52 protein-coding genes, 1 tRNA gene and 1 other RNA gene (2 of these 54 only partly in view) are annotated in these 55,668 nt (G+C 68.3%); 32 read left to right on the plus strand and 22 right to left on the minus strand.

Going from position 1 to position 55,668, the window contains the following annotated elements; genetic code table 11:
- A protein-coding gene (locus SH203_RS04460; protein ID WP_143275683.1) for a beta-ketoacyl-ACP synthase III crosses the window boundary here: on the plus strand, positions 1 to 171 show its 3' end. It extends 981 nt beyond the left edge of the window; only the last 171 of its 1,152 coding nucleotides appear in the window; its start codon lies off the left edge, out of view; it ends in the stop codon at positions 169 to 171.
- A gap of 16 nt (positions 172 to 187) precedes the next feature.
- Here SH203_RS04460 and SH203_RS04465 read toward each other — a convergent pair whose 3' ends face one another.
- On the minus strand, positions 188 to 1,381 hold the full coding sequence (locus SH203_RS04465) for a M48 family metallopeptidase (RefSeq protein WP_087119670.1): 1,194 nt from the start codon (positions 1,379 to 1,381) through the stop codon (positions 188 to 190).
- Positions 1,382 to 1,528: 147 nt separating this feature from the next.
- Here SH203_RS04465 and SH203_RS04470 point away from each other — a divergent pair, with 147 nt between their 5' ends.
- Complete coding sequence (locus SH203_RS04470; RefSeq protein ID WP_087119671.1) at positions 1,529 to 1,789, plus strand: hypothetical protein; 261 nt, start codon at positions 1,529 to 1,531, stop codon at positions 1,787 to 1,789.
- Positions 1,790 to 1,858: 69 nt separating this feature from the next.
- On the opposite strand, the gene SH203_RS04475 is transcribed toward SH203_RS04470, so the two are convergent.
- The 5 genes from SH203_RS04475 to SH203_RS04495 all read right to left on the minus strand — a co-directional run bounded on the left by SH203_RS04475 (position 1,859) and on the right by SH203_RS04495 (position 7,535).
- Complete coding sequence (locus tag SH203_RS04475; protein ID WP_087119672.1) at positions 1,859 to 2,386, minus strand: porin family protein; 528 nt, start codon at positions 2,384 to 2,386, stop codon at positions 1,859 to 1,861.
- Between the two features lie 291 nt (positions 2,387 to 2,677).
- On the minus strand, positions 2,678 to 5,356 hold the full coding sequence (ppdK, locus tag SH203_RS04480; RefSeq protein ID WP_087119673.1) for a pyruvate, phosphate dikinase: 2,679 nt from the start codon (positions 5,354 to 5,356) through the stop codon (positions 2,678 to 2,680).
- A gap of 64 nt (positions 5,357 to 5,420) precedes the next feature.
- Positions 5,421 to 6,314 (minus strand): CoA ester lyase, encoded by an 894-nt coding sequence (locus tag SH203_RS04485; RefSeq protein ID WP_200808810.1) that lies wholly within the window; start codon positions 6,312 to 6,314, stop codon positions 5,421 to 5,423.
- Positions 6,314 to 6,988, minus strand: a complete 675-nt coding sequence (locus SH203_RS04490) for an SDR family NAD(P)-dependent oxidoreductase (RefSeq protein WP_234989384.1) — start codon at positions 6,986 to 6,988, stop codon at positions 6,314 to 6,316. Before SH203_RS04490 ends, SH203_RS04485 begins: the two co-directional genes overlap by 1 nt.
- Before the next feature lie 49 nt (positions 6,989 to 7,037).
- Positions 7,038 to 7,535: a GAF domain-containing protein gene (locus SH203_RS04495; RefSeq protein ID WP_087119675.1), complete on the minus strand. Its 498-nt coding sequence runs from the start codon at positions 7,533 to 7,535 to the stop codon at positions 7,038 to 7,040.
- 149 nt (positions 7,536 to 7,684) lie between these two features.
- Here SH203_RS04495 and SH203_RS04500 point away from each other — a divergent pair, with 149 nt between their 5' ends.
- Positions 7,685 to 7,858: a DUF1328 domain-containing protein gene (locus SH203_RS04500; RefSeq protein WP_087119676.1), complete on the plus strand. Its 174-nt coding sequence runs from the start codon at positions 7,685 to 7,687 to the stop codon at positions 7,856 to 7,858.
- 64 nt (positions 7,859 to 7,922) lie between these two features.
- On the opposite strand, the gene SH203_RS04505 is transcribed toward SH203_RS04500, so the two are convergent.
- A tRNA-Ile gene (locus SH203_RS04505) sits at positions 7,923 to 7,998 on the minus strand.
- A gap of 214 nt (positions 7,999 to 8,212) precedes the next feature.
- On the opposite strand from SH203_RS04505, the gene SH203_RS04510 reads away from it, so the two are divergent.
- The 4 genes from SH203_RS04510 to SH203_RS04525 all read left to right on the plus strand — a co-directional run bounded on the left by SH203_RS04510 (position 8,213) and on the right by SH203_RS04525 (position 12,349).
- Entirely contained in the window at positions 8,213 to 9,010 is a 798-nt protein-coding gene (locus SH203_RS04510) for an SIMPL domain-containing protein (RefSeq protein ID WP_087119677.1), read from the plus strand.
- Between the two features lie 343 nt (positions 9,011 to 9,353).
- Positions 9,354 to 11,132: a signal peptide peptidase SppA gene (gene sppA, locus SH203_RS04515; protein WP_087119678.1), complete on the plus strand. Its 1,779-nt coding sequence runs from the start codon at positions 9,354 to 9,356 to the stop codon at positions 11,130 to 11,132.
- Between the two features lie 104 nt (positions 11,133 to 11,236).
- Positions 11,237 to 11,560 (plus strand): hypothetical protein, encoded by a 324-nt coding sequence (locus SH203_RS04520; protein ID WP_087119679.1) that lies wholly within the window; start codon positions 11,237 to 11,239, stop codon positions 11,558 to 11,560.
- 27 nt (positions 11,561 to 11,587) lie between these two features.
- Entirely contained in the window at positions 11,588 to 12,349 is a 762-nt protein-coding gene (locus tag SH203_RS04525; protein WP_087119680.1) for an N-acetylmuramoyl-L-alanine amidase, read from the plus strand.
- Here the strand turns inward: SH203_RS04525 and SH203_RS04530 are convergent.
- Both SH203_RS04530 and SH203_RS04535 read right to left on the minus strand, forming a co-directional pair.
- Complete coding sequence (locus SH203_RS04530) at positions 12,346 to 12,639, minus strand: type II toxin-antitoxin system RelE/ParE family toxin (protein ID WP_087119681.1); 294 nt, start codon at positions 12,637 to 12,639, stop codon at positions 12,346 to 12,348. The genes SH203_RS04525 and SH203_RS04530 overlap by 4 nt on opposite strands.
- Positions 12,640 to 12,831, minus strand: coding sequence for a hypothetical protein (locus SH203_RS04535; protein ID WP_143275684.1), 192 nt, complete (start codon positions 12,829 to 12,831; stop codon positions 12,640 to 12,642). It abuts the gene before it with no gap.
- Between the two features lie 79 nt (positions 12,832 to 12,910).
- On the opposite strand from SH203_RS04535, the gene rnpB reads away from it, so the two are divergent.
- An RNA gene (gene rnpB / locus SH203_RS04540) (RNase P RNA component class A) lies at positions 12,911 to 13,288 on the plus strand.
- A 593-nt stretch (positions 13,289 to 13,881) separates the two neighbouring features.
- Here rnpB and SH203_RS15940 read toward each other — a convergent pair.
- Positions 13,882 to 13,950 (minus strand): hypothetical protein, encoded by a 69-nt coding sequence (locus tag SH203_RS15940; RefSeq protein ID WP_353738812.1) that lies wholly within the window; start codon positions 13,948 to 13,950, stop codon positions 13,882 to 13,884.
- Between SH203_RS15940 and SH203_RS15945 the strand changes: the two genes are divergently transcribed.
- From SH203_RS15945 to SH203_RS04595, 11 genes are all read left to right on the plus strand, one after another.
- Positions 13,949 to 14,197 carry a division/cell wall cluster transcriptional repressor MraZ gene (locus SH203_RS15945; protein WP_375600717.1) on the plus strand — a complete coding sequence of 83 codons (249 nt, stop codon included), beginning with the start codon at positions 13,949 to 13,951 and terminating at the stop codon, positions 14,195 to 14,197. The genes SH203_RS15940 and SH203_RS15945 overlap by 2 nt on opposite strands.
- Positions 14,194 to 15,162, plus strand: coding sequence for a 16S rRNA (cytosine(1402)-N(4))-methyltransferase RsmH (rsmH, locus tag SH203_RS04550; protein ID WP_087119684.1), 969 nt, complete (start codon positions 14,194 to 14,196; stop codon positions 15,160 to 15,162). Before SH203_RS15945 ends, rsmH begins: the two co-directional genes overlap by 4 nt.
- Positions 15,159 to 15,599: a cell division protein gene (locus SH203_RS04555; protein ID WP_087119685.1), complete on the plus strand. Its 441-nt coding sequence runs from the start codon at positions 15,159 to 15,161 to the stop codon at positions 15,597 to 15,599. The genes rsmH and SH203_RS04555 overlap by 4 nt, the downstream gene beginning before the upstream one ends.
- Positions 15,596 to 17,380, plus strand: a complete 1,785-nt coding sequence (locus tag SH203_RS04560) for a penicillin-binding protein 2 (protein WP_087119686.1) — start codon at positions 15,596 to 15,598, stop codon at positions 17,378 to 17,380. The genes SH203_RS04555 and SH203_RS04560 overlap by 4 nt, the downstream gene beginning before the upstream one ends.
- On the plus strand, positions 17,377 to 18,834 hold the full coding sequence (locus SH203_RS04565) for a UDP-N-acetylmuramoyl-L-alanyl-D-glutamate--2,6-diaminopimelate ligase (RefSeq protein ID WP_087119687.1): 1,458 nt from the start codon (positions 17,377 to 17,379) through the stop codon (positions 18,832 to 18,834). The genes SH203_RS04560 and SH203_RS04565 overlap by 4 nt, the downstream gene beginning before the upstream one ends.
- A complete protein-coding gene (gene murF, locus SH203_RS04570; protein ID WP_087119688.1) occupies positions 18,827 to 20,245 on the plus strand; it encodes a UDP-N-acetylmuramoyl-tripeptide--D-alanyl-D-alanine ligase in 1,419 nt (472 codons plus the stop codon). Before SH203_RS04565 ends, murF begins: the two co-directional genes overlap by 8 nt.
- A 9-nt stretch (positions 20,246 to 20,254) precedes the next feature.
- Positions 20,255 to 21,364, plus strand: a complete 1,110-nt coding sequence (mraY, locus tag SH203_RS04575; protein ID WP_087119689.1) for a phospho-N-acetylmuramoyl-pentapeptide-transferase — start codon at positions 20,255 to 20,257, stop codon at positions 21,362 to 21,364.
- Between the two features lie 133 nt (positions 21,365 to 21,497).
- Positions 21,498 to 22,988, plus strand: coding sequence for a UDP-N-acetylmuramoyl-L-alanine--D-glutamate ligase (gene murD / locus SH203_RS04580; RefSeq protein ID WP_087119690.1), 1,491 nt, complete (start codon positions 21,498 to 21,500; stop codon positions 22,986 to 22,988).
- Positions 22,985 to 24,160 carry a putative peptidoglycan glycosyltransferase FtsW gene (locus SH203_RS04585; protein WP_087119691.1) on the plus strand — a complete coding sequence of 392 codons (1,176 nt, stop codon included), beginning with the start codon at positions 22,985 to 22,987 and terminating at the stop codon, positions 24,158 to 24,160. Before murD ends, SH203_RS04585 begins: the two co-directional genes overlap by 4 nt.
- Before the next feature lie 482 nt (positions 24,161 to 24,642).
- Positions 24,643 to 25,734: an undecaprenyldiphospho-muramoylpentapeptide beta-N-acetylglucosaminyltransferase gene (murG, locus tag SH203_RS04590; RefSeq protein ID WP_087119692.1), complete on the plus strand. Its 1,092-nt coding sequence runs from the start codon at positions 24,643 to 24,645 to the stop codon at positions 25,732 to 25,734.
- Positions 25,735 to 25,801: 67 nt separating this feature from the next.
- Positions 25,802 to 26,935 (plus strand): mechanosensitive ion channel family protein, encoded by a 1,134-nt coding sequence (locus SH203_RS04595; protein WP_087119693.1) that lies wholly within the window; start codon positions 25,802 to 25,804, stop codon positions 26,933 to 26,935.
- Here SH203_RS04595 and SH203_RS04600 read toward each other — a convergent pair.
- The 5 genes from SH203_RS04600 to SH203_RS04620 form a co-directional block, all read right to left on the minus strand.
- On the minus strand, positions 26,904 to 27,317 hold the full coding sequence (locus SH203_RS04600; protein ID WP_087119694.1) for a surface-adhesin E family protein: 414 nt from the start codon (positions 27,315 to 27,317) through the stop codon (positions 26,904 to 26,906). The two genes, SH203_RS04595 and SH203_RS04600, sit on opposite strands and share 32 nt — an antisense overlap.
- Positions 27,314 to 30,751: a chromosome segregation protein SMC gene (smc, locus tag SH203_RS04605; RefSeq protein WP_087119695.1), complete on the minus strand. Its 3,438-nt coding sequence runs from the start codon at positions 30,749 to 30,751 to the stop codon at positions 27,314 to 27,316. The genes SH203_RS04600 and smc overlap by 4 nt, the downstream gene beginning before the upstream one ends.
- 12 nt (positions 30,752 to 30,763) lie before the next feature.
- A complete protein-coding gene (locus tag SH203_RS04610; protein ID WP_087119696.1) occupies positions 30,764 to 31,375 on the minus strand; it encodes a thioredoxin domain-containing protein in 612 nt (203 codons plus the stop codon).
- Positions 31,376 to 31,385: 10 nt separating this feature from the next.
- Positions 31,386 to 32,027, minus strand: coding sequence for a DsbA family protein (locus tag SH203_RS04615; RefSeq protein WP_087119697.1), 642 nt, complete (start codon positions 32,025 to 32,027; stop codon positions 31,386 to 31,388).
- Positions 32,028 to 32,123: 96 nt separating this feature from the next.
- On the minus strand, positions 32,124 to 32,690 hold the full coding sequence (locus tag SH203_RS04620; protein WP_087119698.1) for a DciA family protein: 567 nt from the start codon (positions 32,688 to 32,690) through the stop codon (positions 32,124 to 32,126).
- 21 nt (positions 32,691 to 32,711) lie between these two features.
- On the opposite strand from SH203_RS04620, the gene mutY reads away from it, so the two are divergent.
- The 3 genes from mutY to SH203_RS04635 are packed head-to-tail and all read left to right on the plus strand — an operon-like array spanning position 32,712 to position 34,274.
- Positions 32,712 to 33,767: an A/G-specific adenine glycosylase gene (mutY, locus tag SH203_RS04625; protein ID WP_087119699.1), complete on the plus strand. Its 1,056-nt coding sequence runs from the start codon at positions 32,712 to 32,714 to the stop codon at positions 33,765 to 33,767.
- 11 nt (positions 33,768 to 33,778) lie between these two features.
- Positions 33,779 to 34,057: a BrnT family toxin gene (locus tag SH203_RS04630; protein WP_087119700.1), complete on the plus strand. Its 279-nt coding sequence runs from the start codon at positions 33,779 to 33,781 to the stop codon at positions 34,055 to 34,057.
- A complete protein-coding gene (locus SH203_RS04635; protein ID WP_087119701.1) occupies positions 34,011 to 34,274 on the plus strand; it encodes a BrnA antitoxin family protein in 264 nt (87 codons plus the stop codon). The genes SH203_RS04630 and SH203_RS04635 overlap by 47 nt, the downstream gene beginning before the upstream one ends.
- Here SH203_RS04635 and SH203_RS04640 read toward each other — a convergent pair whose 3' ends face one another.
- The 3 genes from SH203_RS04640 to SH203_RS04650 form a co-directional block, all read right to left on the minus strand.
- A complete protein-coding gene (locus SH203_RS04640; RefSeq protein WP_087119702.1) occupies positions 34,275 to 36,422 on the minus strand; it encodes an amylo-alpha-1,6-glucosidase in 2,148 nt (715 codons plus the stop codon).
- Between the two features lie 168 nt (positions 36,423 to 36,590).
- Positions 36,591 to 37,706 carry a glycosyltransferase family 4 protein gene (locus SH203_RS04645; RefSeq protein WP_087119703.1) on the minus strand — a complete coding sequence of 372 codons (1,116 nt, stop codon included), beginning with the start codon at positions 37,704 to 37,706 and terminating at the stop codon, positions 36,591 to 36,593.
- 201 nt (positions 37,707 to 37,907) lie between these two features.
- A complete protein-coding gene (locus tag SH203_RS04650) occupies positions 37,908 to 38,984 on the minus strand; it encodes a site-specific DNA-methyltransferase (RefSeq protein ID WP_087119704.1) in 1,077 nt (358 codons plus the stop codon).
- 112 nt (positions 38,985 to 39,096) lie between these two features.
- Between SH203_RS04650 and murC the strand changes: the two genes are divergently transcribed.
- The gene (gene murC, locus SH203_RS04655) at positions 39,097 to 40,509 is read left to right on the plus strand and encodes a UDP-N-acetylmuramate--L-alanine ligase (protein WP_087119705.1); all 1,413 of its coding nucleotides are present in this window, start codon (positions 39,097 to 39,099) and stop codon (positions 40,507 to 40,509) included.
- A complete protein-coding gene (locus SH203_RS04660) occupies positions 40,506 to 40,940 on the plus strand; it encodes a hypothetical protein (RefSeq protein WP_087119706.1) in 435 nt (144 codons plus the stop codon). The genes murC and SH203_RS04660 overlap by 4 nt, the downstream gene beginning before the upstream one ends.
- Positions 40,941 to 40,958: 18 nt before the next feature.
- Here the strand turns inward: SH203_RS04660 and SH203_RS04665 are convergent, their stop codons facing one another.
- Positions 40,959 to 41,636, minus strand: a complete 678-nt coding sequence (locus SH203_RS04665; protein WP_087119707.1) for a hypothetical protein — start codon at positions 41,634 to 41,636, stop codon at positions 40,959 to 40,961.
- Positions 41,637 to 41,725: 89 nt separating this feature from the next.
- Between SH203_RS04665 and murB the strand changes: the two genes are divergently transcribed.
- The 8 genes from murB (at position 41,726) to lpxC (ending at position 53,274) form a co-directional block, all read left to right on the plus strand.
- Positions 41,726 to 42,643 carry a UDP-N-acetylmuramate dehydrogenase gene (gene murB, locus SH203_RS04670; protein WP_087119708.1) on the plus strand — a complete coding sequence of 306 codons (918 nt, stop codon included), beginning with the start codon at positions 41,726 to 41,728 and terminating at the stop codon, positions 42,641 to 42,643.
- Positions 42,644 to 42,703: 60 nt separating this feature from the next.
- A complete protein-coding gene (locus SH203_RS04675; RefSeq protein WP_087119709.1) occupies positions 42,704 to 43,951 on the plus strand; it encodes a hypothetical protein in 1,248 nt (415 codons plus the stop codon).
- Between the two features lie 68 nt (positions 43,952 to 44,019).
- A complete protein-coding gene (locus SH203_RS04680) occupies positions 44,020 to 44,961 on the plus strand; it encodes a D-alanine--D-alanine ligase (RefSeq protein WP_087119710.1) in 942 nt (313 codons plus the stop codon).
- Positions 44,949 to 45,836, plus strand: coding sequence for a cell division protein FtsQ/DivIB (locus SH203_RS04685; RefSeq protein WP_200808811.1), 888 nt, complete (start codon positions 44,949 to 44,951; stop codon positions 45,834 to 45,836). Before SH203_RS04680 ends, SH203_RS04685 begins: the two co-directional genes overlap by 13 nt.
- 13 nt (positions 45,837 to 45,849) lie before the next feature.
- Positions 45,850 to 47,184, plus strand: a complete 1,335-nt coding sequence (gene ftsA / locus SH203_RS04690; protein ID WP_087119711.1) for a cell division protein FtsA — start codon at positions 45,850 to 45,852, stop codon at positions 47,182 to 47,184.
- A 189-nt stretch (positions 47,185 to 47,373) separates the two neighbouring features.
- Positions 47,374 to 50,352 carry a TonB-dependent siderophore receptor gene (locus SH203_RS04695; protein WP_159457536.1) on the plus strand — a complete coding sequence of 993 codons (2,979 nt, stop codon included), beginning with the start codon at positions 47,374 to 47,376 and terminating at the stop codon, positions 50,350 to 50,352.
- A gap of 234 nt (positions 50,353 to 50,586) precedes the next feature.
- Positions 50,587 to 52,161 (plus strand): cell division protein FtsZ, encoded by a 1,575-nt coding sequence (ftsZ, locus tag SH203_RS04700; protein WP_087119713.1) that lies wholly within the window; start codon positions 50,587 to 50,589, stop codon positions 52,159 to 52,161.
- A gap of 213 nt (positions 52,162 to 52,374) precedes the next feature.
- Positions 52,375 to 53,274, plus strand: a complete 900-nt coding sequence (lpxC, locus tag SH203_RS04705; RefSeq protein ID WP_087119714.1) for a UDP-3-O-acyl-N-acetylglucosamine deacetylase — start codon at positions 52,375 to 52,377, stop codon at positions 53,272 to 53,274.
- Here the strand turns inward: lpxC and pgeF are convergent.
- The 3 genes in view from pgeF to lgt are tightly spaced (at most 12 nt apart) and all read right to left on the minus strand, a layout consistent with a single transcriptional unit that may run on beyond the window.
- Positions 53,271 to 54,041, minus strand: coding sequence for a peptidoglycan editing factor PgeF (gene pgeF / locus SH203_RS04710; RefSeq protein ID WP_087119715.1), 771 nt, complete (start codon positions 54,039 to 54,041; stop codon positions 53,271 to 53,273). The genes lpxC and pgeF overlap by 4 nt on opposite strands.
- Positions 54,042 to 54,053: 12 nt before the next feature.
- The gene (locus SH203_RS04715; protein ID WP_087119716.1) at positions 54,054 to 55,139 is read right to left on the minus strand and encodes a class I SAM-dependent methyltransferase; all 1,086 of its coding nucleotides are present in this window, start codon (positions 55,137 to 55,139) and stop codon (positions 54,054 to 54,056) included.
- Positions 55,136 to 55,668: the 3' portion of a prolipoprotein diacylglyceryl transferase gene (lgt, locus tag SH203_RS04720; RefSeq protein WP_087119717.1), read on the minus strand. Its footprint extends 343 nt past the window's final position; the window shows 533 of its 876 coding nt (coding positions 344–876); its start codon lies beyond the right edge, outside the window; it ends in the stop codon at positions 55,136 to 55,138. Before lgt ends, SH203_RS04715 begins: the two co-directional genes overlap by 4 nt.

Genomic DNA, 55,668 nt, shown 5'->3' on the forward strand with positions numbered 1-55,668 from the left:
TCGGACGAGAACGTCATCATCCTGGACGACTACGCCAACACCTCCTCGGCCGGGTCGATCATCGCCTTCCACCTGCACAACGACGGGTTCGCGCAGGGCGAGACGGGCCTGATCTGCAGCTTCGGCGCCGGCTATTCGGCCGGGACCGTCTTCGTTCGCAAACGCGCCTGACGCCCGAGGGGCGGCGTCAGCCGGCCGGGCGCGCGCCGGTCGGATGCGCCGCCTTCCATTCCATCGCGCGACGGATGCGGTTCTCGACGCTGGGGTGGTCGTAGAACAGGAACTCCTCCACCGCCGAGGGCGACGGGGCGCGGTATTCGGCCGTCTTGATCAGGGCCCTGGACAGGCCGTCCGGTTCATTGGCGTGAACCAGGGAGAAGTGATCCGCGTCCTCCTCCATCGTCCGCGTCATGGTGGCGAAGACCGGCGTGGCCAGCACGCCCAGGAAGGCCAGCACCAGCGCCAGCACCGGCAGGCCCGCCGGATCGGAAATATCCCCGACGCGATCCGCCCTCAGCAGACGATGGGCCACCGGATACAGCCGATCCGTCAGCCAGAAGCCCAGCGCCGACAGGACGACCAGCACGCCCACCGTCCACAGGATATGGACATGGGCGTAGTGGCCCATTTCGTGCCCGACCACCCCGCGCACCTCCGCCAGGTCCGCGCCCTGTTTGAACATGGTGTCGCTCATGGCCACCCGCGCCGTGCCGAACAGGCCCGAGACATTGGCGGTGTAGCGGTCGGACTGTTTGGAGCCGTCGTATATGAAGATCTTGTCCGACGGCGTGCCGGTCTGTTTGGCCAGGGCGACCACGGCGTCGCGCACCGGGCCGTTCGGGGCCGGCGTATAGGTGTTGAAGATCGGCTCTATCACCAAGGGCGACAGCACCAGGCCGACGACGATGAAGGCCGCCGTCACCCCCGCCGCCCATGCCCACCAGAACCGACGCGCCCGGCGGATCAGGGCGTAGATCGCCATCATCATCAGGCCCGTGACGACGACCGAAATCGCCGCGCCGATGGCCGCCTCGCCCAGCCAGCCGCCCAGGGCCTGGCTGGTCAGGCCGTACTGTTTCTCGCGCCACCAGCTTTCGTAGATCGACCACGGCAGGGTCAGAAGCCAGCTGAGCGCCGCATAGACCACGGCCACGACGAAACTGGCCAGCACCGGGCGGCGACGCCGCCGCTCGATCCGCTCGCGAAGCCTGACCAGCAGGCCCATCCGCACGATGACGAAGGCGACCAGCACCGAAACCAGGAAACTCCACAGGATCAGCCAGTGCGATCCGTGGGTGTAGGCGACCGCGCGGGCCGTCTCCTGGGGCGACAGCGTCGCCAGCCATTGGGCCGTCGCGGCCGCTGCATCGAAAGTTTTCATCGCCTGTCCTCTGTTGACAGAACCAAAGGCTTCGACCGACGTTCTGTCAGGTTAATTCGTGGCAATGCTGATTCTTTCGCGGTCACGCTTGAAACTGTCACGTGTTTTTGTCACCCATTCTCCCGTCGAGAACAGGGGACATCCCAGATGGCTCACAACACGCCCAAGCAGGTGCTGGAAAGCCTGGCCAAGGACATCGCCGCCGTGCTGAAAAGCATGGGCGGTTCGGCGCATCAGAACATGGTGGTCGATTGCGTCGCCGCCATGAAGCGCCAGCGCGGCGAGGCGGTCAATCCGCCCGATCTGCGCCAGAAGATCATCGAAGCCTTCGAACAGTATCGCGACTGGTTCGTGCGCCCGTTCGGCGAGGGCTCGCAACGCTGGGCCCTGGCCGGCGACTTCGCCTGACATCCCCTGAAAAGACGAAAGGCGCGCTCCTTGCGGAGCGCGCCTCGTCATTTGACCTGATCGTTCGGATCAGAAGCGACGGATGTAGCTGACCGAATAGGCGTCGGCCTTGCCCGCGTCGTCGCGGTAGTCGCGGCGTGTCCAGTCGGCGCGCACGCCGTTCACGCCGTCCACGAAGTAGTTGGCGCCCGCGCCATAGTTCCAGCTGTCGCCGCCGACGTCGGTGTTGGCGCCGGGGAACTTCTGCTTCAGCTCGGTGTGGCCGTAACCGCCGCGCGCGAACAGCTCCAGCTTGTCGGAGACCGGCACCTTGCCGACCACGTAACCGGCGGCGTCCCACTCCTGCTTGATCTCGCCATCGACGCCGGCGACGGTGAAGTCGTCATGTTTGACGCCGACCGAAGCTTCGGTCTCGACGGCCAGGTAACGGTTCAGGTTCACGCCCAGACGACCCGTGACGGCGCCGGTCGTTGCATTGTCGCCTTCAAGATGAGTGTAGCCCAGCGAGCCGTAACCACGCGGTTCGGGATTGGTCTGAGCAAATGCCGGCGCGGCGATTGCGGAAACGGCGACGGCGGCGAGAAGAATGTTACGCATTGTTTCTTATTAACTCCTAGATGTGATGACCAGGTCGATCATCAGCCCCATCCAGCGAGTGCTTAAATAGGTCACGCCCTCTTCTGTTCCAGAGGATGTCAAACGCTGCGAATGCCTGTTGACGCCAAGACACACACGGCGTTCCGTCAAGATTGGCGGCTTTGTGACGAACACGAAAAAAGGGCGGCCTCGTCTGAGACCGCCCTTTCGATGGTTTCACCCCCGTCATCCTCGGGCTTGACCCGAGGATCGGCGGTTCCGCCGCTGATGCGATGACGGGGTGTGTGGCCCCTACCGATCCTTCTCGCGCTCGATGTTCAGCGCGGCCTGGGCGGCGGCGAGGCGGGCGATCGGCACGCGGTAGGGCGAGCAGGAGACGTAATCCAGCCCGGCCTTTTCGCAGAAGGCGATGGACGACGGATCGCCGCCGTGTTCGCCGCAGATGCCCAACTTGACCTCGGGCCGCACGGCGCGACCGCGCTCGGCGGCGATCTCGATCAGGCCGCCGACGCCGTCCTGGTCCAGGCGCACGAAGGGATCGGTCTCGAAGATGCCCTTGTCCAGATAGGCTTGCAGGAACCGGCCGGAGTCGTCGCGCGAAATGCCGAACGTCGTCTGGGTCAGGTCGTTGGTGCCGAAGCTGAAGAACTGGGCGTATTCGGCCAGATCGCCCGCGCGGATGGCGGCGCGGGGCAGTTCGATCATGGTGCCGACCAGATAGTCCACGCTGTCGCCCGCCTCCTCGAACACGGCTTTGGCCGTGCGGTCGGTCAGTTCGCGCAGATATTTCATCTCCAGACCCAGGGCGACCAGCGGGTGCATGATCTCCGGGATCGGCGCCTGGCCCGAGGTCTTCTTGACCTCCAGCGCGGCCTCCAGCACGGCCCGGACCTGCATCTCGTAGATTTCAGGATAGGCCACGCCCAGGCGGCAGCCGCGATGGCCCAGCATGGGGTTGGTCTCGTGCAGCTCCTTGGCCCGACGCTTCAGCTTGTCCGCGTCGATGCCGGACGAGGCGGCAAGGGCGTCGATGTCCTCGTCCGTGTGCGGGATGAACTCGTGCAGCGGCGGGTCCAGCAGGCGCACCGTGACCGGCAGGCCCGCCATGATGGTGAACAGCTCCACGAAGTCCGACTTCTGGAACGGGGCGATCTTGGACAGGGCCGTGCGGCGGCCCTTCTCGTCGTCGGCCAGGATCATCTCGCGCACGGCGGCGATGCGGCTGTCGTCGAAGAACATATGTTCCGTGCGGCACAGGCCGATGCCCTCGGCGCCGAAACCGCGCGCGGTCTTGGCGTCCAGCGGCGTCTCGGCGTTGGCGCGGACCTTCAGGCGACGGACCTTGTCGGCCCAGCCCATCAGGGTCTGGAAGTCGCCGGTCAGCTCCGGCTCGATCATCGGCACGGCGCCGTCCAGCACCTCGCCCTTCGATCCGTCGATGGTGATGATCTCGCCGGCCTTGAAGGTGCGGCCGCGCGCGGTGAACACGCCCCGGGCCTCGTCGATATGGATTTCACCGGCCCCCGAGACGCAGGCCCGGCCCATGCCGCGCGCCACCACGGCGGCGTGGCTGGTCATGCCGCCGCGCGCCGTGACGATGCCGCGCGCCGCGTGCATGCCGTGGATGTCCTCCGGGCTGGTTTCCTCGCGCACCAGGATGACCGCCTCGCCCATTCCGGCGGCGCGCTCGGCCTCGTCGGCGTCGAAGACGATCTTGCCGGTCGCCGCGCCGGGCGAGGCCGGCAGGCCGGCGGCGACCACGGTGCGGGCCGCATCGGGGTCCAGCGTCGGGTGCAGCAGCTGGTCCAGCGCCGACGGCTCGACCCGGCTGATGGCCTCTTCCTGAGAGATCACGCCCTCGGCGGCCAGATCGACCGCGACCTTCAGCGCCGACTTGGCCGTGCGCTTGCCGTTGCGGGTCTGCAGCATCCACAGCCGGCCCTGTTCGACCGTGAACTCGATGTCCTGCATGTCACGATAGTGGCTCTCCAGCGTGTTCACCACCGTCACGAACTGGCCGAACACCTCGGGCATGGCCTCTTCCATCGAGGGGGCGGTCTCGCCCATCTCCTCGCGGCCGACCTTGGTCAGGCTCTGCGGCGTGCGGATGCCCGCCACCACGTCCTCGCCCTGGGCGTTGATCAGGAACTCGCCGTACAGGCGCGCCTCGCCGGTCGAGGGGTTGCGGGTGAAGGCCACGCCCGTCGCGGATGTCTCGCCCATGTTGCCGAACACCATCGACTGGACGCTGACGGCCGTGCCCCAGCTTTCGGGGATGTCGTGCATCCGGCGATAGAATTTCGCCCGGTCGTTCATCCAGCTGGCGAAGACGGCGCCGATCGCGCCCCACAGCTGGTCCCTGGGGTCCTGCGGGAAGGCGTGACCCAGTTCACGCTCGACCACGGCCTTGTAGTCGGCGACCACCTTTTGCCAGTCCTCGGCGGTCAGGTCGGTGTCGACGGTGACGCCCAGACGATCCTTGTGCTGGTCCAGCACCTCCTCGAAATCGTCGTGGCTGAGGCCCAGCACCACGTTCGAATACATGGTGATGAAGCGGCGATAGGAGTCGAAGGCGAAGCGGCGGTCGCCCGACAGGGTCGCCAGACCCTCGACCGTCTGGTCGTTCAGGCCCAGGTTCAGCACCGTGTCCATCATGCCGGGCATCGACGCCCGCGCGCCCGACCGCACCGAGACCAGCAGCGGATTGGCCACGTCGCCGAACACCTTGCCGACGATGCCCTGCACCTTCTCCAGCGCCGCCTGGACCTGGGCCTCCAGATCGGCCGGATAGGTCTCGTTGTTGGCGTAATAGTGGGTGCAGACCTCGGTGGTGACGGTGAAGCCCGGCGGAACCGGCAGGCCCAGCGACGACATCTCGGCCAGATTGGCGCCCTTGCCGCCCAGAAGGTTCTTCATCGACGCATCGCCGTCGGCGGAGCCTCCGCCGAAGCCGTACACCCACTTGGTCATCTTGCAGTCCCTGAGCTTTTCGGATCGTCCGGCGGGTTGCCCCCGCTCGCACATGCAGCACGATCTAGCGCGGCGGGACCGGCTTGGAAATGGCGGATGTAACAATCCGTGACCGGAGGGACGGTTTGTGGTCCGCCCGCGCCAGCAAGGCCTTAGCCTGGTCCAGATGAAGCCGTTCGACCATCGCGCCATCCACGCGGATCGCGCCCAGCCCCTCGGCCTCGGGGGCGGCGAAGGCGGCGACCACGGCGCGGGCCTGGGCGATCTCGGCTTCAGACGGGGAGAAGGCGGCGTTGGCGGGGGCGATCTGGGACGGGTGGATCAGGCTCTTGCCGTCGAAGCCGTACAGCCGCCCCTGGGCGGCCTCGGCGGCCAGGCCGTCCGTGTCGTCGATCCGGTTGAACACCCCGTCGATGGCCAGCAGGCCGTTGGCCCGGGCGGCGGCGACCAGCAGCGCCAGCCACGGCTTGAACGGCTCGCGATCCGGCGACACGCCGGTTCCCAGCGCCTTGGCCAGGTCGTTGACGCCCAGCATCAGTCCGTCCAGAGCGCCGTCCGCCGTGGCGATGTCGGCAAGCGCCATGAGGGCGCGCGGCGTCTCGATCATGGCCCACAGGGCGCAGCCCCTGGCCAGGTCGGCGGACAGGGCGTGGACGGCCTCGGGCGTCTCCACCTTGGGTGCGACGACCAGCGTGGCCCCCGCCGCCTTCATCGCCGTCAGGTCGTCCAGCCCCCAGTCGGTGTCCAGGCCATTGATCCGAACGCCCAGGCGTGGCCCGAACCCGCCGTCCCGAACCGCCGCGACGGCGGCGTCACGGGCGCCAGCCTTGGCCTCGGGCGCCACCGCATCCTCCAGGTCCAGAACGGCGACATCGCAATCCAGCGTCCGCGCCTTCTCGATCGCCCGCGCATTGGAGGCGGGCAGATAAAGGACGCTGCGGACCCGGTCGCTGCGCATCAGACGCGGCCCGTGACGGGCACCAGGGCGCCGGTCATGGCCCGGCTGTCGGGCGAGGCCAGGAACAGGATCACCGCGGCCAGATCGGCCGGCGCGACCCAGGTCGCCGGGTCGGCGTCGGGCATCTCCTTGCGGTTCGCCGGTGTGTCGATGATCGACGGCAGGACGGCGTTGACGGTGACGGTGGTGGTCTTCAGCTCCTCCGCCAGCGCCTGGGTCAGGGCGTGGACCCCGGCCTTGGCCGCGCCATAGGCCCCCATGCCGGCCCCGGCCTTCAGCGCGGCGGCCGATCCGATATTGACGATCCGCCCCTCGGGCGCGGCCTTCAGCGCGGGCAGGGCGGCGCGGCTGGCGTTCAGCGCCGTGGTCACGTTCAGGGCGTGCATCCGGTCCCAGGCCGGCGCGGCGTCGTCGGTCGTCTGCCAGACGAAGCCGCCGGCGATGTTCAACAGGGCGTCCAGCCGCCCGAACCGTGCGATCACCATGTCCACGGCCTTCTGCGCCTGATCGGCGTCGGTCAGGTCGATCCCGCCGATCTCCAGCACGCCCTCGGGCACGGCGTGGCCCGCCGCATGGTCGATGACGGCGACTTGCCAGCCGGCCGTCAGCGCCGCCGCCAGCACCGCCCGCCCCAGGACGCCGTGTCCGCCCGTGATCGCCACTGTCCGCTGCATCGTCCGATCCTTCCTCTCGCCGGGGACCATAGAGCCGGACACGGCGGGATCAACCGGCGGCGAACACCCGCGCCATCAGACGCTCCAGCGCGACCTGATCCTCGGCGTCGAAGGCGGCCGGGGTCGTCGCATCCACGTCGAACACGGCGATCAGGGCGCCCGACGCATCGCGCACCGGAACCACGATCTCGCTGGCCGAGCGGCTGTCGCAGGCGATGTGGCCGGGAAAGGCGTGGACGTCCTCGACCAGCTGCGTCCGGCCCGTCGCCGCCGCCGCCCCGCACACTCCGCGCCCGAAGGCGATGCGCAGGCACCCCAGCGTCCCCTGATAGGGCCCGACCACCAGCTCGTCCGCCTTGTCCGGGGCCACGACATAGAAGCCGGTCCAGAAATAATGCTCGAAGGCGTCGGCCAGCATCGAGGCCACCGTCGCCATCCGCGCCGTGACATTCGGCTCGCCGTCCAGCACCGCCAGGATTTCGGCCTCGACCTCGGCATAGCGCGCGGCCTTGTCGGCGGGGCGGTCGGTGCGGGCGACATAGGCCATGGGAGACTCCGAAAGCGATCAGGCGCCCATATAGGGCCGTCCGCCCGGCAAGGGGAGGGCAGGCGTGCGGCCCGCGTGCGTCCGTGATTTCCTGGGCGGCGTCGGAACCCGCCCTGACAACTGTCGTTGTGCCCTCAAAGGAGAACACAATGTTGAAATGGGCTTTGATTTTCGCAGTAATCGCCATCGTGGCGGGCCTGCTGGGCTTTGGCGGTATTGCGGGCGCGGCGGCCGGCATCGCCAAACTTCTGTTCGTCGTGGCCCTGATCGTCTTCGCGGTCTTCCTGGTGCTGGGCTTCACCGTCGCCAAGAAAGTCACCTGACGTTCAGGTCATTTCGATCCGATGCGGCGGCTCCTCGGGGCCGCCGTTTTCGTTTGAGGGAGGGTGGTAGGCCCGGAGGGACTCGAACCCCCAACCAGACCGTTATGAGCGGTCGGCTCTAACCATTGAGCTACAGGCCCCCAAGGCGCGCCTCGGCGGAAGAGGTCTCGCCTAGCAGGCGCGGACGCGGCTTGCCAAGCGAGGGCGCGCCGGAAGCGCATCTTTCGTCGAATTCACGAAGATGAACGGAAACTGCAAAGGCGCGACAGGCGTTCATTCAGCCGAGAACGGCCAAGGTCCAGGCAACGGATCGACGAGCCCGTCGCTTCTGGATCGAATACGGAGACGAACCGCATGACCCGCACCCTGACGGCCCCCGCCAAACGCCTGACCACGCCCGCGTTGAAGACGCTGGCCCTGGGCGGCGCGGTCGCCGCCGCCGCCTTCATGGCCGCCGCCACGCCGCGCGCCATGGCCCAGACCGCCGAACCGTCCATGGGAGCCATGCACATGATGCAGCCCGCGCCGTCGCTGAACCTGTCGGCCTATGGCGAGGTCAAGACCGCGCCCGACATGGCCACCATCACCTTCGGCGTCCAGACCGAGGCTCCGACCGCCCAGGCCGCCATGCGCGACAACGCCGCCCAGATGACGCGGGTCGTCGCCGCCCTGCGTCGCGCAGGGATCGCCGAACGCGACATCCAGACCTCGGGCCTGAACCTGTCGGCCCAGTATGACTATCAGCAGAACGAGCCGCCCAAGCTGCGCGGCTATCAGGCGGTCAACCGCGTCACGGTGGTCATCAACGACCTGACCAAGGTGGGAACGACGGCCGACGCCGTGGTGGCGGCCGGCGTCAATCAGATCGACGGCATCAGCTTCGGCCTGAAAGACCCGACGGCGGCCGAGAACCAGGCGCGTCAGCTGGCCGTCCGCAACCTGCAGGCCAAGGCCCAGTTGTACGCCCAGGCGCTGAATGTCCCGCTGTCGGGCATCCGCAACCTGACCGAGGGCGGCGGCTATGCGCCCCAGCCGCCGATGCCGATGTTCGCCCGCGCCCAGATGGCCTCGGCCGATTCGGCGACCCCGGTGTCGGCCGGCGAACTGACGGTGAGGATCGACATCACGGGCGTTTACGACATCGGCCGTTGATCTGATCGGCGAGTAAGAAGGAAAGGCCCGCCGGCGACGGCGGGCCTTTTGCATGGTGAACGCCCCGCCGTCATTCCGGGGCTGAGCGCAGCGAAGAACCCGGAAACCAGGGCCGCCGTCACGGCGCCGGATGCTCATCGAGCCGGAAAAGCCCCCTGGATTCCGGGTTCGTCCTTTGGACGCCCCGGAAGGACGACGCGCTTTTTTTCAACCGCCTTGGTCGCATTGCGACGTGGCCAGCCACCCACGGTCGCATTCTGCGACAGCTTCATTTGACGGCGGCGGCGCGCCCCCTATGCTGGCTCGGCCATTTCCGGCCTGCGAGCGCGCGTTTTCTCATCCGATGAAGCAATTCTTCCTGACGGTCCTGGGTGTCTTCACCGGGCTGATCCTGTTCGTGGTCGTCGTGCCCGTGGTCCTGCTGACGGTCGCCGTCGCCTCGTCGTCCAAGCCGACGATCCCGGTCAATACGGTGCTGGAGCTGGATCTGCGCGGCGGGATCACCGACCAGCCCTCGTCCAATCCGTTCGCGGCTTTCGGCGGTTCGGGCCTGGCCCTGACCCAGGTGGTCGACGGCCTGCATCAGGCGCAGGGCGACAGCAGCGTCAAGGCCGTGCTGATCCGCCTGCCCGAAAGCGGGATGACCCCCGCCACCGCCGACGAACTGCGCCAGGCCATCCATCGCTTCCGCAACTCCGGCAAGCCGGTCATCGCCCACAGCCAGGGCTTCGCGCCCGCAGGGGCCGTGATGTCCACCTATATGGTCGGGGCCTCGGCGTCCGAGCTGTGGATGCAGAACACCGCCGGCTTCCAGGCCGTGGGCTTCTCGGCCGACAACCTGTTCCTGGGCCGCGCCTTCCAGAAATACGGCGTGAAGCCCGAGTTCGAGCAGCGCTACGAATACAAGAACGCCGTCAACGAATACACCCAGAGCGATTACACCGGCCCCCACCGCGAGGCCATGACCGCCTGGATGACCTCCATCTACGACACCGCCCTGGCTAACGCCGCCAAGGACCGCAAGACCACGGCCCCGGCGCTGAAGACCCTGGTCGAGGCCGGCCCCTATACGGCCGATCAGGCGCTTTCCAGCAAGCTGATCGACAAGGTGGGCCAGGTCGAGGAAGCCGAGATCGCCGTCAAGGCCCGCGCGGGCCGGGGCGCCGAGATCGTCGAGTTCGGCAAATATCTGAGCCAGAAGGGCGAACGCACAGGCTCGGGCCGCAACGCCATCGCCATCGTGGGCGGCGAGGGGGCCATCGTCACCGGCCGGGGCGGCGGGGGCGGCTTCGGCGGCGGCGCCTCCATCCATTCCGACGACACGGCCGAGGCCATCTACGACGCCATCGAGGACAAGGACGTGAAGGCCATCGTCTTCCGCGTCTCCTCGCCCGGCGGCTCGCCCGAGGCGTCCGAACAGATCCTGGCTGCCGTGCGCGCGGCGCGGGCGGCGGGCAAGCCGGTGGTCGTCTCCATGGGCGCCTATGCGGCCTCGGGCGGCTATTGGGTCAGTTCGGAGGCCGACTGGATCGTGGCCCAGCCTACCACCCTGACCGGCTCCATCGGCGTGTTCGGCGGCAAGTTCGTTCTGGCCGACGCCTTGGGTCGGTTCGGAGTCGACATGCGCGGCCTGACGGTGGGCGGCGAATACGCCGACGCCTTCTCGCCCGGCCAGAGCTTCACCCCGGCCCAGCGCGCGGCCTTCTCGGGCCAGATGGACCGCATCTACGACGCCTTCATCAGCCGCGTCGCGACGGGCCGCAAACTGTCGCCCGAACGGGTGCGCGAAATCGCCAGGGGCCGTGTCTGGACCGGCGCCCAGGCCCTGCCGCTGGGGCTGGTCGATCAGATGGGCGGCCTGACCGAGGCGGTGGCCAAGGCGAAGGCGCTGGCCAAAATCCCCGCCGACCAGTCCGTGCGCTTCAAGCATTTCCCCAAGGAGAAGTCGCCGTGGGAGGCCATTTCCGAGATGTTCGGCGTCCAGACCGAGGCCGCCAAGGCCCTGGTCATGCTGGGCGGGGTGATGGCCGATCCCCAGGCCCAGGCGGTGATGCAGCGGGTGAACAGCGACCGGATGCGCAGCCAGGGCGCCGTGGTCCTGGCCGACCAGCCGATGTTCTGACGGAGGGCGAGAGCGCGGCGGTGCGCCGCAGTCCATTGACCGCAAGGCCCGATGGACCGACATTGCGGTTCAGGCGTTCCCCGGATCGCCTGAAAGGATTATCCATGTTCCAGCCTGAACGTCTCGCCAGCCTCGGTCTGGCCGCCCGTCGCCGCCCCAACGGCATCGTCGCCTCGGTGATGTGGCTCGCCGGCATGATCGCGGCCGTCGCGGCCATGGCCGTGGGCGCGGTTCTGACCGTCTTCACGGCGGCGGCGGTGGCGGTGATCGCCCTGTTCGCCGGGGTGCTGGTCTTCCTGGTCGGTCTGGTCATGCGGACGCGGCGGAACATGACGCCGCGCCGTCGCGCCGGCGATCCCGACCTGATCGAGGCGCACAAGGTTGACGGCGCCTGGGTCGCCTATGGCTGGGAGCGCAACGGCCGCTGAGCCGACGCCTTCCATGATCGCCTTCCCATGATCGCCTCCATCGACGCGCCTTCGCCCAATTTCGACGCGCGCCGTGCGCCGCCGGACATGCTGGTTCTGCACTATACGGGGATGCAGACGGGAGAGGCCGCGCTGGCGCGTCTGCGCGACCCCGAGGCCAAGGTTTCGGCCCATTATCTGGTCGAGGAGGACGGGCGCATCTTCCAGCTCGTCCCCGAGGAACGCCGCGCCTGGCACGCCGGTCGCGGCGTCTGGCAGGGCGAGGACGACTGCAACTCGGCCTCGATCGGCATCGAGATCGTCAATCCGGGCCACGAGTTCGGCTATCGCGACTTTCCCGAGGCCCAGATCGCGGCTGTAATCGCCCTGGTCGCCGACATCCGCAGCCGCTGGACCATTCCCGACGGCCGGATCATCGCCCATTCCGATCTGGCGCCGGATCGCAAGGAAGACCCCGGCGAACGGTTCCCCTGGAAACGTCTGGCCGAGGCGGGGCATGGCCTGTGGTTCGAACCGGCCCCCGAACGCATCCAGGCCCTGGGCGGGCTGTTGCAGAAGGGGGATCAGGGCATCGGCGTCATCGTCCTGCGCGCCGGCCTGCATCGGCTGGGCTATGGCCTGACGCCCGGCGGCGACTATGACGCGGATACGGAAACCGCCGTCCGCGCCTTCCAGCGCCACTGGCGTCCCGGCCGCGTCGACGGCGTCGCCGACGGCGAAACCCGCGCCCGCCTGGTCGGCCTGCTCCAACTCGCCAGCGCCGAAAGCGTCACGGGCGTGCTGAACTAGGGTTCGGATCGGTCCTGGAAGGGGCCATAAACCCGGATCACTGCGATACGCCGAGCGGCCTCATCGACCTGATAGAAGATGCAGTGACCTTCGACCGGCCTCTCACGCATCCCGTAGTCGCCGACCGGCCATCGCAACGGCGCATCCTTCAGATCAAGCAGGGCTCTATTGATCCTGCTGTAGCGTGCAGACCCACGCAAGCCGCTGCCCGGCTGCATCAGCCAGGCTTTGGCCTGCCGAATGTCCTGTTGGGCGCGCGTAGCGATCCTCAGCGCATATCGACGCGCCATTCAGCGTGCGGAGTCCTCTGCTTCCGCGATTTCGCCTTCCAGCCAACGGTCGGCCTCTTCGCCTTCGATGAATCGACCGGCGGCGATGTCGGCCAAACCTTCATTCAGGAATACGCGCATGCGCCCCAGCCGCGCCTCGCGTTCGACTGGCTTTTCGTCGTCGTGGGTGGATTTCGGAACAGCGGAGGCCATGACGCGATCATATCGCAATCGGCGCGATCATGCATCGCCGATATTGACCCCTTCGGTCGCAAGGCGCATCTAGCGCGCGCCAGACGGCTGGGCGGTCGCGGCGGACTTCGCGTCCGTCGAGGAAAGTCCGGGCTCCACGGTGAAAAGGCGGCGGATAACTTCCGCCCGGGGCGACCCGAGGGATAGCGCCACAGAAAGCAAACCTCCGGCCTTGCGAGGCCGGTAAGGGTGAAAGGGTGGGGTAAGAGCCCACCGCGGACCTGGCAACAGGGACGGCATGGCAAGCCCCGCCTGGAGCAAGACCAAATAGGGACATCGCGCGGGCTCGCTCGCGGGGCTCACCGCCTCAGATGTCCGGGTAGGTCGCGAGAACCGATCAGCAATGGTCGGTCCAGAGGAATGATCGTCGCCGTTCTCAGGAACGGAACAAAACCCGGCTTACAGGCCGTCTGGCATATTTTTCTTGGCCTACCGCGCTTCGCGCTACTTGAGGCCATTTGTTGGGTCTATCGGCCTTCGGCCTGCTTGACGCCCATTGGGTGGTTGCGGCGGGCGTTGTGGCGGCCTCGATCCGCGTTCGTATTATCCCCGCATTTCGGTGTTCTGGCGCGGCTTCGGCGGGTTTGCTGCCGTTAACCTATTGTCTGTTCAACGAAGGTTAGAACGCCTCACAGGCTGTGAATACTTCGTCTGTTCTGTGTATGTTCCGGCTCTATAGCCGTGTTCAGGTCGCCACACGTCAAAACATGGTTAAAACTTGGTCTCAATCCCATTGAGGCCCATTTCATCCCATGCTATCCCACAATCATGATTTGGGGCTGATAAGGCGTGCGCGGTGGGCGTGCGTCAGGCATCTAGGGACGGGCCGAAGGGTCCGATTGGGCAGGGCGTGTTTCTCTCGACCTACGAGAAGCAGCTGGACGGCAAGCGCCGTCTCCTGATCCCCAACGATTTCCGCACGACCGAAAACGGCGCCGCCGGCGGCGTGTTCATCTTTCCCTCTATCGAGGCCGACTGCCTGGAGGCGGGCGGCGACCGTCTGTTCGCCGTCTATGCCGAGATGATCGAATCCCTGCCGTTCGGCTCCGAGGAGCGTTCGGCGCTGGAGTGGCAGGTGATGGGCGAACAGGTGCGCCTGTCCTATGACGCGGGCGGTCGGATCACCCTGCCGGAAGGTCTCTGCGCCGAGGCGGGCCTGGGCGACACTGTCGTCATCGTCGGTCTGAACGACCGTTTCCAGATCTGGTCGCGCGAGAAATGGGCGGCCCGCCGCGCCGAGCAGCGCGCCCTGGCCAAGGCTGGCATGGCCCAGATCGGCGCTCTGAAACTTCAGGCCCAGATGAAGCTGGCGGGAGGCGGGTCGTGACCGAGGCGCCGCACGCTCCTGTCCTTCTGGCCGAGGTGATCGAGGCCCTGTCGCCCGCGCCCGGCGACGTGATGATCGACGCCACCTTCGGCGCCGGCGGCTATACGCGCGCCATCCTGAAGACCGGCGCCCGGGTCGTCGCCCTGGATCGCGACCCGACGGTCCAGCCGCACGCCGAGGCCGTGGCGAACGATTTTCCGGGCCGGTTCCAGCTGATCCGCACCCCCTTCTCGGGGCTGGCCCAGGCGTTCGCCGACAGCGGGAAGGCCCGGCTGGACGGCGCCGTCTTCGACATCGGCGTTTCGTCCATGCAGCTGGACCAGGCCGAGCGCGGCTTTTCCTTCATGCGCGACGGCCCGCTGGATATGCGGATGTCCGATGAGGGCGCGACCGCCGCCGACATCGTCAACACCTGGGATCACGGCCCGCTGGCCCACATCTTCAAACTGTATGGCGAGGAGCGTCAGTCGGGCCGCGTCGCCACCGCCATCCTGCGCCGCCGCGTCGAACGGCCCTTCACCCGCACGCTCGATCTGGCCGAGGTCGTCGAAAAGGCCCTGGGCGGCCGTCGCGGCGCGCCGATCCATCCGGCGACGCGCGTGTTCCAGGCCCTGCGGATCGCCGTGAACGACGAGTTGGGCGAGCTGGAGCGCGGGCTGGAGGCGGCCGAGGCGACGCTCGCTCCCGGTGGACGCCTCGCCGTCGTCACCTTCCATTCGCTGGAAGACCGCATCGTCAAGGCCTTCCTGACCGAACGCACGGGCAATGCGCCCGCCGGTTCGCGCCACGCCCCCATGGCCGTCGATCCGCGCAAGCCCAGCTTCGCGCTGCAATTCAAGGGCGCGCGGGAGGCGGGCGACGCGGAGCGTTCGACCAACCCTCGCGCCCGCTCGGCCAAGCTGCGGGCCGCCGTCCGCACCGAAGCCCCTGCCTGGGGCCGGATCGATGGGAGAGCGGCGGCATGACCACGGCGCCCTTCTTCACCTATTCCCGCTCGGCCCTTCAGCGTCTGTTCGACTGGAAGGTGCGCGGCGTGCGCTGGATCGAGATCATCGGCGTGGCCCTGGTCGCGATCATGATCGTGTCCGTCTATGCCGCCAAGGCCGCCGCCGCGCGCGAAAGCAGCCGCATCGCCCAGCTGGAGCAGGACATCCGCGAGAACGGCCAGCGGGTCCGCCTGCTGCGCGCCGAGGTCGCCCGTCTGGAGCAGCCGTCCCGTCTGGAGGCCCTGTCGCGCCAGATCGGCATGGCCCCGGTCGACGTCCATCGCCAGGCCGGGGAGGGGCAGCTGACCGCCCTGAAACCGACCGCCCCCGCCGCCAAACCGGCCGCCGCCCCCGCTGCGGCCCCGGCCGTATCCGACGAAGCCGCGCCCGCGCCCGCACATGAGGCGCTGCAATGAGCGTTCAGGACCATCGCTATCACCGCCCCGCGCCGGGCGGCGACTTCCAGGAGCGGCTGCAGGGCCGCCTGTCGCCTTTCTGGCGCTGGCTGTCGGAACTGGTCTGGCGGCTGGAGCATGGGTTCGAACGCGCCCGCGCCGACGCCCGGCCGGAAGAGGACACCCGCGTCCGCATCTTCCTGATCCTGACGGTCTTCTCGTGCGTCTTCGCCGGACTGGCGCTGGGCGCCTCCTACAAGGCGCTGCTGGCGCCCGGCGGCGGGCGCGGCGCGGGCCTCAATCCCGACGCCCTGGTGCGCGGCGACCTGACGGATCGCAACGGCGAACTGCTGGCCAGCAACATCGTCCACTACGGCCTCTATATCGACCCGGCCGAGATCTGGGATCGCGACCTGGCCTATCGCCAGATCCGCCGCGCCCTGCCGCGCATCTCCAGCGACCGGCTGAAGCGTGTTCTGGCCGGCGACCGCCGCCTGATCGCCCTGACCGGCCTGACGCCCCAGGAAAAGGCCGCCGTTCACGATCTGGCCCTGGGTGGCGTGACCTTCGAGCCCGAGGATCGCCGCGCCTATCCGCTGGGAACCTCGGCCGTCCACCTGATCGGCGACGCCGACACGGGCGGGCAGGGGGTGTCCGGCGCCGAACTGGCCTTCAACGACGAAATCCGCGCGGCGGGCCAGCGGGGCGAGGTCTTCCCCCTGTCCATCGACCTGCGCGTCCAGGGTGTGCTGGAAAACGAGCTGGAAGCCGCCGCGATCAAGAACCAGGCCAAGGGCGCCGTGGGCATCGTCACCGACGTCCAGACCGGCGAGGTGCTGGGCATGGCGTCCTGGCCGACCTTCAACTCGGCCAATCGCGGCGCGGCGCCAGACGGCGCGACGCTGAACCGCGCCGTCTCGGGTCACTATGAGATGGGGTCGGTGTTCAAGACCTTCACCGTCGCCGCCGGCCTGGACACCGGCCGCGCCGACATGAACACCCTGTTCGACGCCTCCCAGGCCTTCCAGATCGGCGACCGCAAGATCAAGGACTTCCACGCCCAGAACCGGGTGATGACCCTGGAAGAGGTCTATCTGCACTCCTCCAACATCGGCACCTCGCAACTGGCGGTGCAGATGGGGCCGGACGTGATGCGCAGCTATTTCCAGCGGCTGGGCCTGCTGGACGCCGCGAAGATCGAGCTGAAGGAATCGGCCAAGCCCGTCGTGCCGCGCCGCTGGGACAACTCGACCCTGGCGTCGCTGTCGTTCGGCTACGGCATCATGATCACCCCGGCCCAGATGATCCAGGCCATGGGCGCCCTGACCAACGGCGGGCGGATGATCCCCCTGTCCCTGCGCAAGGGCGGCGCCCGCAACGTCCAGCCCCAACAGGTCGTCACCGAGGAAACCTCGCGCACCATCCTGGACCTGATGCGCCGCAACGTGGTCAAGGGTTCGGGCGGTTTCGCCGACGCGCCCGGCCTGCGGGTGGGCGGCAAGACCGGCTCGGCCAACAAGCTGGTCGGCGGCCGTTACGACCCCAGCCACGCGCTCGGCTCCTTCGCGGCGGTCTTCCCCGTCGACGGCCCGCTGAACGGCAAACGCTACGCCATCCTGATCGTGATGGACGAGCCGGGGACCTATCCCAAGACCGGCGCCTATGTCGCCGCGCCCGCCGTCAGGAACATCGCCGACCGCATCGCCGGCTTCCTGGGCGTGGAGCGGCGCGAGGACCGCTGGCGCACCGCCATGGGCGAGAAGGTGCCTGAATATCAGGACGTGGCGGGGGACGGGCTGTGAGCGCGCTTCACCTGTCCGACCTCTTGCGCCGCGACGTGACGTCCGACCCCGTCATCACCGGCGTCACCGCCGACAGCCGCAAGGTCGCGCCCGGCGCCCTGTTCGTCGCCCTGCCGGGCAGCGCCGCCGACGGCCGCGCCTTCATCCCCCAGGCCCTGGCCCAGGGCGCCGCCGCCGTCCTGGCCCCCGCCGACACGCCCGAGGGCGCAGCCCCGGTCCTGGTCACGTCGGGCGACGTGCGCCGGGCCTACGCCATCGCCGCGCGCGGCTTCTACGGCGCCCAGCCCAGGACCTGCGTGGCCGTGACCGGCACCAACGGCAAGACCTCGGTCGCCGCCTTCTGCCGCCAGATCTGGGCCGGCGTCGGCCATCGCGCGGCCAGCATGGGCACGCTGGGCGTCGTCGGTCAGCAGGGGCGCGACACCTACGCCCTGACCGGCCCCGGCCTGACCAGCCCCGACGCCGCCGAGGCTGCGCGCCTGATGGCCGAACTGGCCAAAAAGGACGTCACCCACGTCGCGCTGGAGGCTTCGTCCCACGGCATCGACCAGCGCCGGCTGGACGGGGTGGCGCTGAAGGCCGCCGCCTTCACCAACCTGACCCAGGATCATCTCGATTATCACGGCACGATGCAGGACTATCGCGCCGCCAAGATGCGCCTGTTCGAGACCCTGCTGCCGCGCGGCCGCACCGCCGTCCTGAACGCCGATTCCGACGCCTATTCCGCCTTCGCCTCGGCCTCCATCATGGCCGGGCTGGGGGTGATGGCGGTGGGCGAGCGGGGCCGTGACCTGACGCTGATCGGCCGCACGGCGACGCCGGAGGGCCAGCGCCTGACCCTGGACGTGCGGGGCCAGGTCCGCGACATCCTGCTGCCGCTGGCCGGCGCCTTCCAGGCCTCCAACGCCCTGGTGGCGGCGGGCCTGTGCATCGCGGCGGGCGATGCGCCCGACGCCGCGATCGGCGCGCTGGAAGGTCTGACGGGCGCGCAGGGGCGGCTGCAACGCATCGGCGCCGAGACGGGGCGTGGCGAGGTCTATGTCGACTACGCCCACACCCCCGACGGGCTGGAGACGGTGCTGAACGCCCTGCGTCCCCATGCGACCGGCCGTCTGATCGCGGTGTTCGGCGCTGGCGGCGACCGGGATCGCGGCAAACGGCCCCTGATGGGCGCCATCGCCGGGCGTCTGGCCGACATCGCCATCGTCACCGACGACAATCCCCGCTCCGAAGACCCCGCCGCCATCCGCGCCGAGGTCCGCGCCGGCTGTACCGAGGCGCTGGAGATCGGCGACCGTCGCGCCGCCATCGCCGCCGCCGTCGAAATGATGCGCGAAGGGGATGTGGTGGTCATCGCCGGAAAAGGGCATGAACAGGGTCAGATCGTCGCGGGCGTGACCCACCCCTTCGACGACGCCGCTGTCGCGTCCGAGGCCCTGTCCCTTTATGCCTGATACCATCGCCCGCCCGCTCTGGACGGCCGCCGAAGTCGCCGCCGCCACGGGCGGCGTGCTGCACGGCGACGACCGCCCGATCACCGGCGTCACCTACAACAGCCGCGAGATCGTCCCCGGCGACCTGTTCCTGGCGCTGAAGGGCGCGCGCGACGGGCATGAGTTCGCGGCGGACGCCTTCGCCGCCGGGGCCGCGACCGCCTTGGTCGAACATCGGGTCGAGGGCGGCCCCTGCGTCGTCGTCCCCAACACCTTGCGCGGCCTCGAAGCCCTGGGCGTCGCCGCCCGCGAGCGCGCCCCCCATGTGAAGCGCGGCGCCGTCACCGGCAGCGTCGGCAAGACCAGCGTGACCCAGGCGATCAAGGCCGGCCTCGACCTCGCCGGTCCTGCTCACGGCTCCATCAAGAGCTACAACAACCACATCGGCGTGCCCCTGACCCTGGCCCGGATGCCGGTCGGGACGCGGCGTGCGGTGTTCGAGATCGGCATGAATGCGCCGGGCGAGATCGCGCCCCTGTCGCGCTTCGTCGCCCCGCACGCCGCCTGCGTCACCACAGTCGGCCCGGTCCATATCGAGGCCTTCGCCGACGGCGAGGCCGGGGTGGCGCGCGAGAAGGCGGCCATCTTCCAGGGGCTGGTCCCCGGCGGAACCGCCGTGGCCAATGGCGACGTGGCCTTCGCCGGGGTTCTGGCCGAGGCCGCCCGCGCGGCGAACGCCCGCCTCGTCGTCTTTGGATCGCAAGCCGGTCATGACGCTCGCCTCGTGGACTTCCGCCCGGATGCCGAGGGCGCGACCGTCACGGTCGAACTGTTCGGTCGGCCGCTGGAATACCGGCTGGCCCAGTCGGGCGCCCACTGGGGGCTGAACAGCCTGTGCGTCCTGGCCATGCTGGACGCGCTGGACGTGCCGCTGGAGACGGGGCTTCAGGCCCTGGCCGCGTTCCAGCCCCTGGCCGGGCGGGGCCAGACGCGCCAGGTGGCCTTAGGCGACGGCGCCTTCACCCTGATCGACGAGAGCTACAACGCCAATCCGCTGTCGATGACCGCCGGGTTCAGGAGCCTGGGCGTCCGCCCTGTCTCGGGCCGTCGCGTGGTGGTCCTGACCGACATGCTGGAACTGGGCGACCAGAGCCGCAGCCTGCACGAGGGTCTGGCCGGTCCCATCGACGCCGCCGGTCTGGATCTGGTCCATGCCGCCGGGCCGCAGATGCGCTGGCTCTACGACGCCCTGCCGGTGTCGCGTCGCGGCCTGTGGCGCGCGACCGCCGCCGAACTGGCCGCCGAGGCGCCCCTGCTGGTCGCGCCCGGCGACGTGGTCATGGTCAAGGGCTCCAACGGCTCCAAGGCCTCGCTGGTGGCCAGGGCGCTGGCGGATCTGCAAAACCGCGACACGGCGTCCGCGACGCGATAGGGGACACCCATGTTCTATCTTCTGTACCTCTATTACGCCGACGTCGCGCACCAGTATCCGCTGCTGAACCTGGTCCAGTACCAGACGGTGCGGATGGCCCTGGCCCTCGCCACCGCCATGATCGTGGCCGTCGCCATGGGCAGCCGCTTCATCAATTGGATCAGGGCCAAACAGGGCCGGGGCCAGCCGATCCGCGACGACGGCCCCGTGTCGCACCTGTCCAAGGTCGGCACTCCCACCATGGGCGGCCTGATGATCCTGGCCGGCATCGGCGTCGCCGTCCTGCTGTGGGGCGACCTGACCAACCCCTATATCTGGATCGTGTCGGGCGTGACGGCGGCCTTCGGCGTGCTGGGCTTCATCGACGACTACGCCAAGGTGACGAAACAGACCTCGGCCGGCCTCACGTCCAAACAGAAGCTGTTGGCCCAGACCGTCGTCGCCGTGGTCGCGGGCGTCCTGACCGTGCTGTGGATGACCGTCTCGCCCACCTCGCCGGGGCTTGAGACGTCCATCGCCTTCCCCTTCTTCAAGGCGGTTCTGCTGAACATCGGCTGGTTCTACGTGGCCTTCGCGGCCTTCACCATCGTCGGCTTCTCCAATGCGGTGAACCTGACCGACGGGCTGGACGGCCTGGCGACGGTGCCGGTGATGATGGCGGCGGGCGCCTTCGGGGTGATCGCCTATCTGTGCGGCAACTTCGTCTTCGCCCAGTATCTGCAGGTCCACCATGTGCCCGGCGCGGGCGAACTGGCCATCTTCTGCGCCGCCATGATCGGCGGGGGCGCGGGCTTCCTCTGGTACAACGCCCCGCCGGCCAAGATCTTCATGGGCGATACCGGCTCCCTGGCCCTGGGCGGGGCGCTGGGCGCCATCGCCGTGACCACCAAGCACGAACTGGTCCTGGGCATCGTCGGCGGCCTGTTCGTCGCCGAGGCCGCCTCGGTCATGATCCAGGTCGGCTATTACAAGCTGACCAAGAAGCGCATCTTCCTGATGGCGCCGGTCCACCACCATTTCGAGAAGATGGGCTGGCCGGAATCCACCGTCGTCATCCGCTTCTGGATCATCGCCGGCGCCTTGGCCCTGATCGGCCTGTCCACGCTGAAACTCCGGTGATTATTCGCTGCAAATCGTCATCCTCGGGCTCGACCCGAGGATCGGGCGCCGATCGGGTCGTGCGCCCGGACAGTCGCCCATGCGGCGGACGGTTCGATCCTCGGGTCGAGCCCGAGGATGACGGAGCATCGGCATGATCGCCGTTCCCGGTTTCGAGGGCAGGCGGGTCGCGGTCTTCGGCCTGGGACGGTCGGGGATCACGGCCGCGCGCGCGCTTCATGCCGGGGGCGCCCTCCCGATCCTGTGGGACGACGGCGTGTCGGGCCGGATGCAGGCCGAGGCCGAGGGGTTTCAGGTCCAGGACCTGACCGCCGCCGACTGGTCCGGTTTCGCCGCCCTGGTCCTGTCGCCCGGCGCGCCCCTAACCCACCCGAAACCACATTGGACGGTCGAGCGGGCGCAGCAGGCGGGCGTGCCCGTCATCGGCGACGTCGAACTGTTCGCCCGCGCCCTGGCCGCCCGGCCAGCCGACCAGCGGCCACGCGTCGTCGCCATCACCGGCACCAACGGCAAGTCCACCACCACCGCCCTGATCGGCTGGGTGCTGAAGTCCGCCGGCCTGACGGTCCACGTCGGCGGCAACATCGGCATCGGCGTCCTGGCCCTGCCCGAACCGACGCCCGACGCGGTCTATGTGATCGAGGTCTCCAGCTATCAGCTGGACCTGACCACGACCTTCGCCCCCGACGTCGCCATCCTGACCAACATCAGCCCCGACCACCTGGACCGCCACGGCGGCATGGAGGGCTATGTGGCGGCCAAGCGCCGGATATTCGCCCATCAGGCGCCCGACGCGGTGGCGCTGATCGGCGTGGACGAGGATTGGGGGCAGGGGATCGCATCCGCACTGTCCCAGCGGGTGATCACCATCTCTTCCGCTCATCCCGGCGAAAGCCGGGACCCAGGGCTTTCGTCAGGACATGATGTGGGGGATCACGACCTTTCCGCATCTCAACCCTTAGGTCGCCCAAAGGACTCGGTCCCGGCTTTCGCCGGGATGAGCGGTATTGAAGTCAGCGCCGGTCTCATACAGTCGCAAGGCGCGGTCCTCGCCGACCTGACCCCCGCCCGCTCTCTGCCCGGCCGGCACAACGCCCAGAACGCCGCCTTCGCCTATGCCGCCGCCCGCGCGCTGGGCGTCTCCCACGCCGCCGCCGTCAAGGGGCTGCTGACCTTCCCGGGCCTCGCCCACCGGATGGAGACGGTGGGGCGGGTCGGCGCCGTGCGCTTCGTCAACGATTCCAAGGCCACCAACGCCGACGCCGCGCGTCAGGCCCTGGCCGCCTATCCGTCCGTCTTCTGGATCGCCGGCGGCGTGCCCAAGGCGGGCGGCATCGACGACCTGGCCGACCTGTTCCCGCGCGTGACCAAGGCCTATCTGATCGGCGATGCGGCCGACGCCTTCGCCGCGACCCTGGGCGACATTCCTCACGTCCTGTCCCGCACGCTGGACGCCGCCGTGACCGCCGCCGCGTCCGACGCCGCCGCCGCCGGGGGCGAGCAGATCGTCCTCCTGTCCCCCGCCTGCGCCAGTTTCGACCAGTTCGCCGATTTCGAGGCGCGGGGCGAGGCTTTCCGCGCCGCCGTGCTGACCCTGACCTCCGCCCCGGAGAGCGCCGCATGAGCGCCCCTTACACCCCCGCCTTCTCCCGCAACGACCAGAGCCTGATCGCGCGCTGGTTCTGGACCGTGGATCGCGGCCTGCTGGGCGCGGCCCTGGCCCTGATGGCGCTGGGCGTCTCGCTCAGCTTCGCCTCCAGCCCTGCCGCCATCCTGGCCGATGAATCGATCACCGACCCCTTCCACTATTCCTGGCGGATGATGGTCTTCGCCGGCGTCGGCCTGACGGTCATGCTGACCACCTCTCTGATGTCGCCGCGCGGGGTGCGCCGGATCGCGGTCCTGGCCCTGTTCGGCGCCATCGTGGTCATGGCGGCCCTGCCCTTCATCGGCGACACGGTGAAGGGCGCCGCGCGCTGGGTGAACCTGGGACCGTTCAGCCTGCAACCGTCCGAGTTCGCCAAGCCCGGCCTGATCGTCTTCGCCGCCTGGATGTTCGCCGAGGCGCAGAAGGGCCAGGGCGTGCCCGGCGTCACCATCGCCTTCGGCCTCTACGCCCTGACCGTCTGTCTCTTGCTGATCCAGCCGGACATCGGCCAGACGCTTCTGATCACCACCACCTTCATGGCCGTCTTCTTCATGGCGGGGGTGCCGTTCAAATGGATGGCGGTGCTGGCCAGCCTGGGCATGGCGGGGCTGGTGTCGCTGTATTTCGTGTTCGGCCATATGCGCGACCGTCTCAGCCGCTTCTTCTCGCCCGAGACGACCGACACCCACCAGATCGACAGCGCGTCCCAGGCCATTCGCGCCGGCGGCCTGCTGGGGCGCGGGGTGGGCGAGGGGGTGATGAAGCGCCACGTCCCCGACCTGCACACCGACTTCATCTATTCGGTCGGCGCCGAGGAGTTCGGCCTGGTCCTCAGCCTGATCATGATCGGCCTCTACGCCTTCATCGTCGTGCGCGGGATGCGCCGGGCCATGAAGCTGACCGACCCGTTCGAACAGACGGCGGCGGCGGGCCTGTTCATGCTGATTGGCCTTCAGGCCTGCATCAACGTCGCGGTGAACCTGAACCTGATCCCGACCAAGGGCATGACCCTGCCGTTCATCAGCTACGGCGGCTCGTCCATGCTGGCCATGGGCCTGACCATGGGGTTTGCGCTGGCCCTGACCCGCCGCCGCCCCGGCGCCTACGAACCGGGCGCCAGTCTGACGATGGGCCGGCGGTTGATCTGAGTTTGGTCATCCTCGGGCGGCGTGGTCCAGACGAGGGTTCATCACAACGGGCACGGCGAGGTCACAACGAACACGACGGGACCGTGCCGGGCCAGAAAATCTTGACCGCCTGCGGCGCGGCGAAGCCGCAGATCGATCAACGTCCTGGGTATCGCGCGGGTCGCCGACACGCATTCGGTCTCGTCGTGTCCTTTGTGACCTCGCCGTGCCCGTTGTGACGAACCTTTTCAGGACTTCACCTCCCCAGCCAGCGCTTTCCGCCCAGGACACCCCAGCGATTTCAGTCGCCTGACGCCGACCAGCGACCGTCTCCTGCCCATCCCCCGAAACCGTGCGATCCTGCGGCCGATCCCTTCCGCCTCGACCGCCCATCCCCGATTTCAGACGAATTGCACTATTCAGACGGTGTTTTTCACGACCCGCCGTCTGGATTTCAGACGAAGTACACTATTCAGACTCTCTTTTTTCGGAGCGCCCGCCCCATGTCCAAGCTCTGCGTCGTCGCCGCCGGCGGCACCGGCGGCCATATGTTCCCGGCCGAGGCCCTGGCGCGCGAGATGGCGGCGCGGGGCTGGCGGGTGGTGCTGGCCACCGACCATCGCGGCGAGCAATACGCCCAGGGCTTTCCCGCCGAGGAACGGCTGGCGCTGGACGCCGCCACCGGCTTCGGCCCGCTGGGTCTGGTCAAGGCGGGCGTCGCCATCTTCAAGGGGGTGATGCAGGCCAGGGACGCCTTCGACCGGCTGGGCGCCGATGTGGTGGTGGGCTTCGGCGGCTATCCGTCCGCCCCGGCCCTGGTCGCCGCCGTCACGTCGCGGCGCCCGACCGTGATCCATGAGCAGAACGCGGTCCTGGGCCGCACCAACCGCATCCTGGCCCCCTATGTGAACCAGGTCGCGTCGTCCTTCCCCACGCTGGAGCGGGCGCCGGCCAGGGTGCAGGGCCGGTCCCATGTCGTCGGCTCGCCGGTGCGGGCCGAAATCCGCGCCCTGTTCGACCGCCCTTACGTCGCCCCGACTACAGACGCACCCGTCCACGTGCTGGTCACGGGCGGCAGCCAGGGCGCGCGCATCCTGTCCGAGACCACGCCCCGCGCGCTTGCCGCCCTGCCGGAACCCCTGCGCCGTCGCCTGAAGGTGCAGCAGCAGTCGCGCCCTGAAACGCTGGACGCCGCCCGCCAGATCTATCTGGACGCGGGGATCGAGGCCGAGGTCGCCCCCTTCTTCCGCGACATGGCCCAGCGCCTGTCCACGGCCCATCTGGTCGTCGGCCGCTCCGGCGCCTCGACCTGCGCCGAACTGGCGGTCGCGGCCCTGCCGTCCGTCCTGATCCCGCTGAAGATCGCCACTGACGACCACCAGCGCCTGAACGCCAGGGCCCTGACCGACGCCGGCGCCGCCGAGGTGATCCTGGAGGACGATCTGACGGTGGACCGCCTGTCCTCTACCCTGGCCGCCGTCCTGTCCGACCCCCAGCGCCTGTCGGCCATGTCCGCCGCCGCCCGCAGCGTCGCCATCCCCGACGCCGCCCAACGCCTGGCCGACCTGACCGAGGCGACGGCGGGGCGCACCTAGGACGTCTCCCTCCCCGAACGGGGAGGGAGAATGACAACCCGCCTTCCCCTGATGCGTTAGCTCCGCCATGCCGCCCGAGATCATCGCCCTGACCCGCCAAGTCCGCGCCCTGTGGCATCGGTTCGACTGGCTGCCCGAATGGGCCGTCACCGGCCTGGTGCTGCTGGTCTTCGTCGGCGGGGGTTGGCTGACGCACAAGATCGCCTTCGCCATCCTGCGCCGCGTGGTCAGGTCCAGGGACGTCTTCTGGCGCGGCGTGGTCGAGCGGGCGCGGATCAAGCTGCGCGTGTTGATCATCATCATCGGCGTCGGCATCGGCGTGACCGTCTCGCCGATGGCCCCGGAACCCTCGGCGGACATTCGTTCGGTGCTGCTGTTCCTGTTCATCCTGACGCTGGGCTGGCTGGCGTCGGGGGTGCTGGACATGTGGTCGGTCATGCACCTGAAGCGGTACAATATCGCCGTCGAGGACAATCTGCTGGCCCGCAAACACCTGACCCAGACCCGCATCCTGCAGCGGGTGGCCAAGGTGATCCTGTTCATCGTCACGGTCGGCCTGGCCCTGATGACCATTTCCGGCTTCCGCCAGTGGGGCGTCAGCCTGCTGGCCTCGGCCGGCGTCGTCGGCATCATCGCCGGTCTGGCGTTACAGCCCATCCTGACCAATATGGTCGCCGGCATCCAGATCGCCCTGACCCAGCCGATCCGCATCGACGACGCCGTCATCGTCGAGAAGGAGTGGGGCAATGTGGAGGAGATCACCGCGACCTATGTGGTGGTCAAGCTGTGGGACTGGCGCCGGATGGTGCTGCCCCTGTCCTATTTCATCACCACGCCCTTCCAGAACTGGACGCGCGAGAACGCCCGCCTGATCGGCGTGGCCTTCTTCTACGTCGATTACGAGGCGCCGATCGACCGGCTGCGCACCGCCTTCGAGGGCATCGTCAGGGCGTCCAGCCACTGGGACGGCGACGTCCAGGTGATGCAGGTCACGGACATCACCGAGCGCGTTCTTCAGGTCCGCTGCCTGGCCAGCGCCCGCTCCGCCGGCGTCGCCTTCGACCTGCGCTGCGAGATCCGCGAGAAACTGATGGCCTTCATGCGCGACGAGTGCCGCGAAGCCCTGCCGCGCGACCGCATCGAGTGGCCGCAAGGGTCCGACAAGGGGATCAGTCCGCCAGAGCCGCCTGTCCTCGCCTGATCGCCTGATCCAGCGTCAGGCTCTCAGCGGGCCGGTCGGAAGCGCAGGCGATGGCCAGCAGTTCCGCCGCGTCTCCGCCCGGCGCGGCGTCATAGGCCGGGGCCTGGTCGGGCGTGGCGGGCCCCTCGGTTCCGTCGGCGCGCAGGGAGGCGAAATCCAACCGATCCGCCGTCCGCGCCCGACAGTCGAACGCCCACCGCGACCAGCCGCCGACATAGACCACGTCCCCGACCTTGAAGCCGCTCTCCGTCACCTGCAGCTCGCGCATCCGCGCGGTGTCGCCGTCGCGTTCGATGGAGGCCACGTCAGCGTAGATGGCGAACCGCCCCACGCCGGTCGGGACGAGGGCGGGGTCGCTCAGGGCCAGCAGCACGGCGATCATGCGACCAGGGTCTCCGCCTGATGCAGGTCCACGCTGACCAGCTGGCTCATGCCGCGTTCGGGCATGGTGACGCCGTACAGGCGGTCCATCCGGCTCATGGTCACGGGGTTGTGGGTGATGACGATGAAGCGGGTGTCGGTGCGGCTGCGCATCTCATGCAGCATCCGGCAGAAGCGGTCGACGTTGGCGTCGTCCAGCGGGGCGTCCACCTCGTCCAGCACGCAGACCGGCGCGGGGTTGGCCAGGAAGACGCCGAAGATCAGGGCCGCCGCCGTCAGGGCCTGTTCGCCGCCCGACATCAGGCTCATGACCGACAGCCGCTTGCCGGGCGGGCAGGCGTAGATTTCCAGCCCCGCCTCCAGCGGATCGTCCGACTCGACCAGTTTCAGCTCGGCCTGACCGCCGCCGAACAGGGCCTCGAACAGGGTCTTGAAGTTGGTGTTGATGACGTCGAAGGCGGCGACCAGCCGCTCGCGCCCCTCGGCATTCAGCTCGTCGATGCCGTCGCGCAGCTTGGCGATCGCCTGGGTCAGGTCGATGCGCTCGGACTTCATGCTGTTCAGCCGCTCGCCGTATTCGACCGCCTCATCCTCGGCGCGCAGGTTGACGGCGCCCAGGGCCTCGCGCTCGCGCTCCAGGCCGAACAGCAGGCTCTCGGCCCCGGCGGCGTCGGGCGGGCGGGCGATGGCGTCGTCGGTCAGCTTCTGGCCCAGCTCCTGCGGCGACATCTGCGCCGTCTCGCGCAAGGTGGCCTCGGCCTCGGTCAGCTTCTCAGCGGCGGCTTCGGCGCGGGCGGCCAGACCGGCGCGGGCCTCGCGGGCCTGAGCGGCGGCGGCGTCGGCGGCGCGGCTGGCGCGGTCGGCCTCGCCCGCCGCCGTGTCGGCCGTCGCCATGGCGTCGGACGCGGCCTGTTTGCGCTGTTCGGCGGCGGTCAGCGTATCCAGCAGCTTGCCGCGCTGTTCGGCGAAGCCCTGGGGCGCGACCTCGGCCTGTTTCAGCAGGGCGGCGGTCTTGTCGGCGTCCGTGGCCAGGGCGGCGAGGCGGGCCGCGCTGTCCTTCGACCGGCTGACCCAGCCGTCGCGAGCGCGGGTCAGGCCGCCCAGCCGCTGCTCGCGCCCCTGACGGTCGCGGGCCTCGGCGTCGCGGTCGGAACGGGCGGTCTGGGCGGCGGCGCGGGCCGTGTCGGCGGCGGCGCGGGCGGCGGTCAGTTCCTCGCGCAGACCGGCGACAGTTTCGGACGGGGCGTCGGCGGTCAGGGCGGCGTCCAGCGCGGCCCTGGCCTCGGCGACCTCGGCCTCCAGCCGGGTCACGGTGTCGTCCAGCGCCTGGGCGCGGGCCTCGCGCCGGGCCTGTTCGCGGGCCAGATTCTCGACCCGGTCGCGGGCGCCCGTCACGGCCTTGTCGGCGGCGAAGGGTTTCAGGCGGGCGGCCTTCACTTCGTCCTCGGCGGCGCGGAAGGCCTCGGTGGCGGACTTCTGGGCCGTCTGCGCCTGATCCAGCGCGGGCTTGCCCTTGTCGATCTCGGCCTCCAGCTCGGCCAGCCGTGTGCGCTGGGCCAGACGGACGGCGGCGGGGCGGGGCGCCTCGGCGCGGCTGACGAAGCCGTCCCAGCGATAGAGGTCGCCCTCGGTCGTCACCAGGCGGGCGCCTGGAGGCAGAACCAGAGCCAGCCGGGCCGCCTCGGTCTTCGGCGCGACGCCGCATAGGGCGAGACGGGCGGTCAGTTGATCCGGCGCCTGCACATGGGCCGACAGGGGCGTGACGCCGTCGGGCCATGTCGGAACCGACGCCTCAGCCCCACCCCAATAGGCGGCGGCGCGGGCGTCCAGCGCCGCGTCCAGATCGTCGCCCAGGGCGGCGGCCAGAGCGGCCTCATACCCCTTGTCGGCGCGCACCTTGTCCAGCGCTGGCGGATGGTCGCGCTTGCCCGTGACCAGCAGCTGGGCCAGGCCCCGCGCCTCGGTCTGGAGCCGCCCCAGCTTGTCCTCGGCCGTGCGGGCGGCGGTGCGCGCCTCCTGTTCCGCGCGGGCCCGTTCGCCGCGTTTGGCCTCGGCGGCCTCGACCGCTTCACGGGCGGCGGCCAGATCGGCCTGGGCGGTCTCCAGCGCCTGACGCGCGGCCTCCAGCTCGGGCGTCTCCAGCGGGCCCAGCGCCTCGCGTTCACGCCGGGCCTGATCGAACTGGCCGGTCACGCGCGACAGCCGGGCCTCGGCGTCGCGCTTTCGGGCCGTCTCGGCGGCGGCGCGGGCCTCGACGGCGGCCAGCGTCCCGGCCAGACGTTCCACCTCGGCGTCGGCGGCCTTGCGCGCGTCCTCGGCGGCTTGCAGCGCCTTGTCCAGTTCGGGGCCGCGTTCGGGGGCGGCGGCGATCTCGGCCTTCAGCCGGGTCAGTTCGTGGTCCAGCCGGTCCAGTTCGCGCCGGGCGTCGGCGGCCATGGCGTCCTCACGCGCGGCGTCGGCGGCGATTCGGGCGCCCTCGGCCTTCAGCCGGTCCACCTCGGCGCGGGTGGCCTGTTCGGCCATGTCCAGCCGGTCGCGTTCCAGGCTGGCGCGGTGCAGCAGGGCGGAGGCGACGGCGTCCTCCTCCCGCGCAGGCTTCAACGCTTCCTGAGCGGCGAGGGCGGCGGTCTGGGCGGCGGCGGCGGCGGTCGTGGTTTCGGCGACGGCGGCGTCGGCCGCGCGCAGTTCGGCGGCGGCGGCCTCTGCGGCTAAACGCGCGTCGTTCCAGCGGACGAACAGCAGGGCGGCCTGCAGGGCGCGGATCTCGGCCGAGATCTTCTTGTATTTCTCGGCCTGACGGGCCTCGCGCTTCAGCCGGTTCAGCGCCGTCTCCAGCTCGCGGCCGATGTCGTCCAGCCGGTCCAGATTGGTCTCGGCCGCCTTCAGCCGCAGTTCGGCCTCGTGCCGACGAGTATGCAGGCCCGCGACCCCGCCCGCCTCTTCCAGAATGCGGCGGCGGTTCTGGGGCTTGGCGGCGATCAGTTCGGAAATCTGGCCCTGACGCACTAGGGCGGGGGAGTTGGCGCCGGTCGAGGCGTCGGCGAACAGCAGCTGGACGTCGCGGGCCCGCACCTCCTTGCCGTTGATGCGATAGGTCGAACCCTGGCCCCGGTCGATGCGGCGCGACACCTCCAGCACCGGACTGTCGGTGAAGGGCTGGGGCGCGCGGCGCTGGGCGTTGTCGATGGTCAGCTGGACTTCGGCGTGGCTGCGCGGGGGACGACCGGCGGCGCCGGCGAAGATCACGTCGTCCATGCCCTGGCCGCGCATGGCCTTGGCCGAGTTGGCGCCCATGACCCAGCGCAGGCTTTCCAGCACGTTGGACTTGCCGCAGCCGTTCGGGCCGACGATGCCGGTCAGGCCGGATTCGATCTGGACCTCCGCCGCATCGACGAAGGACTTGAAGCCGACCAGCCGGAGCCGCTGGAACTGCATCGGCCTAGTCGATCACCGACGCAGCAACGGGTCGATGGCGGCCGACAGGGCGTCCAGCGAATGGTCGGCGACCAGCGTGCCGTTGACGAACAGGGTTGGCGTGCCGGTCACGCCCGCCGCCTCGGCGCCCGCGATCTGGGCCTCCAGCGTCGCGCGGGTGGCGGGGGCCTGCAGGCAGGTTTCGATCTCGGCGCGGGTCTTGCCGCTGGCGGCGACCCCGGCGGCGAACCAGGGTTGAGCCCCGGTCGTGGCCAGGTTCGCCTGATCGCGCATGAAGACCGAGGCGACGTCGAAATATTTGGACGGCGCGGCGCACAGGGCGACGGCGGCGGCGGCCGCTGCGACATTGGCCGGCGGGGTCGGCAGGTTGCGGTGAACCAGACGGACCTTGCCGGTGTCGATGTATTTGGCCTTGAACGCCGGCAGGACCGTGTTGTGGAAATCCGCGCAGTGCGAGCAGGTGAAGGAGGCGTATTCGATCACCGTCACCGGCGCGTCGGCCCGGCCCAGGACGTGATCCTGGGTCGTGACGGGGGGCGGGGCCTCGGCGGCCAACGACGATGACGCCGCGCCCATCGACAAGGCGGCGGTCAGGGACAGGGCCAGGACGGCGCGGCGCATCATCGGGGTCGCCTTATTTGGCCAGGGCGGCGTCGATGGCGGTCGACAGGTCGGCCAGGCTGGCGCCCTCGCCGCCGGGCGTCAGGATCTGCTGATCGTTGACGTAGAAGGCCGGGGTGCCGGTCACGCCCTGGGTGCGGGCGAACTGGACGCGCTTCTCCATGGCGGCGACGGCGTCCTTGTCGGTGACGCAGTCGTTGAACTGCTGTTCCGACAGGCCGGCGGCCTGGGCGGTGCGCAGCAGCCAGTCGCGCGGGGTGGAGGTCAGCATCTCCTGCTGGGTCGCCATCAGCTGGTGGACGACGTCGAAATACTTGTCCTTGCCGGCGCAGCGCGCGACCAGGAAGCCGGCGGTGGCGGCGTCGACCGGCGGGGTCGGCAGTTCGCGGAAGATGTAGCGGACCTTGTTGGTGTCCACATATTTCGCCTTGAACGCCGGCCAGGTGTTCTTTTGCCACAGGGCGCAGTGCGGGCAGGTGACGGAGGCGTATTCGACCACCGTGACCTTGGCGCCTTCCGGGGCGCCCAGGCTCATGTCGCCTTCGGCCGCGCCCTTGGCGCCCCCGCACGCGGCCAGGGCCATGGTCGCCAGGGCTGCGCCGGTGATGGCCGCGCGGCGGCTCATGCGGGCGAAGCGGGATTCAGTGTCGGCCATGGGATTTCCTCGGTCGGATCGTTGGCGAATGGCGGCGCGATTCCCCGGAATGGCGCAACCCCTGAACTAGTCGAGAACAGGTGCGGCGAAGTTTTGTCAATCCTGCCCGTCCCGGCGGGAAAGATCGGCGCGCGAAAGGGCGGCGCGACCCAAGCGGGCCAGGGCGGCGCGCAGCTCCTCAGGCGCGGCGGCGATGGAGGCGGCGAGGTCCGCCTCGGCCTGGGCGGGCAGGGGGGCGGGTTTGGCGGCGCGCTTGGGCCGGGCGGCGGCGTCCTTCAGCGGCGCGACCGGCCCTTGGGCGATCCGCAGCCGATCCACCGAGCCGGCGCCCAGGAAAAGATTGACGCGGGCCAGGATGTCCTCGGACTGATGCTGGACCAGAAGGGCGGCGGCGCCGGCGACGCGCAGCTCCAGCACGCCGGGCGCCCCGCCCTTGCCCTTGGTCAGTTTCTGCGGGCGGGTGACGCGGGCCAGGCGGTCGCCGACGATCTCGCGCCAGCGCGGCTCCAGCGCGCCCGCACCGCGACCGAACTGGGCGTCCAGCTTCTTGATCAGCGGCGTCAGCGCCTTGCCCGCGCGGGGGACGGGACGCGGCGCCGGGCGGGTGCGGCGACGAGACAGGATCTCGCGAACCTCGGCGTCTGTGGGCAGGGGGCGGCGCATGGGCCTATATAGCGCGATCCCATGGCCCACGTCTCTCCCGACATCTCAGCGATCCGCGCCCGGCTGCTGGCCTGGTACGACGCCCATGCGCGCAGCCTGCCGTGGCGGGCGGCGGCGGGCGCGGCGCGGACGGAGCCTTATCGTGTCTGGCTGTCGGAGGTGATGCTGCAGCAGACGACGGTGCCGCACGCCACGCCCTATTTCCACGCCTTCACCATGCGCTGGCCCGGGGTCGAGGATCTGGCGGCGGCCGAGGATGCGGAGGTGATGGGGGCTTGGGCGGGGCTGGGCTATTACGCCCGCGCCCGCAACCTGCTGGCTTGCGCGCGGGCGGTGGCGGGCGATCACGGCGGCGTCTTCCCGGATACGGAGGCCGGGCTGCTGGCCCTGCCGGGGGTCGGCGCCTATACGGCCGCCGCCGTCGCGGCCATCGCCTTCGACCGTGCCGCCAATGTGGTGGACGGCAATGTCGAGCGGGTCATGGCGCGGTTGTTCGCCGTCGAGACGCCGGTTCCGGCCGCCCGGCCCGAGTTGCGTCGGCTGGCGGCCCTGTTCGTCACGGACGACCGGCCGGGCGACTGGGCCCAGGCGCTGATGGACCTTGGGGCGACCGTCTGTCGGCCCAGGTCGCCGTCGTGCGACATCTGCCCGGTTTCGGACCAGTGCCGGGGTCTGGCGACCGGCGAGCCGACGCGGTTCCTGGTCAAGGCCAGGAAGGCGGACCGCCCGCATCGCCGGGGCCTGGCCTATGTGCTGTTTGACGCGCAAGGCCGGGTGGCGGTGGAGACGCGGCCGGACAAGGGGCTGCTGGGCGGAATGCTGGGCCTGCCGACCAGCGACTGGACCGCCGAAGACCCGTCTGGGCCGCCGCCTGTCCCCGCCGACTGGCGCGCGGCCGGGGCGGTGGAACACGTCTTCACCCACTTCAGCCTGACGCTGACCGTTCTGACCGCTCAGGGCCAGACGCCGCACGCGGATTGGCGCTGGATGCCGGTCCAGGACGCCCGCGCCGCCCTGCCCACCGTCTTCGCCAAGGCGCTGGATCGGGCCTTCATTGAACCCGATCTGTTTTTGTAGTAACAAAAATCGTGCGCATCACTTTCGATCCGAGCAAACGTGAGCGCACCCTGGCCGAGCGAGGGCTCGATTTCGCCAGGGCGGCGGTCGTGTTCGACGGCGATCATCTGACGGTCGAGGATGATCGTCAGGACTATGGAGAACGGCGCCTGATCACCATCGGGCGTCTGACGGACCGGATGGTGGTTCTAGTGTGGACGCCGCGCGGCGAGGCGCGCCACGTCATTTCGATGAGGAAGGCCAATGACCGTGAACAGCGACGCTACGAAGATCGACTGGGTCGATCCTGACGACGCGCCCGAGCTGGACGACGCCTGGTTCGAAAAGGCGGATCACCATCGCGGAGAGACGCTGGTCGGACGGGGGCGGCCCAGGGGGACGGACAAGGTCTCGACCACCATAAGGTTCGACGCCGATGTTCTGGCCGCGTTCAAACGGGACGGCGCCGGTTGGCAGACCCGAATGAACCAGGCCCTGCGCGACTGGCTGGCTAGGAACGCCGCCTGATCAGCGCAGGGTGCGGATCGCGACCTTGCCGGTTTTGTGGCGGGGGATGACGACGGCGCGGCCTTCCAGGTGCTGGATGTTCAGATCGACGACCGAGGCGCCGATCTCCAGTCCGGTGATGTTCAGCCTGTCCAGACCGGCGGGCAGAACGGGATCGGTCAGATCGACCGTCTCGTTCCAGGCGTCGATGGTCAGGCCCAGGGTGGCCTGAAGCATCAGGAAGACCGACCCGGCGGCCCAGGCCTGGGGCAGGCAGGCGACCGGATAGGCGATGGGCGGCTCGCCCGGCTCCCGCCGGAAACCGCAGAACAGTTCGGGCAGCCGCAGATGGAAATGGGCTGCGGCGGCGTAGATTTCGGCCAGAATCTCCGCCACTGCATCCCGCTCGCCATAGTTGGCCATGCCGGCGGCGGCCATGGCCGTGTCGTGCGGCCAGACCGAGCCGTTATGATAGCTCATCGGATTGAAGCGGGCCTGGCCGACCTCCAGCGTGCGGATGCCCCAGCCGGTGCGGAACCCGGTCGTCAGCAGGCGTTTGCTGACGCGCCGCGCGCGCTCCAGCGACGGCAGGCCGGTGAACAGCAGATGGCCGGCGTTGGAGGCGATGGCGCGGCATTGCTCCCCGTCGCCGTCCAGGGCCACGGCGTAAAAGCCTTCGTCCTCCATCCAGTATTTGTCTTCGACCAGGGCGCGGACCTGTTCGGCGCGCATCCGCCATTCGGGCGCGCGGTCGTCGTGCAGCCGTTCGCCCAGATCACCCAGCGCCTTCCAGGCGGCGAAGGCGTAGCCCTGAACCTCCAGCAGCGCGATCGGCCCCTTGGGGAAGCGGCCGTCGGCGTGGAAGATGGAGTCCTCGGAGTCCTTCCAGCCCTGGTTCGACAGGCCCGTGTCGGCGCCGCGCTGATAGTCGATCAGCCCGTCGTTATTGCTGTCGCCATAGTCGCGCATCCAGTTCGCGGCGGCGATCAGATTGGGCCAGAGCGTGCGGATCAGGTCCAGATCGCCGGTGCGGTTGGCGTAGGCGCCGGCCAGGGCCACGAACAGGCAGGTGGTGTCGACCCCGCCGTAATAGAGGCCGAACGGCACCTCGTGCAGGGCGCTCATCTCGCCGCCGCGCGTCTCGTGCATGATCTTGCCGGGCTGGCTGTCCTGGAACAGCGAGGTCTCGGTCGCTTGCCGCGAGGCCAGATAGGTCAGGACGCCACGGGCCAGGGACGGGTCCAGCCACAACATCTGCCAGGCGGCGATGATGCCGTCGCGCCCGAACGGCGTCGAGAACCAGGGCGTGCCGGCGTAGGGATAGGGGCCGGTCGGCAGGTCGGTGGTCAACAGGGCCATGTCGGCCCGCGACTGGTCCAGCCAGTCGTTGAAACGCGGGCTGCGGGGGCCGCGCACCGAGGCACCCCGACGACGCTTGGCCCGCATGGCCAGCCGCGCCTGAATGGCGTTCAGCCGCCAGCGCCGGTCGTCGGGCGCCTCGCAGCTGTCCACGCCGCACTCGATATAGAGGTCCAGGGTGCGGCCCTTGGGCAGGCTGAACATGAACTCGGCGCGCTGATGCGTCAGCCGGGCCGGGGGTTCGGAAAAGGCCAGGCAGGAAATCCGCTCCACATCGTCCAGTCCGGTGTAGCGGAAGGTGACGCGCCGCCCGTCGGTGGTCGGGGCGTGGATGGTCCCGCGTTTGGCCCGGGGCGTGCCGCGCACCTGGAAGATGTCGGCGAAGTCGGCGCCGAAATCGAAGGCCAGGGGCAGCAGGATGTCCTCCACCCCATGATTGACCATCTGCACCCGCTCGAACATCCGGCGGCCCCACAGGAAGCGGCGGCGCTCGATATGCAGCACGCCGGCCGGGGCGGATCGGCCGCCCATCGGAGGCAGGGGGCGGTTGGTGGTGTGGCAGGAGAAGAAGACATTGTCCTGGCTGACGCCCGACGACAGGCGCGACGGCTTGAGCAGGCCCACAGTCATGGTCCAGCGCGACAGGACGCGCGTGTCGTTGGCGAACAGGCCGTCGGCGCCGCCCTTCATGTCGCCCCAGCCGTCGGCGACCAGGAAGGTGTCGCCGTCCTTCAGCGCCATCAGTTGTTCGAGGCCGGAAGCCTCGACGGATTCACCGGCGGTCAGCTGGGTGGAATAGGCGTCGTCCATGCGGTCTCCTACCCGTTGGTTGTGAGGCCTCGGCCGAACGTGTCACACCCGAATACGGCGCTGAATGGCCGCTTGGATGGTGAACTGATGAAGGCGACGGAGGGTTCACCTCCGTCGCCCGAATTTTATCGCAAAATCAGATGGCCTCGATCCCGCAGCCGAAGACGTTCAAGCCAGGGCGGCGAAGGTGCGGTCTTCCGCCAGTGGGCGGATCGGCGTGACCACGCTGTCGATCGGCGCCTCCGCGAACGGGCGGCGGGCCAGAAGGTCGCCATAGACGTCCAGATAGCGTCGGGCCATGGCGGTAGCCGAAAACCGCAGGTCGAAACGGGCGCGCACGGCCTCGCGGTCCAGCAGATGCGCCCGACCGGCGGCGGCGACGGCCTGTTCCATCGTATCGACCAGGAAGCCCGTGGCGCCGTCCTCGATCACCTCGGGCGTCGAGCCGCAGCGGAAGGCGACGACCGGCGTGCCGCAGGCCATGGCCTCGATCATCACCAGACCGAAGGGTTCGGGCCAGTCGATGGGGAACAGCAGGGCGTCGGCGCCGCCCAGGAAGGCCGATTTCTGATGATCGCCGATCTCGCCGATGAATTCGATCAGGGGATTGCCCTCGACCAGCGGGCGAATGGTCTCTTCCCAATAGCGTTTGTCGGCGGCGTCCACCTTGGCGGCCATCTTCAGCCGCTTGCCCAGTTTGGTGGCGATCTCGATGGCGCGATCCGGTCGCTTCTCGGGCGAGATACGGCCCAGGAAGGCCAGATAGCCCTCGGATTTCGGAGAGAAGACATACTGCTCGCCCGGCATTCCGTGATGCACCGTCGCCTTCCAGTTAGCGAAATGCAGGGGCTTGCGCTGATCGTCGGAGATCGAGACCAGACCGAATTCGCTCCAGCGGGCATAGACGCCGGGCAAGTCCTTCATGTCCAGCCGACCGTGCAGGGTGGTCAGTGTCTTGTCCGCATATTTCTGGAACAGCGGGAAGTGGATCATGTCCGTATGGAAGTGGATCACGTCGAACTCGTCGGCGCGGTCCAGCACCTCGCCCAGCATGGACAGGTGGGCCGCGAGGTCGGACTTCAGCGGGGCGGGGTCCAGACGGATGGCCTGATCGCGCACCGGCACCAGCCGCGCCTTGGTCCGGGCGTCGGCGCTGGCGAACAGGGTGACGTCGTGCCCCAGATCGACCAGGGCGTCCGTCAGATGGGCGACGACCCGTTCGGTGCCGCCATACAGCCTGGGCGGGACGGCCTCGTACAGCGGGGTGATCTGGGCGATTTTCATGACGGTGTGCTCCGACACCGCGACGGCGGGTCGTGAACAACAATGGTCTCGCAGCTGCGAAGTTCCGTCGTTATCGGCGAATTTTCACAATGGTTTCGACGGGTTACAGCGAAGCTGGTCCCTCGATCCGTGTGCGGAATCGTATCGTGGAAGGTGTAAGTGGTTGATGTGACAGGCGCGACGGGGTGTCGCACCAGCTGATCACATCGCGGCGCGCACTTCCGACCTCAGGGCGTCGATGGATTTCAGCCCCTGGTCGGTCTTGAAGCGCCAGTAGGTCCAGCCGTTGCAGGCCGGCGCATTCTCCAACAGGGCGCCCAGTTTGTGGATCGAGCCGGTCAGGGAGCCGTGGACCAGGGAGCCGTCGGCGCGCACGCGGGCCTCGCGCTCGCCCTTGGGGCAATACAGGCGGTCGCCGGGTTGCAGCAGACCGGCCTCGACCAGGGCGCCGAACGGCACCTTGGGCTCGGCGCGCTTGGAGCCAGTGACGATCAGATCCTCGGCGCTGGCGGGGATGACCGAGGCGATGCGCGTTGCAGCGACATCGGCGTATGTCTCGTCACGTTCGATGCCGATGTAATGACGGCCCAGCCGCTTGGCGGCCGCGCCCGTGGTGCCGGTGCCGAAGAAGGGGTCCAGGATCACGTCGCCGGGGCGGGTCGCCGACAGCAGCACGCGGTGCAGCAGGGCTTCGGGCTTCTGGGTCGGGTGGGCCTTCTTGCCGTCGGCGTCCTTGATCCGCTCCTCGCCGGTGCAGAGGGCGAAGGTCCAGTCCGACCGCATCTGGGTGTCTTCGTTGAAAGCCTTCAGCGCATCGTAGTTGAAGGTGTAGCGCTTCTGGTCGCGGCTGCGCGCGGCCCAGATCAGGGTCTCGTGGGCGTTGGTGAACCGGGTGCCCTTGAAGTTCGGCATCGGGTTGGACTTGCGCCAGATGATGTCGTTCAGCACCCAGAAGCCCAGATCCTGGATCGCCGCGCCCAGTCGGAAGACATTGTGATAGGAGCCGATCACCCAGATCGAACCCTCGGGCTTCAGCACGCGGCGGCATTCCGCCAGCCAGGCGCGGGTGAAGGCGTCATACTCGGCGAAACTGCCGAACTTGTCCCAGTCGTCGTCGACGGCGTCGACCTTGGAATTGTCGGGACGCAGCAGGTCGCCGCCCAGCTGCAGATTATAGGGCGGATCGGCGAAGACCATGTCGACCGAGGCGTCGGGCAGGCTTTTCAGCACTTCGATGCAATCGCCACGGTGAATGACGTCGGTCTTAAGCTCGGACATGGAACGCGGCCCCGCAACAGTGAGACCGCAATGGTGAATCCTTGTGGTTAAGGTGGACTAAACGGCGGCGAAGGGTGATGCAAAACGCATCGCGTCTGTGTATGCGGCTGGGATGATCGCACGCCTTCGCCCCGTTCCGTTCGACCTCGGTCCTGTCCATTTCGTCGGCATAGGCGGCATCGGCATGAGCGGCATCGCCGAGATCATGCTGAAGATCGGCTATTCGGTTCAGGGCTCGGACGCCAAGGCCAGCGCCAACACCGAACGGCTGGAGGAGCTGGGCGCCAAAATCTTCATCGGCCACGACGCCGCCCATGTGGGCGAGGGCGTTTCGGCGGTGGTCTATTCCACGGCGGTCAAGGCCGAGAACCCCGAGATGAAGGCCGCCCGCGCGCGCCGCATTCCGCTGGTCCGCCGGGCCGAGATGCTGGCCGAGCTGATGCGGCTGCAATTCTCCATCGCGGTCGGCGGCACTCACGGCAAGACGACGACGACCTCGATGGTGGCGACCCTGCTGGACGCGGCGGGTCTGGACCCCACGGTGGTCAACGGCGGGATCATCAACGCCTATGGCACCAACGCCAAGGTCGGTGACGGCGACTGGATCGTGGTCGAGGCGGACGAGTCGGACGGCAGCTTTCTGCGCCTGAAGTCGACCGTGGCCATCGTGACCAACATCGACCCGGAGCATCTGGACCACTACGGCGACTTCGACGCGGTGCGTAAGGCGTTCGTGGACTTCGTGGAGAACATCCCCTTCTACGGTTTCGCCGCCGTCTGTCTGGATCACCCGGAGGTGCAGAAGCTGGTCGCCTCCATCGATAACCGGCGGCTCGTGACCTATGGGACCAATCCGCAGGCCATGGTGCGGGCCGACAACTGCCAGATGGGGCCGGACGGCGCGCGGTTCGATGTCGTGATCCAGAGCGGCGACACGCACCGGATCGAGAACCTGCACCTGCCCATGGCCGGCTGGCACAATGTCTCCAACGCCCTGGCCGCCATCGCCGTGGCGCGCGAGCTGGACGTGTCTGACGAGGCCATCCGCACCGGCCTGGCCGGGTTCGGCGGGGTCAAGCGCCGCTTCACCACCACGGGCGTCGTCAACGGCGTGCGGATCGTGGACGACTATGGCCACCACCCGGTCGAGATCGCCGCCGTGCTGAAGGCCGCGCGTCAGGTGACGGAGGGGCGGGTGATCGCCGTCGTCCAGCCGCACCGCTACACCCGGCTGCGCGACCTGATGGACGAGTTCTCGACCAGCTTCTCGGACGCCGACAGCGTGATCGTCGCCGACGTCTATCCGGCGGGCGAACAGCCGATCGAGGGGGTGGACAAGCACGCCCTGGCCGACGGCGTGCGCCGCTACGGCCACCGTCAGGTCCAGGCGCTGGAGAACGCCGCCGTCCTGCCGCGCCTGATCAAGGACGAGGCCCGGCCGGGCGACGTGGTCGTTCTGCTGGGCGCCGGCGACATCACCAGCTGGGCCTACGCCCTGCCGGCGCAGCTGGAGGCGCTGGCGTGAGCGAAGACCTGTCGCTCAAGGTCGAGGTCGCTTTCAACGCGGTCCATCGCGCCGAAGAGGACGTGCTTCTGATCCAGGCTCAAGGCTCGGAACATCTGATGTTCGAGTATCTGAGGGTGCTTCATCCTGGCTTGATCGAGTACCGGGGCGGGCTGTTCATCGAGGAACAGTTCGATCAAGCCGTTGTCGACGACATCCTGACGCACTCGGAGGACGCCGAGCCGATCATCGCGGCACAGGCCTATGTGAATGCGTTTCATCTCGGGCAGGCGGAAGACGCGGTTTTCGATCCGGTTCTCGCGCGGGCCATCGCCGAGAGCATCGCCTACAACTGGGGCAATTGGGTGCGCGATCGTTTCGGCAGAGACATCGTCTCCACCATCGACATCGGCGAACTTTCCGGCGCCGTATGGTTCAGAGCGGCGCCCTAGACCGGGCTAACCCGCCTTTCAGGCCAGGAACTGCAGGATCATGTTTCCGGCCAGGAAGGCCGTGAAGTCCGCCATGACGAAGGCCGCCGCGAAGGCGAACAGCCATTCCTGCTTGGCCTGAAGCCGCAGGACCTCGGCCTCGTCCGCAAGACCCGCCGCCATCCGGCGCCGATCCCGTTCCAGCAGAGGGACGATGATCGCGAAACTGGCGGCCATCGGCAGGAAGACGACGACCAGTTGCGCCAGGCTGGTGAAGGAGGCGCGGCCCGCGCTGAACCGGCCGAGAAAGGCGTTCAGGGCCTCCTGATGGCCGAGGGGCGCATAGGCCGCGATCAGCGACACGACGCCGACGGCATAGACCACGGCGTAGAGGCCGCGCTGGCCCGCCGTCTTGACGGTGCGCGGCGGCGGGGCGGTCGGTTCCGATCCGAACGCCGGGGGCTGGCCGACCGAAAAGGCGCCCTGCGCGGTCCGGCGCCGGACATGCCAGAACCAGCGGTAAAGGCCGGTATGGAGGATCGGCAGGCCGATCAGGGCCAAAAGCACCACCAGCATCAGGTTCAGCGCGGCCTCCGCCGTCATGGCGACCGGCGTATAGGTGTTGACGACGAAGACGAGGCCGATCCAGCCCAGCAGGATGACGGCGGTTATCGCCATGCTGATCGCGATGATCGCCAGTGTGCGAAGAAGCGTCATGCGTCCTCTGTAGGCCAGGACGTCGGCGTCGGGCCAGCCCGTGTCGCGCGCCTCTTTGATTTCCCGGCCGGCGCGGCTATCGACGCGGTATGAGTTCCTGGAAAGACGATCTCCCTTCCGTGCGCGGCAAGTTGCTGCTGGACGAGCCCTTGGCGCCCTACACCTGGTTCCGGGTGGGCGGGGCGGCGGACGCCCTGTTCATTCCGGCGGACGCCGACGATCTGGCCGCCTTCCTGAAGGCGCTGGACCCGGCCGCGCCGGTCACGGTGCTGGGCGTCGGCTCCAACGTCATCGTGCGTGACGGCGGGGTCGAGGGGGTGGTGATCCGTTTGGCCGGACGCGCCTGGGGGCAGGTGACGACCGACGGCCTGACCCTCACCGCCGGCGCCGGGGCGCTGGACGCCATGGTGGCGCGCGCGGCGGCCAAGGCGGGGATCGCGGGGCTGGAGTTCTATGCCGGCATCCCCGGCGCGGTCGGGGGCGCCCTGACCATGAACGCGGGCTGTTACGGCGCGGAGACCAAGGACGTTCTGGTCTCGGCCTGGGGCCTGACGCGGGCGGGCGAGCGGGTGGACTATGCGCTGGCCGACTTCGGCTACACCTATCGCCATTCGCAGGCGCCCGCCGACATCATCTGGGTCGAGGCGACCTATCGCGGAACGGCCGATGCACCCGAGGCCGTCGCCGCCCGCATCGCCGAGATCACCAGTCGCCGCGAGACGACCCAGCCGATCCGGGAAAAGACCGGCGGCTCCACCTTCAAGAACCCGCCGGGCCATTCGTCGTGGAAGCTGGTGGACGAGGCGGGCTGGCGCGGTCGGCTGCACGCCGTGACCGGGGGCGGCGCGATGTTCAGCGACCTGCATTCCAACTTCATGATCAATCCCGGCGAGGCCACGGCCGCCGACATCGAGGGCCTGGGCGAAACCGTCCGCGCCGATGTCCTGCAAAAGACCGGCGTTCAGCTGGACTGGGAGATCAAACGGATCGGGCGCGCGCTGTCATAAATCCGAGGTTGCGGGCGAAAACGCCTCATCCTAGAGCCGGATTCTCGGGGGAGAATCCAGATGAAGCGTATCGCAATCGCCGCCGGCCTGCTGGTCATGGCCGCAGAGCCTGTTCAGGCCCAGATCGTCACCCGCGCCGCCGCGCCGGGCGCCGAACGGATCGACCTGACGCGATCCAGCGCCGGCTACACCTATTTCAACCGCGCGGGCGCCGATCTGGCGCAGCATGATGCGGCGCTGCGGGCCTGTCTGGTCGAGGGCGAGCGGATGCGCCAACCCGACGACAACGGCGCGGCGGGCGCGGCGGCGGCCGGCGGTCTGCTGGGCGCGCTGGTGGTCGGCGTGATCCAGGGTGCGGTGAACGGAATGCAGGAACGGCGCGGCGTCGCCGCCAATCTTGAAAACTGCATGGTCGTGAACGGCTGGCGCGTGGTGCGGCTGGACGAGGCCGATGGCAAGACGCTGGATGCGATGGAGCAGGCGGCCCTGCACGACGCCCTGGCCGATCGCGTCGGCGCCGCCGCGCCCGCAGGCCAGATCGTGCGCGTGTATGACAATGATGCGGTGCGCGGCGATACGGTAGTGATCGGGCGGGCCGGAGATCTGGACAAGGTGTCGTTGAGCGCCCAGGCCCTGCCGCCGACCGACGCCGCGCCTGCGCCGTCGCGCAAAGGCCCCCAGGCGCCGCGCACCGCCCGTCCGCCCCGCGCCCTGAAGCCGGAAGAGGTGGCGATCAAGCCCGGCGACGCCCTGGTGACCGTGCGTCTGACCGGCATGGCGGAGCAGGGCGGGCGCACCCTGATCTTCACCCGCCAGGGTCCGGCGCCGGACGTTCAGCCGTGGGAAAACGACGGCCGCCCGGCCCTGTTCGCCGTCGCCCTGCCGACGCGCGGCGCGGCTCGGGGCGACCGCACCCGCGCCGTCACCCAGACCTTTTCCGTCCCGCCCGGACGCTGGCGGCTGAGCGCGATCAACATGGGGCCGTACATCACCCACTTCTGTCTGGGCGCCTCCGGCTTCGAGGCGCGGGACGGGGAGGCGGTCTATGCCGGGGCGTTCGACCTGTCGGGCGAGCAGATGCGCCCGGACATGACGCTGCGCGACGATCTGCTGGCGCCCACGTCCCCGGCCGCCGTCGCCGGGGCGCGCTACCGCGCGGCCGACTGGACCTATGGCGACCGCCAGACGTGCGAAGGCGCCTATCTCTATGCGCTGGACCTGAGGCCGGCGGTTCAGGACACGCCGCCGTTCATTGTCATCACGCCGGTCGAGGCGACGCCGACGACGCCGTCTTCAACACTTCAATGACCTGATGAGGGTTTGGTTGACGGGCTGTTAACGACCTGCGCGGCATCCAGACGGTTCTGGAGCCGCCCATGACCCGCCCCTTCTCCTCTCTTCATGTCGCCGTCCTGATGGGCGGTCTGTCCGCCGAACGCGAAGTGTCGCTGTCGTCGGGGGAACAGTGCGCCCAGGCGTTGGAGCGTCAGGGCGTGCGGGTCAGCCGCGTGGACGCCGGACGCGACCTGGCCAATGTGCTGTCCGGCCTGATCAAGCCCGATGTGGTGCTGAACTGTCTGCACGGCGCCTGGGGCGAGGACGGTTGCGTCCAGGGCGTGCTGGAGACGCTGAAGATTCCCTACACCCATTCCGGCGTGCTGGCCTCGGCCCTGGCGATGGACAAGGACAAGTCCAAGGCCGTGCTGCGGATGGCGGGGGTCAAGGTGCCGGGCGGCGGCCTGTACGATCGCCACGAGGTCGCCAGCCGCCACGTCATCGACCCGCCCTATGTCGTCAAACCCAATGCCGAGGGCTCGTCCGTCGGGGTCTTCCTGGTGCGCGAAGGGGCGAACCGTCCGGTCGCCGAGGTGGGCGAGCCGGGCTGGGCCTATGGCGAGCAGGTGGTGGTCGAACCCTATATTCCGGGCAAGGAGCTGTGCGTCACCGTGATCGGCGAGGCCGACGGCCCGCGCGCCCTGACCGTCACCGACATCACCCCGACCAAGGGCTTCTACGACTACGAGGCCAAATATGCGCCGGGCGGATCGGTCCACGTCCTTCCGGCCGTCCTTCCGCCTCATGTGTTCGAAACGGCCCTGCGTCAGGCCGAACTGGCCCATACGGCGATGGGTTGCCGAGGGGTTTCGCGATCCGACTTTCGTTATGACGATGTTAAGGACGATCTGGTCCTGTTGGAGGTCAATACTCAGCCCGGCATGACCCCGACCTCGCTCGCGCCCGAGCAGGCCGCCTATGCCGGAATGAGCTATGACGCTCTTGTTCGGTGGATGGTGGAGGACGCCTCATGCCCGCGGTAGTTCGCGGCGGTCGGCGGCAGGGTTCGGGCCAGGCGCCGGGACGCGGCGCGGCCCCCAGGAATGGCGCGCGCGGACGCGGCGGCGCCCAGAACGCCTCGGCCATTCCCGGAAAGATGGCCGCCATCGGTCGCGTCGATATTTCCCCCCGCACCGCCATCATCGCCCTGGGCGCCGGCGCGCTGCTGCTGGTCGGGGTGCTGGCGACTGGCGCGCGGGCCGAACGGATCGGCGCCTCGATCTCGCACGGCGTCGACAGCCTGACCTCCGGCATGGGGCTGACGCTGAAGCGGGTGCATATCACCGGCGCCTCGGCCGAGGCCGAACCGGCGATCCGTCAAGCGCTGGGCCTCTATTCCGGCCAGCCGATCACCGGCCTGAAGCTGGACGCCATCCGCGACCGCGTGCAGGGCGTGGGCTGGGTCAAGTCGGCGCGGGTCGTGCGTCTGCTGCCCGACACCCTGATCGTCGAGGTCAAGGAGCATGATCGTCTGGCCGTCTGGCAGGAGGCGGGACAGATCAAGGTCATCGACGCGCGCGGCCAGGTGATCGCGGGCGCCGACGCGCGCCGCTATCCGACCCTGCCGCTGGTGGTGGGCAAGGGCGCCGACGTGGCGGCGGGCGAGATCCTGCCGCTTCTGGCCCAGCGGCCGCGCCTGATGAACAAGATCGACGCCCTGGTCCGCGTGGATGAACGTCGCTGGGACCTGCGGCTCAAGGACGGCAGCCTGATCCAGCTGCCCGCCACCGAACAGGAGGCGGCCCTGATCCGCCTCGATGCGCTGGATCAGCGCGAACGCCTGCTCGACCTGGGTTTCGCCCGCGTCGATCTCAGAACCCCGGACGAGGTCGCCGTGCGACCGACCGGCGACGCTTAAGGACCAGGACCAGATGTCGGGAAAGCCGCGCGCAGCCAATGATCAGGGTCGGGGTCTGGACCCCCGCGCCGGCCGCGCGCCCGTGATCGCCGCCCTGGACATCGGCCAGTCCAAGGTTTCGTGCTTCATCATGAAGCCCGACGGCGTGCGTCACGCCGACCGCACCATCCGCGTCGCGGGCGCCAGCCACGTCCAGTCCAAGGGCGTGAAGGGCGGGGCCATCATCAATATGGACGAGGCCGCCCAGGCCATCGGCCACGCGGTCGAGCGCGCCGAGCGCGCGGCCCAAAGCCCCGTCTCCGGCGTCGTCGTCACCACCGCCATCGGCCAGATGGCCAGCCACCGCGTCCAGGCCCGCGTCTCACTAGGCGCCAATCCGGTCGGCGACGCCGATCTGGCGCGCGCCATCGGCATGGCCCTGGCCCAGATCCGCCTGCCTAACCGTCGCCCGATCCACGTCCTGCCCATCGCCTGGTCGGTGGACGGCGCGCGCGGCGTCCACGATCCGCGCTCGATGCGCGGCGGCTCGCTGGGGCTGGACCTGCTGGTCGTGTCGATGGCCGAAAATGTGTTCACGACCCTGAGCCATTGCCTCGAACTGGCGCACCTTGACCTGCAGGGCGTCGCCGCCGCCCCCGTCGTCTCCTCTTTGGCCGCGCTGGAAGAGGACGAGATGGACCTGGGCGCCGTCTGCATCGACATGGGCGGCGGTTCGACCAGCGCCGCCGTCTGGGGCGGGCGCTCCCTGCTGCATATCGAAAGCCTGAACGTCGGCGGCGACCACGTCACCTCCGACATCGCGCGCGGCCTGTCGACGTCCAAGGCCGGCGCCGAACGGCTGAAGACCCTGCACGGCTCGGCCATGGCCAGCGCCAATGAGGACCGCGAGATGCTGGAGGCCCCGCCGCGCGGCGAGGACGCCTCCGCCGGCCCCGTCATCGTGCCCCGCGCCATGCTGAAGACCGTGATCGCCCCGCGCGTCGAGGAAACCCTCGAACTGCTGCGCGACCGGCTGAAGACCGCCGGCGTGGGCCTGGAGCCGGGCGCGGGCCTGGTCCTGACGGGCGGCGCGAGCCAGTTAAACGGCGTGCGTGAACTGGCCGTCCGCGTCTTCGACCGCCCCGTCCGCCTCGGAAAACCCCAACGGGCGCCACATTTGGCTGACGCCGCTTCGGGCCCCGCCTTCTGCGCCACCGCCGGCGTCCTCCTCCGCGCCGCCTACGGCCCCCGGGAAGCCGTGTCCGCCCGCAAACTGATGGCGCGACAGATCACCGCAGCGGACGCACCGCGAATCCACCGCGGCAACGTGGTCGGGCGCGTGGCAGGGTGGCTGCGGGATAATCTGTGATAAAACTGACTGTTGTGAGGATGACACATTCCTGTCGTCATCACGGTCGAAATGTGTCGCTATCTATTGCGCCGCTCTGGAGGGTCCTTTAGCTGCCTACTATTACAAGTTCGCCATCCCACGCGGGTGCAAAATAGCAACTAAGGGGCAAGTATGTTTTTGAGAAGAACAATTCTGTTAGGTTCAAGCGTGCTGGCTGGTGCCATCGCAGTCGCTAGCCCTTCCTTCGCCCAGACCACGCCCCAACAGCGTCAGTCGCAGCAGGTCGCCACTGCTCAGCAAGCGACGGAAGTTGAAGAAATCGTTGTTACCGGTTCGCGCATTCGTCGCAATAGCGAGTTCACAAGCGCCTCACCGCTGACGGTTATCACCACCGAGCAGACGGATTTACGTGGCGTACCCGACGCGGCCGCAGCTCTGCAAACGTCGTCAGTTGCGGCTGGCTCCTTCCAGCTCAACGATCAGCTAACTGGATATAACACGGCTGGCGGCGGCGGCACGCAGGCCATCTCGCTGCGGGGTCTTGGTGAGCAGCGGACTTTGACGCTGATCAACGGCCGTCGTGCGGGGCCGGCGGGTACCCGTGGCCAGGTTCAGGCTTTCGACCTGAACGTCATTCCACAGTCGCAAGTGGAACGGTTTGACATCCTTAAAGATGGGGCTTCGTCGATCTATGGATCTGACGCCGTCGCTGGCGTGATCAACATCATCACCAAGCGCGATATGGACGGCGGTGCGATCAATTTCTACGCCTCGCAACCGTTCGAAAACGGTGGCGAACAGTTCCGTGCCGACGCCACCTTCGGGAAAACGTTCGACCGCGGCTACGCCAGCCTGAGTATGGAATATTATCGCGCTGAAGCGCTACGGAAAAAGGATCGCAAGGATACCGCCTGCGCTCAGGACTACGTTACGGACGTTCAGGGTGGTGTCCGTCGCGACTATATCGATAGTCGCACCGGTGAGTATCGCTGCTTCAACCTGACGAACAATTACATCTCGGTTGTGGCCGCTCCGGGCGTGACGGCGATGAGCATCGTTCCGACCAGCTTCTATGGACCGGCTTATAACTACAACGTGGCAGGCAACAACTCGCCATATGCCGGTTTCGCGCGTTTTGCTCGCGGCGGGTATCCGGGTACTTACGCCTACCAGCCGAGCGATACGCCTCTCTACGACAACTCGACTGTAATAAGTCCGGTGGATCGCTACACGCTGAACTTCGTGGGCGGTTATCAGGTCACGCCGAATGTCGAACTTTACACCGAGTTGCTCTACAATCATCGTAAGTCGAGCCAAATCGGTGCGGGGCAGGTGTTCCAAAGCTTCGCCCAGCGTAATACCGTTGGTGGAGCGCCCAATTATCTGCCTGCCAGCAACCCGAACAACACGTTGCGCGTGAACGCGGTTACGGTTGCTGCCTATGAGTCCAGTTCATTCCAGGAAATTGACTACTACCGTGGCGTCGTCGGCGCTCGTGGTGATTTCCAGGCGGCCGGTCGCGACTTCAGCTGGGATATCTACGGTCAGTATTCATATTCGGATGCGGCCTACAACAATGGTCCTCGCATCTACCTCGACCGCCTGTTGGCTCTGAACAGCCCCAACGTCGCATGCACCAACACGCCAATAGGCGGCAACGTTTCGAGCTTCAACTGCGCCGATCTGCCTAACGGTATACCGTGGATGTCCGAGCGTGTTCTGGGCGGAAACTTCAATGAGGCTGAGCGCAACTTCTTGTTCGTCACCGAAGAAGGCACGACGACTTACAAGCACGGTTATATTGAAGGCGTCTTGAGTACAGATCGTCTGTTCTCCCTGCCAGCTGGTGACGTGGGTTTGGCAGCAGGCTTTCAGGTCCGTCACGAAGCTCTCGACGATCAGCCGCCTGCTCAAGCCGCCATTCGAAACGTCGCGCTCTACACGTCGGCGGGCAGAACGCGCGGTTCGGATGACATTCGCGAAGCGTTTGCCGAGGTCGAAATTCCTCTGCTGAAGGATTTGCCTTTCGTCCAATCGTTGACCTTGAACGCCTCTGGCCGAATTTCGGACTACGACAGCTACGGAACCAGTGACACCTATAAGGCCAGCCTGAACTGGAGCTTGACGCCGGAGTTCCGCATTCGCGGCAGCTATGGCACATCGTTCCGAGCGCCTGCGCTCTACGAGCTGTTCCTGGGCAACCAGGTCGGCTATTCGAGCCAAGCCAATACGGACCCCTGCATCAAATATGGCGACTCCGGCGTTGATGCCGGTATCGTCAACGCCTGTGCGGCTCTCGGTATAGCTCCGGACTACACCGGTGCTGGCGCCAGTAGTGCAACCATCACGACCAACGGCGGCGCTGGGCGACTTGAGGCTGAAACGGCGAAGTCATCAAATCTCGGTGTCATCTGGACGCCTCGGTTCGCGGATTTGAACATTGCCATCGATTACTTCGACATCACTATCGATAACGAAGTTCGTCAGTTTGGTGCTTATAACATTATTGAGCAATGTCTGCGGGGCAATGCGGAGTTCTGCGGTCTGTTCGAACGAGCTGCTGGCACGAACTACATTCTCACCGTTAACAATAGCTACGTTAACGTGGCTGAACAGACCAATCGCGGCATCGATCTGAACATCCGCTATCGCCGTGAACTTGGCGGTGTGACCGCAACGTTCGCGACGCAGCACACTTGGAAGTTGGAGGACCACGTCAACTTGTTGGGTGGTGCTGAGGAGGACTATCTTCACACCACGTTCGCAAATGGCGGACCGGCGTATGCCGGCAATGCTAGCTTGACAGTGACAGCGGGTGATTTCACTTGGTATTACGGCGTGGATATGCTGGGTCGCGGATCTGACCTGTCGCAACCGGGCGTAAACCCTCTGTCAGCGTCAGCCAAGTATGCCGATCTGGCTAATGGCCTCGACTCCGCTGACTGTTCTTCACCGCGCAACTACTGCGTCTATTCGAAGCGTTTCGCCGAGTTCACGAGCTATCATTCGACGTCTCTGCGGTATCGAGCCAATGATTGGACCTTCCAAGTTGGTGTGAACAATCTGTTCGACGAACGTCCGCCGTCGGCGTCGTCTGCCAACACGTTCCGCTTGGGTACGGCTGCGCTGAACGGCTATGATATGCGTGGTCGTCGCGGCTTCGTTCGGATCGGCCGGACGTTCTAATCTTATCTATTGAGGAAGTACTCGGGGCGGCCCAATGGGTCGCCCTTTTTCTTTGTCGGCAGGAAAAATCTGGCAACGCTTCCGGTTTGTGCTGTTCTTCGTTCCGACTCACATTATCGCCGTAACCTTCTCTTAACCTTCGTGGGCGCAATCCTTAACGCGCTCATAACCAAAGCGATTCGGCGGGGCGGTCGGTTGGTTTGAAGGGGCGGGTCAGCAGGTCGGAAACAGAAAATGTCGCTCTCATTGGTCAAGCCGCAACACACTGAACTGAAGCCCCGCATCGTCGTGTTCGGCGTCGGGGGCGCCGGCGGCAACGCCGTGAACAATATGATCGACGCCGGTCTGGAGGGCGTCGAGTTCGTCGTCGCCAATACGGACGCGCAACACCTCAGCTTCGCCAAGACGGATCGCCGCATCCAGTTGGGCGAAACCATCACACAGGGCCTGGGCGCGGGCGCCCACCCCGAAGTCGGCATGAACGCCGCCGAGGAATCCGCCGACGAGATCCATCAGCATCTCGAAGGCGCCCATATGGTGTTCATCACCTGCGGCATGGGCGGCGGCACCGGCACGGGCGCCGCGCCGGTCATCGCCAAATGCGCGCGCGATCGCGGCATCCTGACCGTCGGTGTCGTGACCAAGCCTTTCACCTTCGAAGGTCGTCACCGGATGCGCCTGGCCGACGCGGGCGTCGCCGAGCTGCAACGCTATGTCGACACCCTGATCGTCATTCCGAACCAGAACCTGTTCCGCGTCGCCAACGAACGCACGACCTTCGCCGACGCCTTCGGCATGGCCGACCAGGTGCTGCATTCGGGCGTGCGCTCGATCACCGACCTGATGATCCTGCCCGGCCTGATCAATCTGGACTTCGCCGACGTGCGCGCCGTCATGTCCGAAATGGGCAAGGCGATGATGGGCACGGGCGAGGCGACCGGCGACGACCGCGCCCTGCTGGCCGCCCAGAACGCCATCGCCAACCCGCTGCTGGACGAAACCAGCCTGAAGGGCGCCAAGGCCGTGCTGGTCAACATCACCGGCGGTCTGGACATGACCCTGCTGGAAGTCGATGAGGCCGCCAACGCGATCAGCGCGGAAGTGGACGGCGACGCCAACATCATCTTCGGCGCCGCCTTCGATCCTGCGCTGGACGGCAAGATCCGCGTCTCCGTGGTCGCCACCGGGATGGACGAGGGCGAGGTGCGTCGCATCGAGCCGATCGCGCCTCAGGCCTCGGCTCCGCTGGCCAACCATGACGCCCGCCGCGCCGCCGGCGGTCATTATGGCGCGCAGACCTCGCGTGCGCCCGAGCCGACGCGCGAAACCTATCGCGAGCCGGTTCGCGCCGAGGCGCCCGAGCCGCGCATCGAACCGGCGCCGGTCGTGCCGACCTTTCAGGCCCCGCCTGCCCGCGAGCCGGAACCGCGCCCCGAGCCGGTGATCCGCGTCGCCGAGCCGCAACCGCGCACCCTGGACCCTATCGTCGATCCGTGGGTCGAGGAATATGAAACCCGCGCGCCCGCCGCCAGCCGCGCGCCGCAGGGCGACCTGTACGGCGAGCGGGCGGCGTCCCAGCCGCAGCCTCAGGCCGACGACGGCTATGACGACCGCGATCATCGCCGCAGCGGCTGGAGCCTGTTCGGCCGCGGCAAGCGCACCCAGCCGCAGGCCGACATGGGCTATGCGCCCCAGCACAGCCATCAGACGCGCGGCTCGGCCCAGGCCGCGCAGCAGCCGGAACCGGAGGCGGGACAGGCCGATGACGACCTGGAAATCCCATCCTTTCTCCGCCGGCTGGCGAACTAGGACACCGCGATCCTGAACCCAGGGTCCGACCGGGACGCCCCGAGGCCGCAAGCTTCGGGGCGTTCGGCGTTTCAGGCGGGGCCTGACGGCGTGTATCAGACCGAAACAATCCGAAACCGGACTTTGGTTTTAGGCTTGCTGCGCGGCCGCTACAGGGAAGGCGGGGCGTAATCCGCAAGGCGTGCGGACGCATTGAGAGAAGCGAGTTTGGGTTTGTCGGTCAGAAACGACCATCACGAACGCACCATCGTCGCGCCGGCCATCATCGCCGGCGTCGGGGTGCATACCGGCCGTCGGGTGCGGCTGGCGGTTCGTCCTGCGCCGTCGGGCGCGGGCATCGTCTTCGTGCGCACGGATGTCGCCGACCGCGACAACCGCATTCCCGTGTCGGGCGAGGCCGTGGTGGACGCGCGCCTGAACACCATGATCGCCAACGGCGACGACGTGCGCCTGTCGACCATCGAACATCTGATGGCCGCCTTCTCGGCCCTGGGCGTGTCGAACGCCGTGGTCGAGGTGGATGGGCCGGAGTTGCCGATCCTGGACGGGTCGGCGCTGGAGTTCGTGCGTCTGCTGGATCGGGCGGGCTTCCGTCCCCAGCCGCAGCCGCAGCGCTACATCGAGATTCTGGAGACGGTCCATGTGGTCGAGGGCGACAAGCACGCCGCCCTGATGCCCTGCGACCGTTTCGAAATGCGGTTCGAGATCGACTTCCCGTCCAAGGTGATCGGCAACCAGATCATCGACTTCGTCGTGGACGAGGCGACGTTCCGGCGCGAGATCATGGCCTGCCGCACCTTCGGCTTCGCCCATGAGGTCGAGGCGCTGCGCAAGGCCGGTCTGGCGCGCGGCGGTTCTCTGGAGAACGCCGTGGTCATCGACGGGGACGAGATCCTGAACCCTGGCGGCCTGCGGATGGAGCGCGAATTCGTGCGGCACAAGGCGTTGGACGCCATCGGCGACCTGTATGTGCTGGGTGCGCCGTTGCTGGGCCGTTACGAAGGCTACAAGGCCGGGCACGCCCTGAACAACAAGCTCGTGCGCGCGCTGCTAGCCGCCCCCCACGCCTGGCGCGAAGTGACGCGCGTGCCGGAGTTGGCTCAGGCGGGCTAAGCCCCGATCACCGAGATCAAACGGCCGAAGTCCGGCTCGTTCTGCTGGAAGGCGCGGCGGTTCGAGTAGAACCGTTCTGCGTCCGCGCAGGTGTCGTGTCCGGTCCAGACCGCCTGACCGACGCCGGCCTGCTGAAGCCGCCACAGGACGAAGCCGGGCAGGTCGAACCGGCGTTTTTCGGCCGTTTCACCCGGCTGGAAGAAGCGATCGCTGCCGGGATCGTGGTGGACGAACCGTTCTTCGAAATCCACGCCGACCTCATAGCTGGCGGGCGCGATGCAGGGGCCGACGACGGCCAGGACGCGGCGCGGCGCGGCGCCCAGCGCCTGCATGGCCGAGACGGCGGAATGGATCACGCCGCCCAGGGCGCCCTTCCATCCCGCATGGACGGCGGCGACGATGCGGGTTTCGGGATCGGCCATCAGAATCGGCGCGCAGTCGGCGGTCAGGACCGAACACAACAGGCCCGGCTCTGTCGAGACGACGGCGTCGCCTTCGGGCCGGTCGCCGTTCCAGGGGGCATCCGCCACGCGGGCTACGGCGGAGTGTATCTGATAGCAGCCGTTCAGATGCCCCGCCTCGGCGCCGAAATGGGCGGCGACACGGCGGCGGTTTTCCGTGACGGCGGCGGGGTCGTCCTGTGATCCGACGCCCGCGTTAAGCCCATGATAGAGGCCGGTCGAGACGCCGCCGGCGCGGGTGAAGAAGCCGTGGGCGACGCCGGCGGCGGTCAGCAGCGGATGGGTTATGGGGGCCAAGTCGGTCATGACAGCCTTCTATCAGACGTCCCAGCCGGGCACGACCAGGGCGCGGGGGGCGAAGATGACGGCGGCCTTGAACAGGTCGCCCATCTGGTCGTCGGCGGTCAGGCGATGAAGCTGACGCTCGATCACCGGCGCGGCGGCGGGGCGGGCGGTCTTCAACGCCTCGGCGCGGGCGTGGACGCCCAGACGCCACAGGAACTCGCCCTGCGTCAGGCAGCCGGTGACGTCGGCGCCGGTGTGGACGGCGGCCTCCAGCACGGCGGGGAAGTCGGCCCACTGGGTCAGGTCCGCCATGCCGGGATCGGCGAGGGGATCGACCTTCCGGTGGCGGTGCAGCGCCTGAAGCGTGTCGCCCGCCTCGGGCCGGGCGCGGCCGTAGTCGATCAGCAGGGCGGCGCCGGATGCGGCCTTCGTCAACAGGCCCAGGTCGCGGCCGAAGATCGCCTGCTGGTCCGAAATCTCGACCACGCCGCCCGGCGGCACGTCGAAGTCCGGCTTTCGGAAGCCGCCCGTGATGGCGGCCAGGCCGAAGATCAGTTCTCCGTCGTCATCGACGCCGATGCGACGTTCGGCCCAGCCGTCCGGGGTGCGGACGAACTGGCGGGCGGGCAGGCAGTCCAGCACCTCGTTGGCGATCAGGATGACCGGGGCGTCCGTGTCGATCTGGTCCAGGCCCCGCACCCAGCGCGGCGACAGATCGGCGCCGGCCAGGGCCCTGGCCTGAAGATCGCGCAAGGGGCCGCTGGGTTCGATCAGGATCAGGTCGCAGGCTTCCAGAAAGCCGGGGGCCAGGCGGGCCGCTCTCAGGGCGTCGGTCATCAGCGTGCCGTCGCCGGGACCGACCTCGACCAGGCGGAACCGCTCGGGCGCGCCCAGCCGGTTCCAGGTCTCGACCGCCCACAGGCCGATCAGTTCGCCGAACATCTGGCTGACCAGGGGGGCGGTGATGAAGTCGCCGCGCGCGCCCAGATCGGGACGGGCGGCGTAATAGCCGCCCTTTGGGTCGTGCAGGCAGCGGGTGACATAGTCGGCGACGGTCATCGGACCCGTCAGGGCGATCTCGCGCGCCAGACGGGCCTTCAGGGTTTCGGGCCGGCTCATGCCTCGGCGGCGGCCGGCGGACGCTTCCAGGCGCGCCAGATCAGCCAGGCGCCGACCAGGATCATCGGGATCGACAGCATCATCCCCATAGTCAGGCCCAGCGGGAAGTTCGGCATGCCGAAGTCCGGCTCGCGCACATTCTCCAGCGCCGCGCGGCAGACGCCGTAGCCGACCAGGAACAGGCCGGTGATATAGCCCGGTTTCTTCAGCAGATCGAACTTCCAGATCGCGATGGACAGGATGGAGAACAGGACCACGCCCTCAAGCCCCGCCTCGTAGAGCTGGCTGGGATGGCGCGGCGCGTCGCCGGCGGGGCAGAAGCCGTACATCTGCTGGATGCGGGCGTTGCAGAAACGGATGGCCCAGGGAACGGTCGTCTCGCGGCCCCACAGTTCGCCGTTTATGAAGTTGGCCAGCCGCCCGAACATCAGGCCGATGGGCACGACCGGCGCGACCATGTCGCCCAGGCGCAGCATGTCGATCTTCTGGCTGCGGGCGTAGAGGACGATGGCCAGGCAGACGCCCAGGA

Origin of the sequence: Brevundimonas sp. SH203 (assembly GCF_002157625.1) — a bacterium.
GTDB lineage: Bacteria > Pseudomonadota > Alphaproteobacteria > Caulobacterales > Caulobacteraceae > Brevundimonas.

What these genes read in the sequence shown, in the direction of transcription:
- SH203_RS04640 (WP_087119702.1), bottom strand. Translation starts at nt 36,422, where the DNA reads ATGGACGACGCCTATTCCACCCAGCTGACCGCCGGTGAATCCGTCGAG.
- SH203_RS15945 (WP_375600717.1), top strand. Translation starts at nt 13,949, where the DNA reads ATGGGCGAACAGGTGCGCCTGTCCTATGACGCGGGCGGTCGGATCACC.
- SH203_RS04585 (WP_087119691.1), top strand. Translation starts at nt 22,985, where the DNA reads ATGAGCGCCCCTTACACCCCCGCCTTCTCCCGCAACGACCAGAGCCTG.
- SH203_RS04675 (WP_087119709.1), top strand. Translation starts at nt 42,704, where the DNA reads ATGAAGCGTATCGCAATCGCCGCCGGCCTGCTGGTCATGGCCGCAGAG.
- SH203_RS04530 (WP_087119681.1), bottom strand. Translation starts at nt 12,639, where the DNA reads ATGGCGCGTCGATATGCGCTGAGGATCGCTACGCGCGCCCAACAGGAC.
- murC (WP_087119705.1), top strand. Translation starts at nt 39,097, where the DNA reads ATGATCGCACGCCTTCGCCCCGTTCCGTTCGACCTCGGTCCTGTCCAT.
- SH203_RS04470 (WP_087119671.1), top strand. Translation starts at nt 1,529, where the DNA reads ATGGCTCACAACACGCCCAAGCAGGTGCTGGAAAGCCTGGCCAAGGAC.
- mraY (WP_087119689.1), top strand. Translation starts at nt 20,255, where the DNA reads ATGTTCTATCTTCTGTACCTCTATTACGCCGACGTCGCGCACCAGTAT.
- SH203_RS04490 (WP_234989384.1), bottom strand. Translation starts at nt 6,988, where the DNA reads ATGCAGCGGACAGTGGCGATCACGGGCGGACACGGCGTCCTGGGGCGG.
- SH203_RS04685 (WP_200808811.1), top strand. Translation starts at nt 44,949, where the DNA reads ATGCCCGCGGTAGTTCGCGGCGGTCGGCGGCAGGGTTCGGGCCAGGCG.
- SH203_RS04500 (WP_087119676.1), top strand. Translation starts at nt 7,685, where the DNA reads ATGTTGAAATGGGCTTTGATTTTCGCAGTAATCGCCATCGTGGCGGGC.
- SH203_RS04715 (WP_087119716.1), bottom strand. Translation starts at nt 55,139, where the DNA reads ATGAGCCGGCCCGAAACCCTGAAGGCCCGTCTGGCGCGCGAGATCGCC.
- SH203_RS04600 (WP_087119694.1), bottom strand. Translation starts at nt 27,317, where the DNA reads ATGATCGCCGTGCTGCTGGCCCTGAGCGACCCCGCCCTCGTCCCGACC.
- SH203_RS04495 (WP_087119675.1), bottom strand. Translation starts at nt 7,535, where the DNA reads ATGGCCTATGTCGCCCGCACCGACCGCCCCGCCGACAAGGCCGCGCGC.
- SH203_RS04465 (WP_087119670.1), bottom strand. Translation starts at nt 1,381, where the DNA reads ATGAAAACTTTCGATGCAGCGGCCGCGACGGCCCAATGGCTGGCGACG.
- sppA (WP_087119678.1), top strand. Translation starts at nt 9,354, where the DNA reads ATGAAGCAATTCTTCCTGACGGTCCTGGGTGTCTTCACCGGGCTGATC.
- murF (WP_087119688.1), top strand. Translation starts at nt 18,827, where the DNA reads ATGCCTGATACCATCGCCCGCCCGCTCTGGACGGCCGCCGAAGTCGCC.
- SH203_RS04595 (WP_087119693.1), top strand. Translation starts at nt 25,802, where the DNA reads ATGCCGCCCGAGATCATCGCCCTGACCCGCCAAGTCCGCGCCCTGTGG.
- smc (WP_087119695.1), bottom strand. Translation starts at nt 30,751, where the DNA reads ATGCAGTTCCAGCGGCTCCGGCTGGTCGGCTTCAAGTCCTTCGTCGAT.
- ftsA (WP_087119711.1), top strand. Translation starts at nt 45,850, where the DNA reads ATGTCGGGAAAGCCGCGCGCAGCCAATGATCAGGGTCGGGGTCTGGAC.
- SH203_RS04665 (WP_087119707.1), bottom strand. Translation starts at nt 41,636, where the DNA reads ATGACGCTTCTTCGCACACTGGCGATCATCGCGATCAGCATGGCGATA.
- murG (WP_087119692.1), top strand. Translation starts at nt 24,643, where the DNA reads ATGTCCAAGCTCTGCGTCGTCGCCGCCGGCGGCACCGGCGGCCATATG.
- murD (WP_087119690.1), top strand. Translation starts at nt 21,498, where the DNA reads ATGATCGCCGTTCCCGGTTTCGAGGGCAGGCGGGTCGCGGTCTTCGGC.
- SH203_RS04475 (WP_087119672.1), bottom strand. Translation starts at nt 2,386, where the DNA reads ATGCGTAACATTCTTCTCGCCGCCGTCGCCGTTTCCGCAATCGCCGCG.
- SH203_RS04555 (WP_087119685.1), top strand. Translation starts at nt 15,159, where the DNA reads ATGACCACGGCGCCCTTCTTCACCTATTCCCGCTCGGCCCTTCAGCGT.
- SH203_RS04635 (WP_087119701.1), top strand. Translation starts at nt 34,011, where the DNA reads ATGACCGTGAACAGCGACGCTACGAAGATCGACTGGGTCGATCCTGAC.
- SH203_RS04620 (WP_087119698.1), bottom strand. Translation starts at nt 32,690, where the DNA reads ATGCGCCGCCCCCTGCCCACAGACGCCGAGGTTCGCGAGATCCTGTCT.
- SH203_RS04680 (WP_087119710.1), top strand. Translation starts at nt 44,020, where the DNA reads ATGACCCGCCCCTTCTCCTCTCTTCATGTCGCCGTCCTGATGGGCGGT.
- murB (WP_087119708.1), top strand. Translation starts at nt 41,726, where the DNA reads ATGAGTTCCTGGAAAGACGATCTCCCTTCCGTGCGCGGCAAGTTGCTG.
- pgeF (WP_087119715.1), bottom strand. Translation starts at nt 54,041, where the DNA reads ATGACCGACTTGGCCCCCATAACCCATCCGCTGCTGACCGCCGCCGGC.
- SH203_RS04615 (WP_087119697.1), bottom strand. Translation starts at nt 32,027, where the DNA reads ATGGCCGACACTGAATCCCGCTTCGCCCGCATGAGCCGCCGCGCGGCC.
- SH203_RS04525 (WP_087119680.1), top strand. Translation starts at nt 11,588, where the DNA reads ATGATCGCCTCCATCGACGCGCCTTCGCCCAATTTCGACGCGCGCCGT.
- SH203_RS04520 (WP_087119679.1), top strand. Translation starts at nt 11,237, where the DNA reads ATGTTCCAGCCTGAACGTCTCGCCAGCCTCGGTCTGGCCGCCCGTCGC.
- SH203_RS04535 (WP_143275684.1), bottom strand. Translation starts at nt 12,831, where the DNA reads ATGGCCTCCGCTGTTCCGAAATCCACCCACGACGACGAAAAGCCAGTC.
- SH203_RS04510 (WP_087119677.1), top strand. Translation starts at nt 8,213, where the DNA reads ATGACCCGCACCCTGACGGCCCCCGCCAAACGCCTGACCACGCCCGCG.
- SH203_RS04645 (WP_087119703.1), bottom strand. Translation starts at nt 37,706, where the DNA reads ATGAAAATCGCCCAGATCACCCCGCTGTACGAGGCCGTCCCGCCCAGG.
- ppdK (WP_087119673.1), bottom strand. Translation starts at nt 5,356, where the DNA reads ATGACCAAGTGGGTGTACGGCTTCGGCGGAGGCTCCGCCGACGGCGAT.
- SH203_RS04650 (WP_087119704.1), bottom strand. Translation starts at nt 38,984, where the DNA reads ATGTCCGAGCTTAAGACCGACGTCATTCACCGTGGCGATTGCATCGAA.
- ftsZ (WP_087119713.1), top strand. Translation starts at nt 50,587, where the DNA reads ATGTCGCTCTCATTGGTCAAGCCGCAACACACTGAACTGAAGCCCCGC.
- mutY (WP_087119699.1), top strand. Translation starts at nt 32,712, where the DNA reads ATGGCCCACGTCTCTCCCGACATCTCAGCGATCCGCGCCCGGCTGCTG.
- SH203_RS04485 (WP_200808810.1), bottom strand. Translation starts at nt 6,314, where the DNA reads ATGCGCAGCGACCGGGTCCGCAGCGTCCTTTATCTGCCCGCCTCCAAT.
- SH203_RS04610 (WP_087119696.1), bottom strand. Translation starts at nt 31,375, where the DNA reads ATGATGCGCCGCGCCGTCCTGGCCCTGTCCCTGACCGCCGCCTTGTCG.
- SH203_RS04560 (WP_087119686.1), top strand. Translation starts at nt 15,596, where the DNA reads ATGAGCGTTCAGGACCATCGCTATCACCGCCCCGCGCCGGGCGGCGAC.